Origin of the sequence: Sphingomonas sp. SRS2, assembly GCF_000971055.1 — a bacterium.
In the GTDB taxonomy this organism is placed as follows: Bacteria; Pseudomonadota; Alphaproteobacteria; order Sphingomonadales; family Sphingomonadaceae; genus Rhizorhabdus.
In genome coordinates, this window is the sequence record NZ_LARW01000050.1 from 1 (window position 1) to 41311 (window position 41311).

A 41311-nucleotide genomic window follows, 5' to 3' on the forward strand; every position below is an offset into this window, starting at 1 on the left:
GGATTGCTAGGTCAGAATCTGGGCCGAGAGGGGACTGTCGGGTTTTGGGTCTCGTCCACTATATAGCCGTTATTTGGGGAGGCAGTCGCAGCGCTACACGTTCGGCTAAGATCTGCTGCCAGAGTATGTCGGGATCTGCTTTGCTTCCCGATTACGGAGCCGGTTTGCAGCGACGGAGGCCGATCGCCGAATCCTTGAACATTGTCGCATGAGCCAAGGTGGCACGAGAAATTCAACAGGCATCCCTGTCCGTATCTCGACGGTTGGCCTGCGATTTCTGAACTGCTAGACTCAAACCCTTTCCTCGCTGATCAGGCGGGAGTTGCGGTTGGCCTGCGATTTCTGAACTGCTAGACCCCGCATCCCTCGCCACCCCGCCCATTGCCACGTTGCGGTTTGCCTGCGATTTCTGAACTGCTAGACCTGACCGCCGTGCTTGGCGATGCGCTTCGGAGTTGCGGTTGGCCTGCGATTTCTGAACTGCTAGACCTTGCCCCACCCCGACACAGCCGACACAGCAGTTGCGGTTGGCCTGCGATTTCTGAACTGCTAGACCTGATGTGGGTACAAGTTATTATTTTAGAACGGTAAAATGCCACGTCAGGGCTAGCGGGAACTGCGTTAAAGATCAAAATAGGGCTAGTTGATGCGGGTTTTTTGTCTGCCGCTTGCGGCGCTGGCCCGAAAATCTGACGATGTTTTCATATTGTTTGTCGGTGAAGGTTAGGACGTGCACGTCCCCCTTTTCCGGGAGGTGGCGCTCGATCCGCTTCAAATGGGTCTCGTAACTATCAACCCCGTTACAAAAACGTGTATAGACCGAAAATTGGCTCATCTCAAAACCCTGATCGAGCAGGAATTCGCGGAATTTGGTTGCCTCCCGAGATTGTTTCGCTGAGCCTACCGGTAGATCAAACATGACGAATATCCACATCAGCCGGTAACCACTCAGGTGTGACCCATGGGGCATTCCTATTCAATATCGGCGAGCGTTCTAGAAAGTGTCGTCCAGTCCGCTGATGTCGGCGGGTCAAAGAGCATCAGGGTGGCAACCCCTGTCTCGAAGCTGTGCGCCAACGACTGGGCAAGCCGCTGCGCCGCCACAGATACGGGAGAAGTTACGCCAGCCATGCGCACATCGAACGCGATCAGTTTGGCAAAGCGGCGCTTCAGCGGCGGGTCCAACGCTTCCGCACCCTGACCAATCATGGACATTACCAAAGCATCGACCAACGGCCGGAACGGTTCGATCAGATCGTCGGCCAGCGCAAAGGCGTTCCCGCGATGCTCATGGTGGATACCGACGGTCGGATGCAATCCTGCAGCCACAACCGCGCGAGCTACCGTTGCGCGCATTACCGCATAGCCATAGTTGAGCAGAGCATTCGTGCCGCCCCCCTTTCGATCTCGGCGAAAATCAGGTCCCATCAGTGCAGGCCAGTATCGGCGCGCCGCCTGTGCCTCCATATTATCCGGATCGCCGGATCGGACCCTGCGGGCGAGTAGGTCGAAGGAACTGGATTCCGAAACGGCACGAGCGGCAAGCAGCGATCCTTGCATCTTGATCTTGGCAACCACGATGCGCCGCCAGAGCTGTTTGGCCAGTGGCCGCCCGGCCTCCCACTGCGCCCTCATCTTCCCATTCTGAGCATGGTGGCCATCGATCGGAAGCGTTACCGCCACGGGGGAGTGGTTTGATCCGCAGAATATGATCGGTGCTCCGCGTTCGGCGAGGGCTACGACCAGATTGCTGGTCCAAGTGCAACCATGAGCGTGGACCATGACGGCATGGATATCATCGAGCGGGACCCGCCCAATCTCTTCACGCTCCTGCGTCACGATCAGAAAGCCGCGATAGGAAGATATATGGAGCCCGTCAGTCGCAATATCGACTATGCGGTCCATATATCCTTCTCCCGTTTCAGAAAATGACGGCGACCAAACTCCCGTCAGCGAGGTCCGGGATCAAAAATCCGTCCCAGCGGGTCTACCCGCACCTGGCGTGCTTGGACCCTTTTAAGACCGCCGGCCGATGAGTTGATATATTTGAAAGGATCGACATCCGAAGGTGTCGCATCGCGCGCCTTCAACGGCCCGGCTTCCGTGGATGGAGCTAAATGCAAACTGCCGTTGGTCGAGAATTTGACGACGCGGACAATCTCGCGCGGTCCGCCATTGCGCTCGATCGCGAGCATGTCATTCTGGTGCAAGCTTAGGATTTTCCGGGCAGCGGGGTGTGGCCGCCGGTCCGCTTGACCCACCTGATGCGCGTCGAACATTGGCACAACATCAGACACCCATTTGCCACCGGGTAGCTGCCAGACGTCGAAACGCGCGTTTGCGTCACCCTTATAGGCTTTGTAGACCCGTCCGCTTTGATCCTTGATGGTAATGACATTGAGCGGCTCGCGAACGCGTATACGACGAATGCCACCGAAGACCCGGTCTTGCTTCGCAAAGCGCACTAGTGCCGCCTCATAGTCCTTGCCAGTCGAACCCTCGGTTGCGCGGTAGAGCGCGTCACGCAACGCTTTATCGGCAATGCGATCGGGGTCGGTTAGATCGGTGGATTTCAGGCTCATGAGGGGGACCCGGTGCACAACGACAGGAACGCCCTTGGCGTTCACCTCACCCGTAAGCCCGTAAGCCGTGTCATTGTGCAGTCGGCCCGCCGTCATATCTTTGCCGGGTAAGGGACGCCCCTTGCGGCCGTGGTCTGGCTTGTGGCTGACCACGACCGCCGACAATCGTTCACCAAGCTCCTCGCGAAAGCCGGCCCAAGGTTGATCCAGACCTTCGAACAAACGATCCAGATTCCTGTCCTCAGCCAATCCTGCGGTACGTGCGATCCGCTGCATCAATCCTCGCGTCGTCACAGCGACAACAGCGGCATCAATCGCGTGGTGTCGATGATCGAGCCGGTTCTTGGGCGCGTCACTATGCTTGTTTTCGACGATATTATGATCGGGCAACAGGCTGTTCAGTCCCCACAGTCGGCGGAGCATCGCTGTCATTCGACCCGGAATAACGTAGACATTGCCTTCGCTCTTGTTGCCAATGCTGTCGTCCAATGTTCGAGAATAAGGGAGAATATGGTCAATGTCGGCTTCGCCGGAAAAAAGCATCCGCATCCCGATCGGTTCGCCGCAATAGGGGCATCGTCGATCCAGCGGATTGGCGGGATTGAGTTCTTCCCAAATCCGCAGCAGCGCTCGGTTTGCTCCATTGTCTACGAAGCCCTCGGTTTCCAGCTTCTTGGAGCGCGCCTGAGCCGCAGCCGTATCTCGGCGGATGCGCCGGTTATGTTCTTCCTTGTCCTTTTCGTTGAGTTTGAGTTCGCGCGCCAACTCGACAACTATCTCGTTGGGCCGACCATGTAAGGTGATGATAGCGTTCATGAGTTTTTCGAGCTGGCGGAGCCCGATATGGACCGTGGGGTTGGTGATCTTACCCCAGCGCTTTTCTGGGGGGTCGTTCGGGTCCTGAGTCCCAGGCGGAATATGTCGGGTCAGTAATTCGCCGTAGTAGGGCAGCTGACTTAGGATCTCGCCCGTGCGGTTATCTGTATGATGCCAGCCAGCTCGGCCCACCGCCTCGGCATAGGTGATGACTTCCTTCTTCAGCTCATCCAAAATTCGGGACGTGGCGTTTATACCGAGGCGGCCATAACCTTCTGGCAAGGAGGCCTTGGCAGTCGTGTCAGCGCGCTCGTCATCCAGTCCGCACTCCCCAGTAAGGAATTCATGGAGTGTGTCGGGGTTTTCCTCCTCCATCAGGCGCTCGATAATCTTCCACTGCCGCGCGCGATCAAAATGCTCCCAGGAGTTTCCGAAGCGCTTCTTGTCCGACAGGGTCGCATGGACCTCATTACCTGCTAACTGGGTGCGGGTTTCGCTGGCCTTGTTGAAGCTCTGTCCGGGTTCCAGCTTGAGCAATCTGCCGAGGCTTTCGAAATTGGCGGCCCTCACCCCGCGCAGCTTGAGAATCAGCCGATCGCGTTCGTCCATCTTCAGCTTGCGGTTCGGTGCTCCGGGTGTCGTTATCTCAAGCTGATTTACCTCCTCATATAACCGGCGCTCCTGAAACAGCGGATGAGCCCTGGCCAACCGAAATTCGTTGTGAACGAACGTGCAAATGCCGATCGCTTGCTCCTTCAACGGACGCTGAAAGAACAGGATGCGGTGTAGCTCGGCTCGCGCCGCATCCGTCAGCAGAGTCGGATGATGCTTCGCCTGCTCTTCCCAAATGCGCCCAAACTCGTATTCGATATGGCGGCGCTGAGGGTAAAAATCATAAGTTTGATTTTCGCCGTTCATTCTGACGCGCTTGGTTTCCAGACCAGCTAGAAACTGGCCGAGTGTGTCGGTACCCGCTTCGGCCATCGCTTCATCAAGCCCGCGAGCGGCACTCGCGATCTTACCTTCCTCGTTGTCCCCACTCTTGCGCTCGGCCTTGCGATTGGACTTGAAACCCCGTCGTTGGTTCAGGTGAAATAGCACCCGACCAATTTCGATGGGCGCCAGCTTTTCGTCCAGCGCGCGGGCGCGCAGGGGATAGGGATCGCGCTGTGCAACCATCTGCGCTTCATCGGCATCATCTGGCATCAATCCATGAGCGACCAAGGCTTCCAGAAAGGAGGAGCGCCTTCCAAGATAGCGATCACGCCGCCGCCGGGCGGCACGTGCTTCGCGGCGGTCCACTGCTAGCGATGTACCTGACTGTGGATCGCGCCCATCGGAAAAGATGCGGGCGCCGATGTCGACGATACGGCTGTCGTCTTCGGTCAAGCACCAGCCGATGCTGTTCGTCCCGATATCTAGCCCTAGTCGGCGCATCCGCCCCCCTCTTTTCTGAAGGGTGGCAGACGCGGCCGAAACAGGCAATTGACATCTCATCCGATACGGCTGAAACTGATAACTCAGAAATCGCAGGCTGGCTGTTAACAAGCAGTTTAACTGCACCAAATAAGGGCGAGGCTACGGCCTCGCCTTTTTTGTTTCGTGATGGCTATTATCCCCGGCGTTTAGCGGGAATCGCCGTGGGCATTCACGCTAGACGCTTCGATCAAGTGCATGGTTTCGGCTTCCCCGAGTACCCGGTAAGGGTGGAGCTTGGGTGCCACACTGCTGCACAAACTTCGCCGCAGCGCGGCGATTGATCTAACGACATCAGTTCAATGACTGAGTGTGAATTGACTCTTTTGATGGGAGCAGCTTTTCTGACGCGAAGGTCTCTCCCGAGTGACCACAGTTGGGGCGCGAAGCAGTCATCGGGACGGCACCCTCTCATATCATCTTCCGACGGATACCCGCCTCTGGTCTTATCCGAAAAATTCGCCGAAACATGGCGCGGCCGAGCAGGAGAGGGTGAATATGGCGTCAGCGTCCGAAGGATCGGGTCCGAAGCATCATCGCGCCACGCAGAATGAGAAGCTGGTCATCGCTGCCTCGTCGCTCGGCACCGTGTTCGAATGGTATGACTTCTATCTTTACGGCCTGCTGGCGACGTTCATCTCGGCCAAATTCTTCTCGGGGGTGAACGAGACCACGGGGTTTATCCTCGCGCTGGGTGCGTTCGCGGCGGGGTTTGCGGTTCGTCCCTTCGGCGCGCTGGTGTTTGGCCGGATCGGCGATCTGGTCGGGCGCAAGAACACCTTCCTCGTCACGATGGGGATCATGGGCCTCTCGACCTTCGCGGTCGGGCTGTTGCCCTCCTATGAGACGATCGGGGTGGCGGCCCCGATCATCCTGGTGGCGCTGCGTCTGTTGCAGGGGCTGGCGCTGGGCGGGGAATATGGCGGGGCGGCGACCTATGTCGCCGAGCATGCGCCGAACAACAAGCGCGGGCTCTATACCAGCTGGATCCAGACCACCGCAACGCTTGGCCTGTTTGCCGCGCTGCTGGTCGTCATCGGGGTCCGCTTCACGCTGGGCGAGGATGCTTTTGGCGACTGGGGCTGGCGGATGCCGTTCCTGCTGTCGATCATCCTGCTTGGCGTATCGATGTGGATCCGCCTGCAACTCGCCGAGAGCCCGGTCTTTCAGAAGATGAAGGACGAGGGCACCACCTCCAAGGCGCCGCTGACCGAGGCCTTTGCGCGCTGGGGCAATCTGAAATGGGTGATCATCGCGCTGACCGGCGCGGTCGCGGGGCAGGCGGTGGTCTGGTACACCGGCCAGTTCTATGCGCTGTTCTTCCTGGAAAAGACGCTCAAGGTCGATGGCGCGACCACCAATATCCTGACGGCGATCGCGCTCGCCATCGCCACGCCTGCTTTCGTGTTCTTCGGATGGCTGTCCGACCGGATCGGGCGCAAGCCGATCATTTTGGTGGGCTGTGCGATCGCGGCGATGAGCTATTTCCCATTGTTCAGCGCGCTGACCGAGGCCGCCAACCCGGCGCTGGCGCGCGCGCAGGCGACGGCCCCGGTCACGGTATTCGCGCATGACGGCGACTGCTCGGTCCAGTTCGACCCGATCGGCAAGAACAAGTTCGATGCCAGGAGCTGCGACATCGTCAAGGCGTTCCTTGCCAAGGGCGGCGTCAGCTATAGCAATGTCGAGGCGCCCGCCGGGACGATCGCGTCGATCCGGATCGGCGGCACGAGCATCGCCGCGCCCGATCCTGCGAAGGCGCATGGGGCCGAGCGCAAGGCCGCGATCGAGGCGTTCCAGGGCGAGGCGGGGGCCGTGCTCCGGGCGGCCGGCTATCCCGCCAAGGCGGATCCCGCAGCGATCGACAAGCCGAAGGTCGTGATGATCCTGACCATGCTCGTGCTGCTGGTGACGATGGTCTACGGGCCGATCGCGGCGCTGCTCGTCGAACTGTTTCCCAGCCGGATTCGCTACACGTCGATGTCGTTGCCCTATCATATCGGCAATGGCTGGTTCGGCGGCTTCCTGCCGACGGTGGTGTTCGCGATGGTCGCCGCCACGGGCGATATATATTACGGCCTGTGGTATCCGATCATCGTCGCATCGGCGACCGTGGTCATCGGCCTCGTCTTTCTGCCGGAGACATATAAGCGCGACATCGATCAGTGACGCAGCCCTAAGCGGACATCAGGCCGCCGGTTCGTCGATGTCCTCATCGCCAAGGCGGCGGCCGCCGAGGCGGGGCAGGCGGCCGATCTGCCCCATCTCCATGATCTTGGAGCGTAGTTCGGCGCGTTTCTCATGGATCGACGCGATGACCGGGCCCATCGCCACGCCGAGGTCGACCAGCACCGCTTCCGACAGCTGAAGCGAGGATTCGAGCGTCTCGGGCACCGCATCGGTCGCGCCGGCGCGATAGAGCTCGGCGGCGTGGTTGGGATCGCGCGCGCGGGCGACGATCGTCAGCTCGGGATGGAGCTGACGGGCGTAACGGGTGATCCGAACGAGCTGGACCGGATCGTCCATCGTCAGGACTAGGGCACTGGCGCTGGCGAGATCGAGATGCTCGATCATGCCGGGGCGGGCGATATCGCCGAACATGATGTCATAGCCCCGGCGTCGCGCGCTGATCACCGCGTCGATATCGGCGTCGACCGCGAGATAGGGGCGTCCGTGCGCGTCGAGCATCTGCGCGACCAGTCGGCCGACCCGGCCGAAGCCGGCGATGATCGCGCGGCCCTGAACCGAGGCGGGGATATTGGGATCGGGCTGGCTCTCGCGATCGTCGAATTTGCGGGCGAGATCATGCCCGACCTTCGCGAGGATCGGCGTGATCGTCAGGCCGATGGCGGTAACGACCTGCCAGAAGGCGGCGTCCGCGGGCGCGATCAGCCGCGCCTGCGCCGCCACGCCGAGCACGATCAGCGTCGTTTCCGATGGCGAGGACATCAGCAGCCCGGTTTCCGCCGCGACCGCGCGCTTGGCGCCCCAGAAGCGCAACAGCAGCGCGGTGATCAGCGCCTTGACGATCACCACCGCGACGACCGCGAGCGCGAGTTCGTGCCAGTTGGCGAGGAGCATTGCCGGATCGAGCGACATGCCGACGGTGATCAGGAAAATGCCGAGTGCGAGCCCCTTGAACGGCGCTGTGACAAGCTCGACCTCGGCATGATAGTCGGTCTCGGCGATCAGCAGGCCGGCGATCAGCGCGCCGACGATGGGAGACAGACCGGCGGCCGTGGTGGCGATGCTGGCCAGGATGACGACGAGCAGGCTCGCCGACAGGAACATCTCCGGGTTCTTCGCGCGCGCGGCCTGGGCAAACAGGCGCGGCAGGAGGAAGCGCCCGCCGATCATCATCGCCGCAATCACCACGAAACCGATGGCGAGCGTGCGCAGCAGGCCGTCCCAACCGGCATTGTCGCCATAGGGGGCGAGCGCGCCGAGGATGAAGATGATCGGCACCAGCGCGAGATCCTCAAGCAGCAGGATCGCGAAGGCGCGCTTGCCGACCGCGCCGGTCGTGCCGACCATCGGCAGCACCAGCGCCGTGGAGGACAACGCCAGCGCAAGGCCGAGACCGAGCGCGCCGCCGGGCAGCTCGCCGAACACCCACAGGCCGACGCCGATGATCCCGGCCGAGAGCAGCAGCTTCGATGAGCCGAGCCCGAACACTGCGCGGCGCATGCCCCATAATCGCCGGAAGCTGAGTTCGAGCCCGATTGAAAAGAGCAGCAATATGATGCCGAATTCCGCGAAAGGCTCGATCGCGTGCGGGTCGCTGATCGTCACATAATAGAGCCAGGGGACATCATCGATCAGATGGCCCAGCGCATTGGGACCGACCAGTGCGCCGACCAGGATGAAACCGATGACGGGGCTGATCCTGAATCGTGTAAAGGCGGGGATAACGAGCCCCGCCGCCCCGAGAATGACCAATGTGTCGCTGAAGGCTGCCGAGGTGAGTGAAAAGGCCATGGGGGCGATAGTGGCTGCAACGCAACAAAATTGCCAGCCATCAGGGGAGGGTTTCGGTGATGCATAAGCGACTGGTGATTGCCGGCGGCGGACCGGCGGGGATGATGGCGGGACTGTTGTTCGCCCGCGCCGGCGTCGAGACGCTCGTGATCGAGAAGCATGGCGATTTCCTGCGCGATTTTCGCGGCGATACCGTTCATCCCTCGACGATCGCGCTGTTCGACGAACTTGGCCTTGCCAACGCGCTGCTCGCCCGCGAGCATGACAAGGTCACGGACATCAGCGCGCGTGTCGACGGACGCTATTATCGCGTCGCCGACCTCACCCATTTGCCGGTCCGCCACCGCTATATGGTGATGATGCCGCAATGGCATTTCCTCGATTTCGTCCGCGACGCGGCGGCGGCCTATCCGTGCTTCTCGCTGCGGATGGATGCCGAAGTCGCGGGATTGACCGAGCAGGCGGGCAGGGTGAGCGGCGTGCGCCTGGCCGGCGGGGAGGAGATCGGCGCCGATCTGGTGATCGCGGCGGATGGACGCGGATCGGTCCTGCGCGATGCGGCGGGTCTCGAAAAGCAGGATCTCGGCGCACCGATCGACGTCTTCTGGTTCAGGGTGCCGAAGCAGCGGAGCCCACGCAACGAGACCGCCGGGCAGTTTTCGCCGGGCACGGTGATCGCGATGATCGACCGCGGCGATTACTGGCAATGCGCGTTCGTCTTCGCCAAGGGCGGGGCCGACAAAATTCGTGCCGAGGGGATCGACGCCTTTCGCAGGCGGGTCGCGTCTGCCGTGCCCGAAATCGCCGGTGATCTTGGCGCGATCACATCCTGGGACGACGTGAAGCTGCTGGCGGTGTCGCTCGACCGGCTGACCCGTTGGCATCGGCCCGGCCTGCTCGCGATCGGCGATGCGGCGCATGCCATGTCGCCGGTCGGCGGGGTGGGGATCAACCTGGCCATTCAGGATGCGGTCGCCGCCGCCAATATACTTGCCTTGCCGCTATCGCAGGACGAGCCAGTCGATCAGCTGTTGAACGACGTGCAGAAGCGCCGGCTGTTTCCCGTCCGCGTCATCCAGGGAATGCAACGCGCGGTCCATGCCAGCGTGCTCGGCCCGGCGCTCGGCGCCACCGCGAAGATGAAGGCGCCGTTCGCGCTCAGGATGCTTGACCGCTTCCCGATCCTGCAGCGCATCCCCGCGCGAGTGGTCGGGCTGGGCGTGCGGCGCGAGCATATTCGTTCGCCAATGAAAAAGAGCGCCATTCCAATGGAATGACGCCCAAATCTCAGAGTTGAACCGAGCTTACGCCCAGGTGGACATTTCCTTTTCGAGGTTCAGGCGGATTTCCTCGAAGAACTGCTCGGTCGTCATCCAGGGCTGGTCGGGGCCGATCAGGATCGCGAGATCCTTGGTCATGCCGCCCTTTTCGACCGTCTCGATGCATATACGCTCAAGCGTCTCGGCGAACTTCACCACATCGGGCGTCTCGTCGAACTTGCCGCGGAACTGCAGGCCCTGCGTCCAGGCGAAGATCGAGGCGATCGGATTGGTCGAGGTCTGCTTGCCCTGCTGGTGCATGCGGTAATGGCGCGTCACTGTGCCGTGCGCGGCCTCGGCCTCGATCGTCTTGCCATCGGGCGACATCAGCACCGAGGTCATCAAGCCGAGGGAGCCGAAGCCCTGCGCGACGGTATCCGACTGGACGTCGCCGTCATAATTCTTGCAGGCCCAGACGAACTTGCCGCTCCACTTGAGCGCCGAAGCGACCATGTCGTCGATCAGGCGGTGCTCGTAGACGATGTTCGCGGCCTTGAACTTGTCGGCGAACTCGGCGTCGAACACTTCCTGGAACAAGTCCTTGAACCGGCCATCATAGGCCTTGAGGATGGTGTTCTTGGTCGACAGATAGAGCGGCCATTTGCGGTCGAACGCATAGTTCATGCTGGCTCGGGCGAAATCGCGAATCGATTCGTCCAGATTGTACATGCCCATCGCGACGCCCGACGTGGGATAGTCGAACACTTCATGCTCGATCTTCTCGCCATTCTCGCCTTCCCAGATCATCCGCAGCTTGCCGGGGCCGGGGACGAGGAAGTCGGTGGCGCGATACTGGTCGCCGAATGCATGACGGCCGACGACGATCGGGTCGGTCCAGCCCGGCACCAGCCTGGGGACGTTCTTGATCACGATCGGCTCGCGGAAAACGACGCCGCCCAGGATGTTGCGGATCGTGCCGTTGGGCGACTTCCACATCTTCTTGAGCTTGAACTCCTCGACGCGCTGCTCGTCGGGGGTGATCGTCGCGCACTTCACGCCGACGCCATATTTCTGGATCGCCTTGGCGCTGTCGATCGTGATCTGGTCGGCGGTCTCGTCACGCTTCTCGACCGAGAGATCATAATATTTGAGATCGATGTCGAGATAGGGAAGAATCAGGCGCTCGCGAATCCACTGCCAGATGATCCGGGTCATCTCGTCGCCGTCGAGTTCGACGACCGGGGTCTTCACCTTGATCTTCGCCATGTTTCTCAGTCTCCGGGGAGGGATAATGCGGGTGGTCCCTAAGACACGAAATCCCCCGGATCAACTGTGGCCGCGTCGATTTATCAGGCATTTCGCGAGGAAGCCCGGAACAGGAACGCGGCGGCAACGATTGTCAGTGCCCGCGCAGAGCCCTAGACCTTGATCGTTTCAGGCTGAAAAGCCTGAAAACGTGAATCAAGGTCCAGCCATCGTATAGAGCCTGATTCACGTCATCAGCGGAAGCGCAAAGCGCTTCCACCTCAGACGATCAGGCTCTAGGATGGCGTCATGACATCACTCGATAAACCCGACATCGGAACCACTTCGGTCAAGTGGCGCTGGCCCGGCGTGCACCCCGAAGGCCGCAAGTTCGTCCTGCTCGCCGCGGTAATCGCACTCGTCTTCGCATTGCTCGCCTGGGAAACGCTCGCCTGGCCTATGGCGGGCATCACCGTCTGGGTCGCGGCATTCTTCCGCGATCCGATCCGCACCACACCGACCGGGGAGGGGCTGGTGATCGCGCCCGCCGACGGTCTGGTGACGATGATCACCACGGTGCCGCCGCCGCGTGAGATGGCGGGCGAGGATGGGCTTGGCGATGCGCCGATGACCCGCGTCTCCATCTTCATGTCGGTGTTCGACGTCCATATCAATCGCACCCCGATTGCGGGCACGGTCCGCAAGGTTGCCTACATTCCGGGGAGCTTCCTCAACGCCGACCTCGACAAGGCCAGTGAAGAGAATGAACGTCAGCATATCCTGGTCGAGGCTATCGACGGCACCCGCATCGGCTTCACGCAGATCGCCGGACTTGTGGCGCGGCGCATCGTTCCCTTCGTCAAGGCAGGCGATATCGTCGGCCTGGGGCAGCGGATCGGCCTGATCCGGTTCGGCAGTCGGGTCGACGTCTATCTGCCGGCCGGCACTGGCCATCGCGTAACGCTGGGTCAGCGGACGATCGCCGGGGAGACGGTCATCGCCCGGCTCGGCGAATCCGACCGGACCGTCGGCGCGGCGCAGTAGGACATATAGGGCAAGGATGAAGCCATGATGCGCGGTCGCCGGGTACATATCAGGCGCGGCATCCCCGCGCGGGCCGTCGCGCCCAACGCCGTGACCGCGCTTGCCCTGTGCTCGGGCCTCACCGGGGTGCGCTTCGCGATTGCCGGGGACTGGGAACGGGCTTTGTTCGCGATCCTGATCGCCGGCATACTCGACGGCCTCGACGGCCGGATCGCGCGGCTGCTGAAGGGCGAAAGCCGCTTCGGTGCGGAGCTTGATTCGCTGTCGGACGTAATCGCCTTCGGCGTTTCGCCCGCGATCATCATGTTTCTCTGGTCGCTGAACGAGATTCCGCGCTTTGGATGGATATTCGCGCTCGGTTATGCGGTCTGCGCCGCGCTGCGCCTCGCTCGCTTCAACGCCTCGATCGACAGCGCCGAGCATCCGCGCAAGACCGCCGGCTTCCTGACCGGCGTTCCCGCGCCGACCGGGGCGGGAATGATGCTCCTGCCGGTGGCGATGTGGCTGTGGAGCGGTCTCGACATCTTCCGCGATCCCTATTTCATCTGCGGATGGGCAGCGCTGATCGGTTTCCTGATGATTTCGGACCTCGCGACCTACAGCTGGTCGTCACTCCATATCTCGCGCGCCTGGCGACTGCCGGCGCTGTTGCTTGTGGCGATGGCCGGCGCGGCGCTGTTCACCGCGCCCTGGCATACGCTCAGCTTCCTGATGCTGTTCTACCTTGTAACGATTCCCTTCAGCGCCTTCGCCTATGGCCGGGTCAGGCGGCAGCGCGCAGCGCCTGTCGCGCCGCAGGCTGCACCGGGCGAATGATCCGGACGCGCGGCTCGCGCGTCGACTGCAGCGGGGGCATCGGTGCGGGATCAATACCGAGCGCGCGCAGGATATAGGGAAGCTCGGCCTTTACTGTGGCAGCGATAGCCACAACCGAGACGGCCAAAACTCCGGAGAACAAAACAAGACTAAAAAACTGAAGCATGAGTCTTCATCCTTTGTCGTCCGTTCCCAACGGCTCGGCGATTCCTGTGCCGAAAAGCGCTTGAAACGGTGTGCCGTTCCTGATGTTCACTATTTGTTCTGGACTGTCAACCCTTGATTTTGCACGGCGGGTCGCATAAAGGCGCGTCCATTCCACATGTGGGGCACATAATCCGGTGCCGGGTTTCCCGGTTCCCGCCCCGCAGAGGTTCAACCGGGTAAGGAGAAAATCCTATGGCGGCTCCCACCGTCTCCATGCAGGCGTTGCTCGACGCCGGCGCACATTTCGGCCACCAGACTCACCGCTGGAATCCGAAAATGAAGCCGTATCTCTTCGGAGACCGCAATGGCGTTCATATCATCGACCTCTCGCAGACCGTGCCGCTGTTCGCGCGTGCGCTCGAGTTCGTCGCACAGACCGTCCAGAATGGCGGCAAGGTTCTGTTCGTCGGAACCAAGCGCCAGGCGCAGGAGCCGATCGCAGAGGCCGCGCGCCGTTCGGGTCAGCATTATGTCAACCATCGCTGGCTGGGCGGCATGCTCACCAACTGGAAGACGATCTCCGGATCGATCAAGCGCTTCAAGGCGCTGGAAGAGCAGCTGTCGGGCGACACTCACGGCCTGACCAAGAAGGAAGTCCTTCAGCTCACCCGTGAGCGCGACAAGTTCGAGCTTTCGCTCGGCGGCATCCGCGACATGAACGGTATCCCGGACGTCATGTTCGTGATCGACGCCAACAAGGAAGAGCTGGCGATCAAGGAAGCCAACACGCTTGGTATCCCGGTTGTCGCGATCCTCGATTCGAACGTCAGCCCCGACGGCATCGCCTTTCCGGTGCCCGCCAATGACGACGCCGCCCGCGCCATCCGTCTCTATTGCGAGTCGATTGCCGAGGCAGCGACCCGCGGTGGCACCGAAGCGCGCCAGTCGCGTGGTGAAGACATCGGCGCGGCTGTCGTGCCGCCCGTCGAGACGGCAATCGCGGCACCTGTTGCGGAACCGGCTGTCGCGGAAACCGCCGCAAGCTGATCCGGCTCCGGCCTGCTGGCCGGTGTCATAATCATGATACGATCGGGGGTGGGAGCGGGAACGTTCCTTCCCCCGTCCCGTAAGCAAGAAGGAAGAAGAATATGGCGGAGATCACCGCTGCTGCCGTCAAGGAACTGCGCGAGAAATCGGGCGCGGGCATGATGGACTGCAAGAAGGCGCTCACCGAGAACAACGGCGACATGGACGCCGCGATCGACTGGCTGCGCACGAAGGGCCTTGCCACTGCCGCCAAGAAGTCGAGCCGCACCGCGGCTGAGGGTCTGGTCGGCGTTGCCGTCGAGGGCACCCGCGGCGCCGCTGTCGAGGTCAATTCGGAAACCGATTTCGTCGCGAAGAACGAGCAGTTCCAGGATTTCGTCCGCACCGTCTCGGGGCTCGCGCTCAAGGCGGGTGACGACATCGCCGCGCTGGGCGCCGCCGCCTATCCGGGCGGCGAGGGCTCGGTCGTCGACAAGCTGACCGCGAACATCGCCACGATCGGCGAGAACCAGACGCTGCGCCGCGCGAAGATCGTCGAAGTGTCGAAGGGCGCGGTCGTGTCCTACATGCACAACGCCGTATCGCCCGGCCTCGGCAAGATCGGCGTTCTCGTCGCGCTTGAGGGCGATGCGCCCGTCGACGCGATGGAAGCGCTCGGAAAGCAGGTTGCGATGCATATCGCCGCAGCTTTCCCGCAGTCGCTGACCGAAGACGGCCTCGACCAGGCGGTTATCGAGCGCGAGCGCGCGATCGCCGCCGAGAAGGCCGCCGAGTCGGGCAAGCCCGCCGAGATCATCGAGAAGATGGTTCAGGGCGCGGTCGCCAAGTTCCGCAAGGAAAACGCGCTGCTCAGCCAGGTCTTCGTGATCGACAACAAGACCCCGATCGCGCAGGTCGTCGCCAATGCCGCCAAGGCAGCCGGCGGATCGATCACGCTCAAGGATTATGTTCGCTTCCAGCTCGGTGAAGGCATCGAGAAGGAAACCAGCGACTTCGCCGCCGAAGTCGCCGCGGCTGCCAAGGGCTGACGCCGAAATCAGGCCCGCCCTCCCGCCGAAAGCCGGGAGGGCGGGCCTTTTTCATGCACGCTTGGCAGGCTGCGATGCTATGCCTAAGGTGCCCCCGCTTCCTGTAACGAATGAGATCCGAACCCATGGACCGTCCGCGCTTCAAACGTATCCTGCTGAAGCTGTCGGGTGAGGTGTTGATGGGACAGGGCCAGTTTGGGATCGATCCCGACACGGTCGCCCGGGTTGCCCGTGAGATCGCCGATGTCGCCGAAAATTACGAGCTGTGCCTCGTCGTCGGCGGGGGCAATATCTTCCGTGGGCTGGCGGCGGCCGCCAAGGGATTCGACCGGACCAGCGCCGATTATATGGGAATGCTCGCCACGGTGATGAACGCGCTCGCGGTTCAGAATGCGCTCGAGCAGATCGGCGTCGACACCCGCGTCCAGTCGGCCATTCCGATGAGTACGGTGTGCGAGCCCTTCATCCGCCGCCGCGCCGAACGGCACCTCGACAAGGGACGGATCGTGATCTTCGCGGCGGGCACCGGCAATCCCTATTTCACGACCGACAGCGCGGCCGCCCTGCGCGCCGCCGAGATGCGTTGCGATGCGCTGTTCAAGGGTACCTCGGTCGACGGGGTCTATGATGCCGATCCCAAGAAGGTGCCCGATGCCAAGCGCTACGACACCGTCACGTTCAACCGCGTCCTCGCTGACGACCTGAAGGTCATGGATGCGAGCGCCGTCGCGCTGTGCCGCGACAACAATATTCCGATCGTGGTATTCAACATCCGGGAGCAGGGCAATCTGGCCCAAGTGCTCGCCGGATCGGGCACCGCCACGACCGTCCAGAATTAAGGGAGACGAAGATGCCCGCTTTCGACAAGGCCGATCTTGAACGCCGCATGCATGGCGCGGTCGAGGCGCTGAAGAGCGACCTCATCGGCCTGCGCACCGGCCGCGCGTCGGTCAACCTGCTCGATCCGGTGACGGTCGAGGTATATGGCGCGCATATGCCGCTCAATCAGGCCGCCACCGTGACCGCGCCCGAACCGCGCATGTTGTCGGTGCAGGTGTGGGACAAGAGCAATGTCGGCCCGGTCGACAAGGCGATCCGGTCCGCCGGGCTCGGCCTCAATCCGATCATGGACGGTCAGACGCTGCGCATTCCGATCCCCGACCTGACCGAGGAGCGGCGCAAGGAACTCGCCAAGCTCGCCGGCCAATATGCCGAGAAGGCCCGCGTCGCCGCGCGCAATGTCCGCCGTGACGGCATGGACAATCTCAAGACCGACGAAAAGAAGGGCGAGATCAGCGAAGACGACCGCAAGCGCCGCGAGACCGAGGTTCAGAAGCTGACCGACAGCACGATCGCTGAGATCGATGCGGCGGCGGGCGCCAAGGAAAAGGAAATCCTCGGCAAGTGACCGGCCTTTCGGCCAGCCCTGCTCCAACCGCCGTCGCGACGACGGCCACCGGCCCGCGCCATGTCGCGATCATCATGGATGGCAATGGACGTTGGGCCAAGCGCCGCTTCCTGCCGCGCGTGGCCGGACACCGGGCCGGCGCCGAAGCGGTGCGGGTCACGGTCAAGGCGGCGGCGGACATGGGGCTTCAGGCGCTGACACTCTATGCCTTCTCTTCGGAGAACTGGCGCCGATCGAGCGAGGAAGTCTCGGACCTGATGGGGCTGTTGCGCCATTATCTGCGCAAGGAAGTCGCCGAACTCGACCGCAACGGCATAAGGTTACGCACGATCGGCGACATAAGCGGGCTCGAGGGCGATCTGATCGACCTCGTCCGCGATGGCGTCGAGCGTACCAAGGACAATCGGCGGCTCGATTTCGTGCTCGCGCTCAACTATGGCGCGCAGGACGAGATGGTCCGCGCGATCCGCGATATCGCGCTCGCTGTCCGGTCGGGAGCAATGGCCCCCGAAGATATCGATCCGACCACGATCGAGGCGCGCCTCGACACGAGCGACTTGCCGCCGCTCGACCTGCTGATCCGGACCTCGGGTGAGCGCCGCCTGTCCAATTTCCTGCTGTGGCAGGCCGCTTATGCCGAACTGCTGTTCGTCGACACGCTGTGGCCCGATTTCGACGGCAAGGCGCTGGCCGCGGCGATCGCGGACTTCGGCACCCGGGAACGCCGCTTCGGCGGACGATAAGCCGGCGATGAGCAAGGCGGCGACCTCCGAACTGCAATTGCGCGCCCTGTCAGGGGTCGTGATGGTCGCGATCGCGCTGACCGCGCTGTGGCTGGGCGGAGTCGCTTTCTGGGCGCTCGTGTCGCTGCTCTCCGTGCTGATGATGGCCGAATGGGCGACGATGGCGCAGGCCTCTCGCTGGCAGATCGCCCTGGCGGCGCTGCTGACAGGCGGGCTGATGATCGCCGCGCTCGCCTTCGCCGATCCTGCCAACATCGCCATCTATCAGGATCAACTGATTGCGCAGACCTTCGAACTTACCGGCCTTGGCGCGATCCTTCTCGCTGTGATTAGCTTTCGGGCGCGGCTCGGCGCGGGGCTGCTCTATGCGGTATTGCCAGCGGTTGGGCTGATCTTCCTGCGCGAGCAGCCGGGGCAGGGGCTAATGCTGGCTCTCTGGACACTGGTGATCGTGTGGGCGACCGACATCGGCGCCTATTTCGCGGGCAGGGCGATCGGCGGTCCCAAGCTCGCGCCAAAGCTGAGCCCAAACAAGACCTGGGCCGGCCTTATCGGTGGCATGGCGGCGGCGCTGCTAACCGGCGCGGGCATCGCCTGGCTGGGTGGATTGCCGCTCGCCTGCTGGATCGCGGGCGCTCCGCTCGCGGTCGCCGCACAAATGGGCGACCTGTTCGAAAGCTGGCTCAAGCGCCGCTCGGGCGTGAAGGACAGCGGCAAGCTGCTGCCTGGCCATGGCGGCGTGCTCGATCGGCTCGACGGACTGGTTCCCGTCGCGTTGCTGGTCGCCGCCGGCGTGGCGACGGGTCTGATATGAGCGTGCGGACCATCTCGATCCTCGGCGCTACCGGATCAATCGGCACCTCGACGCTTGATCTGATCGAACGCGAGCCCGATCGCTTCCAGGTCGCGGCGCTGACCGCGCAACGCGACGTGGCGGGCCTCGCGCAGGCGGCGCGGCGGACGAGCGCGAAGCTCGCGGTGATCGGTGACGCCTCGCTTCATGGTGCCCTCAGGGACGCATTGGCGGGTACCGGCACCGCCGTCGCGGCGGGGGAGGCGGCCATCGTCGAGGCGGCCGGGCAGGGCGCTGATTGGACGATGGCGGCGATCGTCGGGATAGCCGGGCTGAAGTCCACCATGGCGGCGCTCCAATGCGGCGGGACGGTGGCGCTGGCGAACAAGGAATCGCTGGTATCGGCCGGGGCGTTGGTGACGGACGCGGCCAAGGCCAGCGGGGCAACGCTGCTGCCGGTCGATTCCGAGCATAATGCGGTGTTTCAGTGTTTCGATCATGCAGCGCCCGGCAGCATCCGCAAGGTGACGCTGACCGCGAGCGGCGGGCCGTTCCGCGACTGGAGCATCGAGGCGATGCGTGCGGCGACACCGGCGCAGGCGGTCAAGCATCCCAACTGGTCGATGGGCGCGAAGATATCGGTCGATAGCGCGACGCTGATGAACAAGGGGCTTGAGCTGATCGAGGCCTATCACCTTTTTCCGCTGTCGCCGGAGAGCTTTGACGCGATCATCCACCCGCAATCGGTGGTCCATGCGCTGGTGGACTATATCGACGGCTCGGTGCTGGCGCAGTTGGGATCGCCCGACATGCGCACGCCGATCGCGCATTGCCTCGCCTGGCCCCAGCGTATGGCGACGCCATGCCGGCCACTCGATCTCGCGGCGATCGGCCGGCTCGATTTCATGGCGCCCGATACCGATCGTTTCCCGGCACTGGCGATCGCCCGCGACGTGCTGACGGCGGGGGGCGCCCGGCCGGCCATCCTCAATGCTGCCAATGAGGTGGCGGTAGCCGCCTTCCTGGCAGGACAGATCGGCTTTCTCGACATCGCGTTAATCGTACGGAAGGTGTTGGATCGTTATGATCCGCTGGCCCCGGCCTCGATCGATGACGTGTTCGCGATCGATGCCGAAGCCCGCAGATCCGCGCGGGCGGCGATGGAGATTATCACGGCGTGACAGATAGTCCTGGTATCATCTTCACTATCCTTGCTTTTTTGCTCGTTATCGGGCCGCTGATCTTTGTCCATGAACTGGGCCATTATCTGGTCGGCCGCTGGTGCGGCGTGAAAGCGGACGCCTTCTCTATCGGCTTTGGTCGGGAGATTGCCGGCTATACCGATTCGCGCGGCACCCGCTGGAAGCTCGGCTGGATACCGATGGGCGGCTATGTGAAGTTCGCCGGGGACATGAATCCGGCAAGCCAGCCCACAGCCGAATGGCTCGCCCTGCCCGAGGAGGAGCGCGCGCAGACCTTCCAGGCCAAGGCGGTGTGGCAGCGTTTCCTGATCGTCTTCGCCGGGCCACTGACCAACTTCCTTGTCGCGATCGGTATCTTCATGGCCTTTTTCGCGGCCTATGGGGTGCCGAAGACCCCGCCGGTCTTTTCGGCGGTTATCGAAGGCTCGCCCGCGGATAAGGCCGGATTCAAACCCGGCGACCGGGTCGTCGCGATCCAGGGGCGTCCGGTCGATACTTTCGACGACCTCGCCGAAATGATCCGTTTCAGGCCGCAAGAGGCGCTGCGCATCGACATCGTCCGCGGCGAAGCGGCGCAGACGCTCTCGGTCGTGACCGCCGCCGATATCGAGCGCGATCGCTTCGGCAACGAATTCCGCAAGGGCACGATCGGCGTGATGTCGGGCGAGCAGGTGGTAGAGCCGGTGTCGTTGCTCCGGCTGCCGGTCGAAGCAACGAAACAGACTTTCAACGTCGTTCGCACGATGATCGATACGCTCGGCCAGATCATCACTGGCCGCCGTTCGGTCAAGGAACTGGGCGGGCCGATCAAGATCGCCCAGGTCTCGGGCCAGCAGGCTTCGCTGGGCCTGCTAAACTTCGTCATGCTGATGGCGCTCATTTCGATTAATCTCGGATTCATCAACCTGTTGCCAATCCCCATGCTCGACGGAGGCCATCTGGTCTTCTATCTATTCGAGGGTCTGGCACGCCGGCCTGTGCCGGAAAAGGCGATGGAATGGGCGTTTCGATCGGGTTTGGCGGTACTATTGTCCTTCATGGTCTTCGTTACGCTGAACGATATTCTCTCGCTGGGTGCTCTCTAGAAGCTTGCCGGGTTGATCGGCTGAGCTTGTTGGGGCAGTGCATGCTCACGCGTCCGTGAACGGGACGCAGGGATTTAATGAAGGCGGGGAACGCGTGACGGCGACGACGGCGAATTTCAATCGGACGCGGATTCTATCGGCGCTCCTCGTCGGCACGATGCTCGGCGGCATGGCTCAACCGCTTTTGGCGCAGGAGGCGGCTTCGATCGCGCCGGCTCCGGTGACGCCCGCCCCGGCGGGCTCGGGCATTATCAAATCGGTGAACGTGGCTGGTTCGGAGCGTCTCGAGTCCGACACGGTCCGTTCCTACGTCAAGCTGACCCCCGGAGAGGCCTACACCCGTGAGGCGCTCGACGAGGCGCTGAAGGATCTCTACGCCACCGAATTATTCGCCGATGTCCAGGTGCGCGATGATGGCGCGGGCAACATCACGCTGCAGGTTCGCGAGAACCCGGTGATCAACCGGATCGTGCTGGAGGGCAACAAGCGCCTCAAGGCCGAGAAGATCAATCCCGAGATCAAGCTCGCGCCGCGCCAGATATTCACCCGGTCGAAGGTCCGCGCCGACGTCAACCGGATCATCGAGCTGTATCGCCGCCAGGGCCGCTTCGCCGCGACGATCGAGCCCAAGATGGTTTTGCTCGACCAGAACCGCGTCGACATCATCTTCGAGATCCATGAGGGCGCGAAGTCCAAGGTTCGCAAGATCAACATCATCGGCAACGAGAAATTCTCGGATGGCCGGCTGCGCGGCGAAATGGCGACGAAGCAGACCGGGCTCACCAAGATTTTCTCGTCGGGCACCAGCTATGACCCCGACCGCATGTCCTACGATCAGCAGAAGATGCGGCAGTTCTACCTGACCGAAGGCTATGCCGATTTCCGCGTCGTTTCGGCGGTTGCCGAGCTGACGCCGGACCGCAAGGACTTCATCATCACCTATGTGGTCGAGGAGGGCTCGCGCTACAAATTCGGCGACGTCGATCTCGAAAGCGAAATCCGCGACATCAAGGCGGAGACCTTCAAGCATCTCCTGCCGATGAAGAAGGGCGACTGGTACAACGCGAAGCTGGTCGAGGACACCGTCGACTCGATTACCGAGACGACCGGCCTGTTCGGCTTCACCCCGGACGTCCGCCCCGATTTCACGCGCGACAAGGACGACCTCACCATGGGCGTCGTCTTCAAGATCAACCAGGCGCCGCGCGTCTATGTCGAGCGGATCGACATCAACGGCAACACCCACACCAAGGACAAGGTGGTCCGCCGCGAGTTCCGCCTGTCCGAGGGCGACGCCTTCAACAGCTTCAAGGTCAAGCGTTCGCGCGACCGTATTCAGTCGCTCGGCTTCTTCCAGGAGAAGCTCGAGATCGAGCAGAAGCCGGGTTCGGCGCCCGACCGGGTCGTGCTGGAGGCCAATGTCGAAGAGAAGTCCACCGGCGAGTTGCAGGTGTCGGCGGGCTATTCGAGCCTTGAGAAGTTCATCGTCGACCTCTCGATCCGCGAGCGCAACTTCATGGGCAAGGGCCAGGAAGTCCGCGCCGGCGTCAGCTATTCGACCTATTCGAAATCAGTCGAGCTGGGTTTCACCGAACCCTATATCTTCGACAAGAACATCGCGGTCGGCTTCGACATCTTCCGGCGCGACTACAACTCGTTCCAATATGGCACCGGCGGCGATCGCAACACGACCTATGAGCAGTCGACGACGGGCTTCCAGGTCCGCGCCGGCGTTCCGCTGACCGAGTTCATCACCATGGCGGTGCGCTACGGGCTCAGCTATGACGATGTCTCGCTGAACAAGTTCACCTATTATTCCGATACCAATAACGATGGTCTTCGCGACTCGTGCGATCCGCTGATCGCCGGCCGCTATCTGTGCGACGCGATCGGTAAGCGGATCACCTCGTCGGTCGGTTATTCGCTGGTGTTCGACAATCTGAACAACCGCATTCGCCCGACGCGCGGCCAGCGCGCGGTGTTGAGCCAGGATTTCGCCGGTCTGGGCGGCGAGGTCCGCTATATCAAGACCGCATTCGAAGCGACCAAATATTGGGGCGTCGGCAGCGGCTTCGTCTTCTCGGCCGGCCTTGAGGGCGGCTATATCAAGGGTCTGGGGCAGGCGATCCGGCTCACCGACCGCTTCTTCCTGGGCGAGCCCGACATGCGCGGCTTCGGCATTCGCGGCGTCGGTCCGCGCGTGAAGCGCTCCTTCTATGATAGCGTGAACGGCACTTTTCCGGACGACAAGGACAACACCACCGACGACGCGCTGGGCGGCAACGCCTATTACCGTGGGCGGCTCGAACTCGAAATCCCATTGGGCAATGGTGCGCGCGAACTCGGTCTGCGGCCTTCGATCTTCCTTGATGCCGGCGCGGTGTTCGGTGTGAGCAAGCCGGCGCTGACGGTGCCGGGAACTGCGGGCTATCCCTTCACGGTGGACGCGAACGGCAAATATCTGCCGATCCAGCGGGCACAGCTCGATAGCAAGGGGCGTCAAATCTACGTTGTGGCGGACGGCCAGCCTAATGCCGGTTTGACCACACTTTGCATGGCGGGCTATTCGTCCACGGCAAACGGTTCGTGTGGCGGTAATTTGAACGTGACGAACACGGCGCTCTTTCAGCCGATCACGCCATTCCGCGAAGACTTCCTCGGTGACAGCGCCAAGCCGCGCGTGTCGGTCGGTTTCGGCGTCAACTGGAACTCGCCTTTCGGCCCGTTCCGCATCGACGTGGCCAAAGTCCTTCTCAAGGAGAAGGGCGACAACACCAAATTATTCACATTCAACGTAGGGACACAATTCTGATGAAATCCTTTCTGAAGACGGCCGCCCTGGCGGCCGGGATCGCGCTCGTGCCCGCAGCCGCGAATGCGCAGGCCGCCGCGGCCCCCGCAGCAGCTATCAACACCGGCGTCGCAGTTGCTAATCTCGAGGCCGCACTGGTCAATTCGGCAGCCTATAAGGCGGCGATCGCCCAGATCCAGACCACCTATAAGGCGCAGATCACGGCGTTCCAGACGCGGCAGACCGCGCTGCAGAACGAGATGACCCCGCTGCGCACCGAGATCGAAAATCTCCAGAAGAACCCGGCGACGCCGAAGGCGACGCTCGACGCGAAGGTCAACGCCTTCCAGTCCCGCGCCCAGAACGCACAGGCCGAACTGCAGCGCCTGACGCTGCCCTTCGCTCGTCCCGAGGCCTATGTGAAGGAGCAGATCGGCAACAAGATCGAGCAGGCTCTCAAGGCCGCGATGTCGGCCAAGAAGGTCGGCGTCGTGCTGGCCCCCGAAGCGGTGGTCGCGGTGCAGGGCGCATCGGACATCACCCTCGACGTCGTGACCCAGCTCAACGCGCTGGTACCGAGCGCATCGGTCACGCCGCCGGCCAACTGGCAGCCCGGTCAGGCCGATCAGCCTGCCGCCGCACCCGCAGGACGCTGATCCGTCCTGATATGAGCGACGTCGAAGCTCCGAAGACGCTGGGCCCGCTGGATGTCCGGCGGGTCATGGCCGCCTTGCCGCACCGCTATCCCATGCTCCTCGTCGATCGCGTCGAGGAGCTTGTGGTGAACGAGCGCATATCGGCGATCAAGGCGGTCACGATCAACGAAGAGTTCTTCCAGGGCCATTTCCCCGGAAGGCCGATCATGCCCGGCGTCCTGATCGTCGAGGCGCTGGCGCAGGCCGCCGGCGTCCTGGCCGTGGAATCGCTGGGGCTCGCCGGCACCGGCAAGCTCGTCTATTTCATGGCGATCGACGAAGCGAAGTTCCGTGCGCCGGTCGAACCCGGCGTGCTGCTGCGTCTTGAGGTCGCCTTCGTCCAGAAGCGCTCCAGCGTCTGCAAGTTCGAGGGCAAGGCCTATGTCGGCGACAAGCTCGCCGCGCAGGCGAGTTTCACCGCGATGATCGCGGATCCGCCCAAGGAATAATCGCTCCGGCGAACCTTGCCTTATCGCGGTGCAGCCTGTAGGGGCGGCGCTTCGCTTTCCGGGCTGGTTGGAACCAGCCGCAATTTCGGAGCCAGACGACGATGAAAAAAGATATCCATCCCGATTATCACCGGATCACGGTGCAGCTGACCGACGGCACCACCTATGCCACGCGTTCGACCTACGGCAAGGAAGGCGACACGCTTCAGCTCGACATCGATCCTTCGGTGCACCCCGCCTGGACCGGCGGCCGCGGCTCGATGCTCGACACGGGCGGCCAGGTTGCCCGCTTCAACAAGCGCTTCGGCGGTCTGTCGCTCGGCAAGAAATAAGCCGGCGTTCCTTCGGACACATGGATGGTCGGGCGATTGCCCGGCCATTTTCATTTTCAGGACGGGTGCATGGCGGTCGATTTCTATCGCCGGATCCGGGTTCGGCTCTTTTGGGGGCTGACGGCATTCGCCTATGTGGCGGCGATCATGCCCGGCGAAGATGCGCCCGACTTTCGGGCCGGCGACAAGACCAATCACATCATCGCATTTCTGGTGCTGACGCTGGTCGGTCGGACCGCCTATCGCCGAAAGCCTGCATGGCTGCTGGCTTCGGGGCTGTCGCTGTTCGGCATAGTGATCGAGCTCACCCAGGCGATACCCGTGTTCCAGCGCGACGCGAGCGTCTGGGACTGGCTGGCCGACAGCAGCGCGATTCTAGTCGCGCTGGGGATCGCGATTCTCACCGAGAAGCGCTTCCCGCGCCCGTTTGCTACCTAATCCCAATGATGCGGCCCCGGCACCCGTCTTGGGGCCGCGCACTCCGCCGGTTGTGACCGCGTCAGTCCTTCGCAGTCCCGGCAACGGCTCGTCGCATAGTCGTTACGCGCAAGATTCCATTAACTTAGCGGCAATCTTGCAGCGATAACTCGAATCCCGCCGGATTGAACGGCCAGACCTAGTCAAATCAGATCGACAAAACGCCCGGCGTCCTTGGCGCGGCGCCGGACCGGAAGACGTGCGGCCGACGCACGGAGAAAGGCAATGCAATGGCCTATCTGAACTATTTCGGGCAGACGATGCCCACGACGCCGTGGTCGTCCAACGTCATCACCGGCAGCACGTCGGCCGGAAGTGCCGGCACCACGCTCTACGGCACCGCAGGCAGCGACAATATCGAGCCGAAGGCGGTGTTGAACCTCGCCGGGGGCGCGGGCAGCGATGGCTATCAATATGTCACGACGGCAACCCGGGTGAACGAACTGGCGGGGCAGGGCACCGACACGCTGTTCGTGATCAACGACTATGCCATGCCCGACAATGTCGAAAATTTGACGATCTGGTATGCACGCGCCGTCATCGGCAACAGCCTTGGCAATCTGATCATCGGCAGCAGTGGCAGCCAGACGATCAACGGTGGGGGCGGTAACGACCTGTTGCAAGGAAAGGGCGGCAATGACGTTTTCCGGTTTGACGCCGGCTCGGGCCATGACGTCATTTCGGACTTCGTCACGTCAGGCAGCGACGCTGACATGGTGCGGCTGGCGGGTTATGGCCACTATACCAGCCTGGCGCAAATCAAGGCGGCGATGACACAGAGCGGCGGCGACGTGATTCTCCAGCTCGATGGCGACGATGCAATAAAATTCACCGGACGAAGCATCGCCGATTTCCAAGAATCGAATTTCGAGCTGGGCATCGACCGCAGCATATTAAAGCTCACCTTCAACGAGGATTTCGACTCGCTGAGCCTGTGGAACGGTGCGACAGGCGTCTGGCGGACAAATTTCGGCAATGACTATAATCCGGACGCATTGAGCACGCGGACGCTCAACGACGAGCGCGAAATATATATCGATCCGATGATGAAGGGGACGGGTGTCAGCCCGATCGGTGTCAGCCCCTTCTCGCTCAGCAACGGCGTGCTGACCATCACCGCCTCGCCGACGCCCGAGCATTTGCGGCCTGTGCTCTACGACATGGATTATGTGTCGGGCCTGCTGACGACACGTCAGAGCTTTGCGCAGCAATATGGCTATTTCGAAGCGCGCATGGACGTGCCCGATGGCAAGGGTATGTGGCCGGCATTCTGGCTATTGCCCGCCGATGGCGACTGGCCGCCCGAAATCGACGTGATGGAGAATTATGGCGGGGCGCAAACGAGCTTCACCGTGCACAGCGATGCGAGCGGCACGCATAGCGAGGCCTATGCGTTCGATTTCGATCCGAAGGTCGCCCAAGGCTTTCACACCTACGGCGTGCTGTGGAGCGAGGAGAAGATCGTCTGGTACCTCGACGGCGTCGAGATTTATGAACAGCCTACGCCGCCCGATCTGCACAAGCCGATGTATATGCTCCTCAACCTCGCCGTGGCCAAGGAGGCCGCACTCGGCATGACCGGGGAAGTGAAAATCGACTATGTGCGCGCCTATACGGTCGATCCCGCTCTCGCGAATGTCCAGAACCTGATCGGCAGTTCGGCCGACGACCGCTATACCGTCACCTCGAGCGGCGACCGGATCACCGAGCTCGCGGGGGGCGGGGTGGACAGCGTGACGGCCAGAGCCGACTATGTCCTGCCGGAGAATATCGAAAAGCTGACCCTGACGGATAACGCGGTCAGTGGCACCGGCAACGCCTCGGCAAACAGCATCACCGGCAATGTGCTCGACAACCGGCTTAGCGGGCTCGGCGGCAACGACACGATCAACGGCGGCGGCGGGGCAGACCTGATGACCGGCGGCGCCGGCAACGACAGCTATTATGTAGATCATTCCGGCGACCGGATCGTAGAGCAGGCTGGAGAGGGGACCGACAACGTCTCCGCCTCGGTGAATTACACCCTGTCGGCAAACGTCGAAAATCTGACGTTGACGGGAAGCGCGCTGCGCGGCGCCGGCAACGACGGCGCCAACTCGATCACCGGCAATGCCGCGAACAACGAATTGCTGGGCGGCGGCGGCAATGACATGCTCAAAGGTGGCGCGGGCGCCGACCGGATGATCGGCGAAACTGGCAATGACAATTATTATGTCGATGCCGCGGGCGATATGGTCATCGAACTATCCGGCGAAGGCACCGACAACGTCTTTTCGTCGATCGATGCGCTCCTCGCGGCGAATGTGGAGAATCTTACGCTGACGGGCGCCGCCCTGCGCGGTGCCGGCAACGATCGTCCCAATGCCCTGACCGGAAACGGACTCGACAATATCCTTGACGGGCTGGCGGGTAACGACACGCTCAAGGGCAATGCCGGCGCCGACGGGCTGAACGGCGGCGGTGGAAATGACCGTCTTTCGGGCGGGGCCGGCAGCGACCGGTTCATCTTCGAAATGGGCTTCGGCAAGGACGTCATCGATGATTTCGATATCAGCCAGGACAGGATCGACTGGAGCGCGCTGGCCGCCGCCGATATCCTGCCGGTGATCAGCGCGACCAGCGTCGGTTCGCTCGTCAGCTTCGGATCAGATAGTATCAGCTTCCTGGGCGTCGCGCCCGAGCAACTGCTCGAGCACGACATATTCTAGGATTTGTACGCCGCCGATCAGTCCTTCGCGGCGACGATGATGATCTCGACCTTGTAATCGGGCGTAGCGAGCCTGGCCTCGCCGGTGGCGCGGGCAGGGGCCTCGATGCCAGCGATCCAAGGATCCCACACCGCGTTCATCTCCGCGAAGTCGGCCATGTCGGCCAGCCAGATCGTCGCGGACAGGAGGTTCGCCTTGCTGCTTCCAGCGCGGGCGAGCAGCGCGTCGATCTGATCGAGCACAGCCTGCGTCTGTTCGCGGACCGGTGCGCCCGGGGCCGCAACCTGACCAGCCAGATAGATGGTGTCGTTGTGAATGACCGCCTGGCTCATCCTGGGGCCGCTGTCGAGGCGGGTGATCGTCATGGCTAATCCTTGAAAATGGTGGCGGAGAGGGTGGGATTCGAACCCACGGTGAGCTTGCACCCACGGCGGTTTTCAAGACCGCTGCCTTAAACCACTCGGCCACCTCTCCGGGTGTTACGTCCCTTGGATTTTCTAGGTTTTCGCGTCAACTGGATTCGCGGCGCAGGAGACGGGGAGGAGTGTGGGGTCTTATTTGGACAGGAAATCCTCACACAGGAGCCCGCACGGCGAGTACCCGCTATCGGTGGAAGTGGCTCTCAGATGAGATGTCGCCGATGCTCCTGTAACCGGCAGATCTTGGCCACTGCCCCCCCCCTTCGGTCCGATCTGGCGCGGAGTGTCGAAGAAGATCGAATTGCTGACAGTCCGCTTTCGACAGGGTTTGGGTGGAAAGCGGACTTGCGTCAACGTAAGATGCCCCATGAAATACCAAGGCGGCGAACTTTCGGAAACGCAGATTGGTGCCGGAGTGGCGGCAATGACGGGGGAGTTTAGCGGAGGTAAGGTGATGACCGCTCTTGAGCAGGCAGGCGTGGCCTGGATCGTCCCCGCCGCGAACACGCTCATCGCTCGGGAGGTCAAGGCAGGCCGGATATATCGCGTCACGCGCGGGTTATATAGGCAGGCTTAACGGCCGCTTTCAGGCACGGTGACTTGCTCCGGTGATACCGAACCCAGCAGATTTCACTCTGGTACTTCTAGATTTTTGGACTGGGTACTTTCAGATTTTGCCGGGGGCATCTGATTTTGCAGCCTACCGTCCGTGATACCTTGCATGGAACCGTTAAGGGTGAACGCAGGTATCTCCTGCACCACGCCTCCCCCCGGGGGGCATTACGATCGCAACTTCGATATGCTGGGCAACAACGTTTTGATCAACTCAGTAGCAGACCCGCCCGCCTCGATTTTGGCCTGCTCCAGCGAGATCGTCGTTTGTCCTTTGTTCAGAAACTGATTGCGTTCAGTATTAGCTAATATTTGTAGAAGATCGTCTCTACTATCATCAAGGTTGGGCACCAGCGCAACAGTCATTGCAACGTGCCTCTGCTCTATATTAGTTAGTTCGTTTTGAAAATATTTGATCTCTTCCAAGCCAACTTTGTAGAGGCGGAGGAAAAAGAAAGCAAAAACTTGGACAAGAACAACGATAGAGAGCCTTGGTATGAAGTGTAGAGCGTATTGAGTAGGGTCTTGTATCTGTCCCTCTCCTATGACGAAATATAATAACAGAAGAAATCCGCCGATTGTGATGAATCCGCCGATAGCAAGGTTTACGTTTCCACGGAGGCCAAGTCTAGCAACTTCTGACGTTATCCGCTCCTTTGTCTCTTCAAACAAATCAGACCAACTTGAAAACCGGATATTGTCCTCAAGTTTCGTTCTGAAATCGTGCTCCATCAAACGATATTTGTCTTCAACAGCGGTTTGGGCGACCCGCGTGCCTAACTCGGCGACGAGTTCATCTAACCGCTCCGGCGAGAGCCCTGGGCCCGCCGCGTCTGCATCTTTAGCGAGGCGTGAGATTTCGGCTCGCAAACGCGCCAGTTCGGCCAGAACGAACGGATTATGTTCCTCTGCGCTGAACTCTACCTTGGAAACTGTGAAATTTTCAGAGCGCTGAAGATATGAAACGACGGTCACTGTGCCAACGAGAAGCGCCCCGATGATCGTGATTATTCTGAACAAATCAGGTGCGCCCAAGATATCTGCAATTTGGGCAGCCGTATCACTGGCTGCCAACACAGACATCGCTGCGGTAACCATCGATGCGCCAAACAGTGCGAGTACTGCCGGTCTGCTTATAGGAGGTTTGACTTCAGTATGCGTTTCGCGCTTTCTGAGTCGCTCTAGCGCCTCCGCTGCTCTCGACGACGATCGACCCGCGCTTTCTCGAATAATGGTTCGCGCCCGAGCGTCATCGAGTTCCGACCTGTCATTTGGCATCGTGTTCCCCTCCGCGACTAGAGCGTAGCGAACCGTGCCAGTGAGTCCAAGGGCGCTGCCCGTTTGTTATGACCGTTTTGGGTATACTTCAATGATACAATCAGTGAGACTCAAATTGCGCCTTGATAGGGTTAACCAGATAGAACCTGGCCTTACACCATTTATATTCTATACCTTATTGAGACAGGTGGAGCCACGCTGGTTGGGTACGCGCAGGTAAGTTCGAAGGCCAGAGTATTGATATTCAGGTCGAACGGCTGACGAACGCTGGTTGCGAAAAGATATTTTTCCGAGAAGCGCTCCGGCACATCAACGAAGGACAGGCCGCGTCAGCGGAAGGCTGCCCATATCGCTGCTGCGCCCTGTCGTGCAAGCCGTGTGATCAAAGCATTTCACCAAGCAGGCGGCTTGTGGCAAGGCTGTCCCCCGAACCAAAGGGGATGGAATGCGTAGCGGCTTGCGTGCGACGGCGATGGCCTTGGGACTGATGCTGGCGGCGGGGAGCGGATATCCATCCGGCGCGCAGACGATAGCGGGGGAAGGGCAGTCGTCCGACGATGCCGCGCAGATCGTCGATATTCCAGCGCCCGCCGTCCCCACCGAAACCGCCAGTCTGCGCGCTTATATCGCCACGCTGCGCGATCGGGCGATCGGCATGGGTGTTTCCGCGACGCTGTTCGATGCGACGCTGCCGACGCTCAATTTCAACGCCCGGGTGATCCGCCTCGACCGCGCTCAGCCCGGGGCGACCCCGGCGAGCGTCGCCACGCCGCCCGACTTCGCACCTTATCTGGCGAGCCATGTCGATCGGGTGCGGATCGGCATGGGCCGGTCGCGCTATGGCAAGCTGCGTCCGCTATTGATCGGCATCGAGCAGAAGACCGGCGTGCCTGAGCAGATCATGCTGGCGATCTATGGCCATGAGACCGGCTATGGCACCTTCACGGGCAATTTCGACCTGCTGAGTTCGCTCGGCACGCTCGCTTATGAAGGACGGCGGCGCGAGCTTTTCGCCAACGAATTCCTTAATGCCCTGCTCCTGCTGCAGCGTGGCATCCCGCGCGATCAGCTCAAGGGCAGCTGGGCGGGCGCGACCGGCTATCCACAGTTCCTGCCGAGCGTCTACCTCCGCCTCGGCACCGATGGCGATGGCGACGGCAAGGCCGATATCTGGCGCAGCGAGCCCGATGCGCTCGCCTCGATCGGCAACTATTTGCGCGAAGCGGGGTGGAAGCCGGGCGCTCCCTGGGGCGTCGCGGTGCGCGTGCCCGAAGGGATCGACCGGGCGGCGATCCGGTCGCCATTGTCGTCCCCACGCTGCCCGCGCGTTTTCGCGCGCCAGAGCCGCTGGCTCACCATCTCCGAATGGCGCGACAAGGGGGTGATGATGCTGAGCGGCACCGTGCCCGCCGAGGACGAACTGGCGACGCTGATCGAGCCCGACGGCAATGGCCGGACCGGCTATCTGCTGACCAGCAATTATCGTGCGATCCTCGATTATAACTGCTCCAACTTCTACGCGCTGTCGGTGGGCCTGCTCGGCGATGCGATCGTCCAGTAGGGCCGCCGCGCTGGCGCTGGCGCTGGTCCTGCTGCTGGCGGGTTGCGGCATTCCCCGACCCGAACAATCGTCGAGTCGCCCCGGCAAGCCCGCAAGGCCGACGGCGCCGGTGCGCCCGCAGGGGCCGGTCGCCGATTCGCCGGTGAAGATCGGCAAACCCTATCAGGTCGCCGGCGTCTGGTATTATCCCGCGGATGACAGCGATTATGACGAGGTTGGGCTCGCCTCCTGGTATGGTGCGCAATTCCATGGCGGGCAGACCGCCAATGGCGAGCGATTCGACATGGATCGGTTCGGGGCCGCGCATAAGACGCTGCCCTTGCCCAGCTATGTCGAGGTGACGGCGATCGACAGCGGGCGGACGATCGTCGTCCGGATCAACGATCGCGGACCCTTCGTCGCCAACCGGATTATCGATCTGTCGCGGCGGTCGGCACAGTTGCTGGGGGTCGAGCGTAGCGGCGTATCGCGCGTGCGCGTACGCCGGGTCTATCCCGCGGATGCCGACCGGCTGGCGCTGCGTTCGGGCCGGGCGGCGTCGGAGCGGCCCTATGCGACCAACTCCGACCTCGCCTTGCTGAGGCAGCGCCTCGCCGCGCGTCCGTCCGATCCGGTCGCGCCGCCGCGCGTCGCCGCCGCGGTGCCGGTGGCGGCGGTGCCCGTCGGCGGCTGGTTCATCCAGCTGGCCGCGCTGAGCAGCCGCGACAAAGCCGAGGAGATCGCCGAATTTGTCGCAGGCCGGGTGGAGCAAGCCGGCTCGCTGTGGCGGGTGCGGATGGGACCCTATAAGAACGAGCCCGAGGCAACGAGCGCGCTGGCGCAGGTCCAGTCGGACGGCTATCAGGATGCCCGGCTGGTGTTCTTCGCCAGCAACAGCAAGATTCCAGAGGGAACGATACCACAATGACGCGCCGCAAGATCGCCCTGCTTCCCGCCATCCTCCTGCTCGCGGGGCTTCCCGCCCAGGCCGCCGCACCGGTGTTCGACACGCCCGCGCCGGTGGCCTTCATCAAGGACCTGTCGTCGGGCGCGGTGCTCTACGCCAAGAACCCGGACCAGCGCATGCCGCCGGCATCGATGGCGAAGATCATGACGGTCTATGTTGCCTTCGACCTGATCCGGAAGGGGGAGCTGAAGCTCGACGCAATGGCGACCGTGCGGCCCGAGACCTGGAAGAAGTGGCATGGCCCATCGGCCGGGTCGACGATGTTCCTGTCACCGGGAGAGCAGGTCAGCGTCGCCAACCTGCTGTTCGGCATCGTCACCTTGTCGGGCAACGACGCCTGCGTGGTTCTGGCCGAGCATATCTCGGGCACCGAACAGGCCTTCATCGCGCTGATGAACCGCCGTGCCAAGGAAATGGGGCTGACCAACAGCCATTTCGGCACCTCGAACGGCTGGCCGGACGGCGGCGTGACCTATGTCAGCGCGCGCGATCTCGCCACCCTCGCCGAAAAGACGATCGAAGAGCATCCCAAGCTCTACAAGACCTTCTACAGCCGCCCGAGCTTTACCTGGGGCAAGACGATGGGCAGCGGCCAGGCGATCACCCAGGCCAATCGCGATCCGTTGCTGGGCCGCGTCGAGGGAGCCGATGGTCTCAAGACCGGCCATACGGAGGAAGCCGGCTATGGCTTCACCGGCTCGGCCGAGCAGAATGGCCGCCGCCTCGTCATGGTGCTGTCGGGCCTGACCGGCTTCAACCAGCGGATCGAGCAGTCGGTCAGCTTCATGAACTGGGGCTTTCGTGCGTGGCAGGCCAAGCCGCTCGTCGCCAAGGGCCGCAAGGTGCAGACCGCCGAGGTCCAACAGGGCGACAGCCGCGAAGTAGGCCTTGTCGCACCGAAGAATCTGAGCGTCACCATTCCCGCAGGGCTCGGTTCCGATCTAAAGACCCGCGTGGTCTATCAGGGACCGATCAAGGCGCCGTTCAAGAAGGGCGATCATATCGCCGATCTGGTCGTCACCGGCCCCGACATGGTGCCGCAGAAGCTGCCGCTCGTCGCCGACAGCGATGTCGGGGAAGCGGGCTTCTTCGACCGGATGATGGCTGGGCTGCGCTGGCTGTTCGGCCTCGCCTGAGGCCGTGACCGGGCGTTTCATCACGCTGGAGGGCGGGGAAGGGGTCGGCAAGTCGACTCAGTCCCGGGCACTGGCGGCCGCCTTGCGCGCGCGTGGGATAGACCTGATCGAAACCCGCGAGCCGGGCGGCAGCGAGGGCGCCGAGGCGATCCGCAAGCTGCTCCTCGAAGGCGATGGCGACCGCTGGAGCGCGCGCGCCGAGGCCCTTCTGTTCGCCGCGGCGCGGGCCGATCATATCGAGAAAACCATCCGGCCCGCGATCGAGGCGGGGGCATGGGTGATCTGCGACCGCTTCATCGACAGTTCGGTCGCCTATCAGGGTGGCGCGGGTGGTCTCGGCGTCGATATGATCCGGGCGCTGCACGATCTCGGCAGTGGCGGCTACCTGCCCGATCGCACATTGTTGCTGGCGCTTCCTTCCGGAGAGGCGGCGTCCCGCGCGGCGGTGCGCGACCGGTGCGGGGCCGACCGGATCGGTGGACGGGATGAGGCCTATCATGCCCGCGTGGCCGAAACATTCGAACGGCTTGCGGGCGAGTCCGATCGTTTCCGCAGGGTCGATGCACAAGGGACGCCCCAAGCCGTAACCGATCGGCTGCTCGCTGCCCTGGCAGACCTGCTGCCATGAGCCTGGTCGGCCATAACAGCCAGATCGCGGCCTTTCGCGAAGCGGCCGACAGCGGGCGGCTTCATCACGCCTGGCTGCTCACCGGGCCAGAGGGCGTCGGCAAGGCGAGCTTCGCGCTGGCGGCCGCGACCCGGTTGCTTGCCGACGCGGCGGGGCCGCGCGTGCATCTGCCGGGACTGGAGACGCCCGGGGACCATGCGGTGGTCAATTATATCCGCGCCGGCAGCCATCCCGACCTGCGCATCCTGGCCCGACTGACCAAGGACAAGTCCGAGGATCTGGCGCGATCGATCAGCATCGATCAGGTCCGCTCGCTCCAGAGTCTGTTCGCGACGACGCCCAGCCTGTCGCCACGCCGCGTAGTGATCATCGATGCGATTGACGATCTCGAACGCCCGGCCGCGAATGCCTTGCTCAAGAATCTCGAGGAACCGCCCGCCGGCACGATCTTCTTCCTGATCAGCCACGCGCCGGGCCGGCTCCTGCCGACGATCCGTTCCCGCTGCCGCCTGCTGCGCTTCGCTGGGCTCGACGATGGGCAGATGCTGCTAGCACTCCAGCGGCTCCTGCCCGATGAGCCGCGTGACGAGATCGAGGCGCTGGTCGGCGTCGGCCGGGGTTCTCCGGGGCGCTCGCTCGGTTTCGCGGGCCTCGATATCGCGGCACTGGACCAGGCGATCGATCGGCTGGTGGGGGAGGGCGACCCGACCAATGCGGTGCGCGCCGCACTGGCCAAGCAACTGAGCACCAAGGCGTCGCAGGCGCGCTACGAGGCCTATCTGGAGCGCGTCCCCGCCCGGATCGCCGCCGAGGCGCGGCGGCGCGAGGGGCCGGCGCTGGCGAAGGCGGTGGCGCTATGGGAGGAGGCGCGCCGCGTCAGCGAAAGCGCCGTACATCTGTCGCTCGATCAGCCGACGACCGTATTCGAACTCGCCACCATGCTGGCGAAGCTCGCCCCCACGGGAAGCGCCCGATAGGGCTCGTCTACCTGATTTTAACCATATCTGCGCGATGGTCCGGTTTCTTTGCAGCTGCCGGGACCTCCTCTCGTGTCGATCCAGAATATTCCCGAGCAGATCAACCGGATCGTTACGGCCTTCTCGGAGGGACGCTTTGACGAGACGATCGCGCTGATCGAACCGCTGCTCGCGATCATCGGCAATGAAGCGGCGCTCTATAATATCGCGGGCGCGGCCTATGCCGGGGCAGGCAGGCTGGATGCGGCCATCGCCCATTATGATCGCGCCATCGCGCTGCAGCCGGCATGCGCCGACGCGCATTCGAACCGGGGCATCGCCCTGCGCGAACAAGGCAGGCTCGACGAGGCCCTGCTGAGCTACGATCTGGCGATCCGCCACCAACCGCAATTTCCTTCGGCCTTCTACAATCGCGGCAACCTGCTTCAGCAGATGCGTCGGTTCGATGAGGCGCTCGGCAGCTTCGCACAGGCCATCATCCAGAAGCCAGACTATGCCGAAGCGCATATCAACAGCGGCAATATCCTGCAGGAGAGCGGCCGACTTCAGGAGGCCGTCACACAATTCAGCCATGCGATCACGCTGAGACCCGATCTGGCGGCCGCCCATGTCAATCGCGGTAACGCGCTGCACGAGTTGAAGCAGCTCGATAGGGCGGTTGCCGATTATCGCACGGCCATCACGCTCGATCCGCACAGCGACGATGTCCGCGCACGACTGTCGTTCCTGAAGGCGCATATGTGCGACTGGAGCGAAGAAGCCGACCCGATCGACATCGCCGCGCTGGGTGTTCACCGCGACGCGGTCACGCCGTTCAACATGCTGTCGCTCGACGATGACCCGGCCCGCAACCTGATGCGTTCGGTGAAGTGGGCGGAGCATCGCTATCCGGCGAGGCTGTCCGTACCCGCGCATGCCCGTCGCCGCCCGGAGCGGTTGCGGATCGGCTATTTCTCGGCCGACTTCCAGAGCCACGCGACAATGTGGCTGATGGGCTCACTGCTCGAGGCGCATGATCGCGAGCGGTTCGAGGTCCACGCATTCTCCTACGGCCCCGACAGTCATGACGTCATGCGCAAGCGTGTCATCGATACCTCCGACGCCTTCCACGATGTCCGCATGCTGGGCGACGCGGCGGTGGCGGAACGCGCGCGCGGCCTGGGCATCGACATCGCCGTTGATCTGAAAGGCTATACCCAGAACAGCCGGCTCGGCATCTTCGCGCATGGAGCCGCACCGATCCAGATGAGCTATCTGGGCTATCCGGGATCGAGCGGCGCCGGCTTCTTCGACTATGCCATCGCCGATTCCGTGGTCATTCCCGCCGAAAAGCGGCCGTTCTACAGCGAGAAAATCCTCGCCCTGCCGCACAGCTATCAAGTGAACGACGACCAGCGGCCGATCGCGGACGATGTGCCGTCGCGCGAAGCGTCCGGCCTTCCCCGCGAGGGGTTTGTATTCTGCTGCTTCAACAACAGCTTCAAGATCACGCCGGATGCGTTCGGCTGCTGGATGCGGTTGCTCGGCCAGGTCGAGGGCAGCGTCTTGTGGCTGCTTCGCGACAATGACTGGGCGAAGGCCAATCTGCGGGCCGAGGCCGAACGGCATGGAATCGCCGCCGACCGGATCACCTTCGCCGACCGGATGCCGATGGCGGCCCATCTCGCCCGCCACGCGCATGCCGACCTGTTTCTCGATACCTTCGCCTATAACGCCCACACCACCGCCAGCGATGCCCTATGGGCCGGAATCCCGCTCGTAACGAAGCTGGGGCAGGGATTCGCCGCCCGGGTCGGCGCGAGCCTGCTTCAGGCGATCGGCCTGCCCGAACTGATCACCCGCGATATCCAGGCCTATGAGCAGCTCGCGCTCGACCTGGCAAAATCGCCGGAGCGCATCGCCACATTGAAGGCGAATATTTCCGCCAGGCGGCTCACATCGCCGCTGTTCGACACGCGGCGTTTCGCGCGCGACCTCGAACGCGGCTATGATCTGGCGTTCGATCGACAGGTTCGCGGGCTGGAACCCGACCATATCGATGTGCCGCCGGTCGCCGGATCCGATGCAATGGCGCGGATCGCCGCATAGGCGGCTTTCGCCGAGATATCTCATACGCTTCCGGACGTTGCGGTTTGGCTGGGGCCTCCCTATTGGCTGATCGCATGTCCGAACCTTTCTATATCACCACCGCGATCAGCTATCCCAACGGACGCCCGCATATCGGCCACGCCTATGAGGCGATCGCGGCAGACGCGATCGCGCGTTTCCAGCGCTCGATGGGACGCGACGTTCGATTCCAGACCGGAACCGACGAACATGGCCTGAAGATGGCGCAGGCGGCCCGCAGCCGGAACATCACGCCGCGCGCGCTGGCGGATGAAATGTCGTCTTATTTCAGAGAGATGTGCGACACTCTTAATATATCTTATGATCGCTTCATTCGGACCAGCGACACCGATCATTATGCGGCCAGCCAGGCGCTCTGGCAGGCGATGGAAGCCAATGGCGATCTTTATCTCGATCGCTACGAAGGCTGGTATTCGGTCCGCGACGAAGCCTTTTACGACGAGAAAGAACTGGTCGAGGGGGAAGGCGGCGTAAAATTATCGCCACAGGGCACGCCGGTCGAATGGACCAAGGAGGAAAGCTGGTTCTTCCGCCTGTCCAAATATCAGCAGCCGCTGCTCGACCTGTATCGCGACCAGCCCGACTTCATCCGGCCCGAAACGCGCAAGAACGAGATCGTCAGCTTCGTCTCCGGCGGCCTGAGCGACCTATCGATCTCGCGCACCAGCTTCGATTGGGGCGTGCCGGTGCCCGGCAGCCCCGGCCATGTGATGTATGTCTGGGTCGATGCGCTGACCAGCTATCTCACCGGAATCGGCTATCCCGATAAAAGCGCCGACCTCGGCACATATTGGCCCGCGAACATCCACCTAGTCGGCAAGGACATCGTCCGCTTCCACACCGTCTACTGGCCCGCTTTCCTGATGTCGGCGAAGGTCGCGTTGCCGAAGCAGATATTCGGCCATGGCTTCCTGCTCAACAAGGGCGAGAAGATGTCGAAGTCGGTCGGCAATGTCGTCGATCCGGCGGCGATGGCCGAACGCTATGGTGTCGATCAGTTGCGCTATTTCCTGCTCCGCGAGGTCAGCTTCGGCCAGGACGGCAGCTATGGTCATGAGGCGATCGTCAACCGCTGCAATGCCGAATTGGCCAACAGCTTCGGCAATCTGGCGCAGCGCACGCTGTCGATGATCTTCAAGAATCTCGATGGCGAGTTGCCCGCGCTCGACCGCAATGAGGAGGATGCCGCGCTGGTCCGCGCCGTCGCCGCCGCCTGCCTCGACGAAACGCCGCGCGCTTTCGAGCAGCTGGCCTTTTCGGTGGGGATCGAAGCCTGGATGAAGGCGGTGTTCGCCTGCAATCAATATGTCGATGCCCAGGCGCCATGGGCGCTGCGCAAGAGCGACCCCGAACGGATGAAAACGGTGTTGGGCACGCTGTTTGCGGTAATCCGCGACCTTGCCATCGCGATCCTGCCGATCATTCCGGACAGCGCCGGGAAACTGCTCGACCAGATGGGAATCGCGGCAGACAGGCGCGATTTCGCGGCCATCGAGGATCAGAGCTGGTATGACGCGCTGCGTCGCTCGGGCTATAAGGTTGGTCAGCCGGTGCCGCTATTTCCGCGCCTCGAGCTCGAAACCGCCGAGGACTGATGTTCGTCGATAGTCATTGCCACCTGAATTACGCGGGGCTGGCCGAGCGCCAGCAAGAGGTTCTCGATGCGGCCCGCGCCGCCGGCGTCTCGACGATGCTCAATATCTCGACCCGCGCGGCCGAATGGGATGCGGTGCTCGAAACCGCCGAGCGCGAGCCCGATGTCTGGGCAAGCGTTGGAATCCATCCGCATGACACCGATACCCATGAGGATATCGAGACCGCGCTGCTGATCGAAAAGGCGGCGCACCCGCGGATTATCGGCATCGGCGAGACCGGCCTCGACTTCTATTACGACAAGTCGGACCGTGACCGGCAGCGCGCGAGCTTCCGCCGGCATATCGCCGCCGCTCGCGAGACCGGCTTGCCGATCATCGTCCATACCCGCGAGGCCGAGGCGGATACGATCGCGATCATGAACGACGAGATGGGGAAGGGGGCCTTCACCGCCGTCATCCATTGCTTCACCGGCAGTTCCACGCTCGCGCGGGCGATGCTCGATCTCGGTTTTTCGATCTCGCTGTCGGGGATCGTCACCTTCAAGAACGCCGGCGACCTGCGCGAAACCGCGCATCTCATTCCCCGCGACCGGCTGCTGATCGAAACCGACAGCCCGTTTCTCGCGCCGGTTCCGCATCGCGGCAAGCCGTGCGAGCCGGCCTTCGTCACCGATACGGCGCGCTTCCTGGCACAGGAACTCGATTGGGATATCGAAGATCTGGCGAGAGAAACGAGCGGTAACTTCTTCAATCTGTTCAGGAAAGCTCGCCCGTGAAACTCCGCATCCTGGGATGCGGCACCTCATCGGGCGTGCCGCGGATCGGCAATGACTGGGGCGATTGCGACCCCGCCGAACCGCGCAACCGACGGACACGCGCTTCGATCGTCGTCGAAAGTGAGGCGACGCGGCTGCTCGTCGATACCTCGCCAGACATGCGCCAGCAGTTGCTCGACGCCGACCTGATCGACATCGACGCGATATTATGGACGCACGATCACGCCGACCATTGCCACGGCATCGATGACGTCCGCCAGATTTTCCACGCGCGCCGCGCGCCGGTGCCCGGCTATGGCTTTGCCGAGGCGATGGATCAGCTCAAGGTCCGCTTCGCCTACGCCTTTTTCGGCCGCGACGGCTATCCGCCGACCATCGAGGCGCATTCGCTGCAGACCGACATGGAGATTGGCGGGATCCGCGTGCGCAGCGTCGCGCAACCGCATGGCAGTATTTTCAGCGCAGGATTTCGCTTCGATCGCGATGGCCAATCGATCGGATATTCCACCGATTTTCATATATTTACCGATCAGATGTTGGACCTGTTCACCGGCGTCGACCTGTGGGTGGTCGACGCCCTGCGCGTGAAACCGCATCCGACCCATGCACATCTTGGCCTGACCATCGATGCAATAGCCCAGTGCCGGCCGGGGCGTGCTATCCTGACCCATATGGACCAGTCGATGGACTATGCCGCGCTGCGCGCGATGCTGCCGGATGGTATCGAGCCCGGTTATGACGGCATGGAGGTCGCCTTATGAGCGGGGATCAGATCGTAGGCGTTATCGCGATCATGGGCATGCTTCTGCTCGTGATACCGCGCTTGACCAACAGGCAGACGCCAGGACCGAAGATGCTCCGCATGGTCTTGCTGTGGCTGCTGATCATTGCGGTGATAGCCGGCGTGGTGATCATGATGAAACCGGGCGGTTGAAGGTAGAAGCGCCGGTTAAGCTGTTGACGGGGCTGGAAGAATGTAAGTTTCTACATCGGCGTTTAACATAATGAATATTATCGGACTCAACGATTGTAAGCGGGCGGATTCTAGACCGAAGTGCGAAAACTCGCCCTATTCGCGGGTTTCAACCCGTGAGGATCGCACATGCGCTGCTACACCCACTTGGATCTCAATGAC

Annotated in this window: 35 protein-coding genes and 1 tRNA gene; 28 read left to right on the top strand and 8 right to left on the bottom strand. The window is 62.4% G+C overall.

Translation table 11 applies throughout. The annotated features are described in order from the left end of the window. Positions 1–628 precede the first annotated feature (628 nt). Genes cas2 through cas9 form a run of 3 tightly spaced genes read right to left on the bottom strand, consistent with a single transcriptional unit; the run spans position 629 to position 4895 of the window. The gene (cas2, locus tag WP12_RS02940; RefSeq protein ID WP_046192272.1) at positions 629–970 is read right to left on the bottom strand and encodes a CRISPR-associated endonuclease Cas2; all 342 of its coding nucleotides are present in this window, start codon (positions 968–970) and stop codon (positions 629–631) included. A gap of 2 nt (positions 971–972) precedes the next feature. Then, positions 973–1905 carry a type II CRISPR-associated endonuclease Cas1 gene (cas1, locus tag WP12_RS02945; protein WP_046192273.1) on the bottom strand — a complete coding sequence of 311 codons (933 nt, stop codon included), beginning with the start codon at positions 1903–1905 and terminating at the stop codon, positions 973–975. Between the two features lie 44 nt (positions 1906–1949). Continuing rightward, positions 1950–4895 carry a type II CRISPR RNA-guided endonuclease Cas9 gene (gene cas9 / locus WP12_RS02950; protein WP_327196185.1) on the bottom strand — a complete coding sequence of 982 codons (2946 nt, stop codon included), beginning with the start codon at positions 4893–4895 and terminating at the stop codon, positions 1950–1952. A gap of 477 nt (positions 4896–5372) precedes the next feature. On the opposite strand from cas9, the gene WP12_RS02955 reads away from it, so the two are divergent. Beyond that, on the top strand, positions 5373–7043 hold the full coding sequence (locus WP12_RS02955; RefSeq protein ID WP_046192275.1) for an MFS transporter: 1671 nt from the start codon (positions 5373–5375) through the stop codon (positions 7041–7043). 18 nt (positions 7044–7061) lie between these two features. Here WP12_RS02955 and WP12_RS02960 read toward each other — a convergent pair whose 3' ends face one another. Further along, a complete protein-coding gene (locus tag WP12_RS02960; protein WP_046192276.1) occupies positions 7062–8852 on the bottom strand; it encodes a cation:proton antiporter domain-containing protein in 1791 nt (596 codons plus the stop codon). Between the two features lie 59 nt (positions 8853–8911). Here WP12_RS02960 and WP12_RS02965 point away from each other — a divergent pair, with 59 nt between their 5' ends. Next, positions 8912–10129, top strand: a complete 1218-nt coding sequence (locus tag WP12_RS02965; protein ID WP_046192277.1) for an FAD-dependent oxidoreductase — start codon at positions 8912–8914, stop codon at positions 10127–10129. Positions 10130–10156: 27 nt separating this feature from the next. Here WP12_RS02965 and WP12_RS02970 read toward each other — a convergent pair whose 3' ends face one another. Further along, positions 10157–11377, bottom strand: a complete 1221-nt coding sequence (locus WP12_RS02970) for an NADP-dependent isocitrate dehydrogenase (RefSeq protein ID WP_046192278.1) — start codon at positions 11375–11377, stop codon at positions 10157–10159. Between the two features lie 288 nt (positions 11378–11665). Between WP12_RS02970 and WP12_RS02975 the strand changes: the two genes are divergently transcribed. From WP12_RS02975 to WP12_RS25180, 16 genes are all read left to right on the top strand, one after another. Beyond that, entirely contained in the window at positions 11666–12400 is a 735-nt protein-coding gene (locus tag WP12_RS02975) for a phosphatidylserine decarboxylase (RefSeq protein WP_046192279.1), read from the top strand. A 27-nt stretch (positions 12401–12427) separates the two neighbouring features. Beyond that, positions 12428–13216 carry a CDP-alcohol phosphatidyltransferase family protein gene (locus WP12_RS02980; RefSeq protein ID WP_046192301.1) on the top strand — a complete coding sequence of 263 codons (789 nt, stop codon included), beginning with the start codon at positions 12428–12430 and terminating at the stop codon, positions 13214–13216. 399 nt (positions 13217–13615) lie between these two features. After that, positions 13616–14410 carry a 30S ribosomal protein S2 gene (rpsB, locus tag WP12_RS02985; protein WP_046192280.1) on the top strand — a complete coding sequence of 265 codons (795 nt, stop codon included), beginning with the start codon at positions 13616–13618 and terminating at the stop codon, positions 14408–14410. 101 nt (positions 14411–14511) lie between these two features. Then, the gene (gene tsf, locus WP12_RS02990; RefSeq protein WP_046192281.1) at positions 14512–15438 is read left to right on the top strand and encodes a translation elongation factor Ts; all 927 of its coding nucleotides are present in this window, start codon (positions 14512–14514) and stop codon (positions 15436–15438) included. A 125-nt stretch (positions 15439–15563) separates the two neighbouring features. Beyond that, the gene (pyrH, locus tag WP12_RS02995; protein ID WP_046192282.1) at positions 15564–16277 is read left to right on the top strand and encodes a UMP kinase; all 714 of its coding nucleotides are present in this window, start codon (positions 15564–15566) and stop codon (positions 16275–16277) included. A gap of 11 nt (positions 16278–16288) precedes the next feature. Further along, positions 16289–16846, top strand: coding sequence for a ribosome recycling factor (gene frr, locus WP12_RS03000; protein ID WP_046192283.1), 558 nt, complete (start codon positions 16289–16291; stop codon positions 16844–16846). A gap of 74 nt (positions 16847–16920) precedes the next feature. Beyond that, a complete protein-coding gene (locus WP12_RS03005) occupies positions 16921–17589 on the top strand; it encodes an isoprenyl transferase (protein WP_235398923.1) in 669 nt (222 codons plus the stop codon). Between the two features lie 7 nt (positions 17590–17596). Next, positions 17597–18403 (top strand): phosphatidate cytidylyltransferase, encoded by an 807-nt coding sequence (locus tag WP12_RS03010; protein ID WP_046192285.1) that lies wholly within the window; start codon positions 17597–17599, stop codon positions 18401–18403. Positions 18404–18405: 2 nt separating this feature from the next. Then, positions 18406–19563 (top strand): 1-deoxy-D-xylulose-5-phosphate reductoisomerase, encoded by a 1158-nt coding sequence (locus tag WP12_RS03015; protein ID WP_046192302.1) that lies wholly within the window; start codon positions 18406–18408, stop codon positions 19561–19563. Then, positions 19560–20669, top strand: a complete 1110-nt coding sequence (gene rseP / locus WP12_RS03020) for an RIP metalloprotease RseP (protein WP_046192286.1) — start codon at positions 19560–19562, stop codon at positions 20667–20669. Before WP12_RS03015 ends, rseP begins: the two co-directional genes overlap by 4 nt. A gap of 94 nt (positions 20670–20763) precedes the next feature. After that, positions 20764–23481 (top strand): outer membrane protein assembly factor BamA, encoded by a 2718-nt coding sequence (gene bamA / locus WP12_RS03025; protein ID WP_046192287.1) that lies wholly within the window; start codon positions 20764–20766, stop codon positions 23479–23481. After that, complete coding sequence (locus WP12_RS03030) at positions 23481–24116, top strand: OmpH family outer membrane protein (RefSeq protein ID WP_046192288.1); 636 nt, start codon at positions 23481–23483, stop codon at positions 24114–24116. Before bamA ends, WP12_RS03030 begins: the two co-directional genes overlap by 1 nt. An 11-nt stretch (positions 24117–24127) precedes the next feature. Beyond that, the gene (fabZ, locus tag WP12_RS03035; protein ID WP_046192289.1) at positions 24128–24604 is read left to right on the top strand and encodes a 3-hydroxyacyl-ACP dehydratase FabZ; all 477 of its coding nucleotides are present in this window, start codon (positions 24128–24130) and stop codon (positions 24602–24604) included. Positions 24605–24705: 101 nt separating this feature from the next. Next, positions 24706–24936: a 50S ribosomal protein L31 gene (gene rpmE / locus WP12_RS03040; RefSeq protein ID WP_046192290.1), complete on the top strand. Its 231-nt coding sequence runs from the start codon at positions 24706–24708 to the stop codon at positions 24934–24936. A gap of 69 nt (positions 24937–25005) precedes the next feature. Next, positions 25006–25374, top strand: a complete 369-nt coding sequence (locus WP12_RS03045) for a hypothetical protein (RefSeq protein WP_046192291.1) — start codon at positions 25006–25008, stop codon at positions 25372–25374. Between the two features lie 269 nt (positions 25375–25643). Next, positions 25644–28121 (top strand): family 16 glycosylhydrolase, encoded by a 2478-nt coding sequence (locus WP12_RS25180; RefSeq protein WP_052730169.1) that lies wholly within the window; start codon positions 25644–25646, stop codon positions 28119–28121. Positions 28122–28138: 17 nt separating this feature from the next. Here WP12_RS25180 and WP12_RS03055 read toward each other — a convergent pair whose 3' ends face one another. From WP12_RS03055 to WP12_RS23310, 3 genes are all read right to left on the bottom strand, one after another. After that, positions 28139–28486, bottom strand: a complete 348-nt coding sequence (locus tag WP12_RS03055) for a RidA family protein (RefSeq protein ID WP_046192292.1) — start codon at positions 28484–28486, stop codon at positions 28139–28141. 19 nt (positions 28487–28505) lie between these two features. Beyond that, a tRNA-Ser gene (locus tag WP12_RS03060) sits at positions 28506–28595 on the bottom strand. Positions 28596–29320: 725 nt separating this feature from the next. Beyond that, positions 29321–30250, bottom strand: a complete 930-nt coding sequence (locus WP12_RS23310) for a hypothetical protein (protein WP_152663866.1) — start codon at positions 30248–30250, stop codon at positions 29321–29323. A gap of 625 nt (positions 30251–30875) precedes the next feature. Between WP12_RS23310 and WP12_RS03075 the strand changes: the two genes are divergently transcribed. The 10 genes from WP12_RS03075 (at position 30876) to WP12_RS25185 (ending at position 41110) form a co-directional block, all read left to right on the top strand. Next, positions 30876–31991 (top strand): lytic murein transglycosylase, encoded by a 1116-nt coding sequence (locus WP12_RS03075; protein WP_052730171.1) that lies wholly within the window; start codon positions 30876–30878, stop codon positions 31989–31991. Beyond that, entirely contained in the window at positions 31975–32898 is a 924-nt protein-coding gene (locus WP12_RS03080) for a septal ring lytic transglycosylase RlpA family protein (RefSeq protein WP_046192294.1), read from the top strand. The genes WP12_RS03075 and WP12_RS03080 overlap by 17 nt, the downstream gene beginning before the upstream one ends. Then, positions 32895–34073: a D-alanyl-D-alanine carboxypeptidase family protein gene (locus tag WP12_RS03085; protein WP_046192295.1), complete on the top strand. Its 1179-nt coding sequence runs from the start codon at positions 32895–32897 to the stop codon at positions 34071–34073. Before WP12_RS03080 ends, WP12_RS03085 begins: the two co-directional genes overlap by 4 nt. Positions 34074–34077: 4 nt before the next feature. Further along, positions 34078–34701 (top strand): dTMP kinase, encoded by a 624-nt coding sequence (gene tmk / locus WP12_RS03090; protein ID WP_046192296.1) that lies wholly within the window; start codon positions 34078–34080, stop codon positions 34699–34701. After that, positions 34698–35678 (top strand): AAA family ATPase, encoded by a 981-nt coding sequence (locus tag WP12_RS03095; RefSeq protein WP_046192297.1) that lies wholly within the window; start codon positions 34698–34700, stop codon positions 35676–35678. The genes tmk and WP12_RS03095 overlap by 4 nt, the downstream gene beginning before the upstream one ends. A 72-nt stretch (positions 35679–35750) precedes the next feature. Then, a complete protein-coding gene (locus WP12_RS03100) occupies positions 35751–37766 on the top strand; it encodes an O-linked N-acetylglucosamine transferase, SPINDLY family protein (RefSeq protein WP_052730172.1) in 2016 nt (671 codons plus the stop codon). Between the two features lie 74 nt (positions 37767–37840). Further along, positions 37841–39400: a methionine--tRNA ligase gene (metG, locus tag WP12_RS03105; protein WP_046192298.1), complete on the top strand. Its 1560-nt coding sequence runs from the start codon at positions 37841–37843 to the stop codon at positions 39398–39400. Then, entirely contained in the window at positions 39400–40176 is a 777-nt protein-coding gene (locus tag WP12_RS03110) for a TatD family hydrolase (RefSeq protein ID WP_046192299.1), read from the top strand. The genes metG and WP12_RS03110 overlap by 1 nt, the downstream gene beginning before the upstream one ends. Next, positions 40173–40937, top strand: coding sequence for an MBL fold metallo-hydrolase (locus WP12_RS03115; protein WP_046192300.1), 765 nt, complete (start codon positions 40173–40175; stop codon positions 40935–40937). Before WP12_RS03110 ends, WP12_RS03115 begins: the two co-directional genes overlap by 4 nt. Then, positions 40934–41110: a hypothetical protein gene (locus WP12_RS25185; protein WP_160299127.1), complete on the top strand. Its 177-nt coding sequence runs from the start codon at positions 40934–40936 to the stop codon at positions 41108–41110. Before WP12_RS03115 ends, WP12_RS25185 begins: the two co-directional genes overlap by 4 nt. The last annotated feature ends 201 nt before the right edge of the window (positions 41111–41311 follow it).

Bases quoted from the DNA above. Each gene is read 5' to 3' on its own strand.
- WP12_RS03005 (WP_235398923.1), top strand. From the start codon at position 16,921: ATGGATGGCAATGGACGTTGGGCCAAGCGCCGCTTCCTGCCGCGCGTG.
- cas1 (WP_046192273.1), bottom strand. From the start codon at position 1,905: ATGGACCGCATAGTCGATATTGCGACTGACGGGCTCCATATATCTTCC.
- fabZ (WP_046192289.1), top strand. From the start codon at position 24,128: ATGAGCGACGTCGAAGCTCCGAAGACGCTGGGCCCGCTGGATGTCCGG.
- WP12_RS03010 (WP_046192285.1), top strand. From the start codon at position 17,597: ATGAGCAAGGCGGCGACCTCCGAACTGCAATTGCGCGCCCTGTCAGGG.
- WP12_RS03085 (WP_046192295.1), top strand. From the start codon at position 32,895: ATGACGCGCCGCAAGATCGCCCTGCTTCCCGCCATCCTCCTGCTCGCG.
- rpsB (WP_046192280.1), top strand. From the start codon at position 13,616: ATGGCGGCTCCCACCGTCTCCATGCAGGCGTTGCTCGACGCCGGCGCA.
- WP12_RS03110 (WP_046192299.1), top strand. From the start codon at position 39,400: ATGTTCGTCGATAGTCATTGCCACCTGAATTACGCGGGGCTGGCCGAG.
- WP12_RS02975 (WP_046192279.1), top strand. From the start codon at position 11,666: ATGACATCACTCGATAAACCCGACATCGGAACCACTTCGGTCAAGTGG.
- WP12_RS03095 (WP_046192297.1), top strand. From the start codon at position 34,698: ATGAGCCTGGTCGGCCATAACAGCCAGATCGCGGCCTTTCGCGAAGCG.
- WP12_RS25185 (WP_160299127.1), top strand. From the start codon at position 40,934: ATGAGCGGGGATCAGATCGTAGGCGTTATCGCGATCATGGGCATGCTT.
- WP12_RS02955 (WP_046192275.1), top strand. From the start codon at position 5,373: ATGGCGTCAGCGTCCGAAGGATCGGGTCCGAAGCATCATCGCGCCACG.
- WP12_RS03045 (WP_046192291.1), top strand. From the start codon at position 25,006: ATGGCGGTCGATTTCTATCGCCGGATCCGGGTTCGGCTCTTTTGGGGG.
- WP12_RS02980 (WP_046192301.1), top strand. From the start codon at position 12,428: ATGCGCGGTCGCCGGGTACATATCAGGCGCGGCATCCCCGCGCGGGCC.
- frr (WP_046192283.1), top strand. From the start codon at position 16,289: ATGCCCGCTTTCGACAAGGCCGATCTTGAACGCCGCATGCATGGCGCG.
- WP12_RS25180 (WP_052730169.1), top strand. From the start codon at position 25,644: ATGGCCTATCTGAACTATTTCGGGCAGACGATGCCCACGACGCCGTGG.
- pyrH (WP_046192282.1), top strand. From the start codon at position 15,564: ATGGACCGTCCGCGCTTCAAACGTATCCTGCTGAAGCTGTCGGGTGAG.
- WP12_RS03075 (WP_052730171.1), top strand. From the start codon at position 30,876: ATGCGTAGCGGCTTGCGTGCGACGGCGATGGCCTTGGGACTGATGCTG.
- metG (WP_046192298.1), top strand. From the start codon at position 37,841: ATGTCCGAACCTTTCTATATCACCACCGCGATCAGCTATCCCAACGGA.
- WP12_RS03030 (WP_046192288.1), top strand. From the start codon at position 23,481: ATGAAATCCTTTCTGAAGACGGCCGCCCTGGCGGCCGGGATCGCGCTC.
- tsf (WP_046192281.1), top strand. From the start codon at position 14,512: ATGGCGGAGATCACCGCTGCTGCCGTCAAGGAACTGCGCGAGAAATCG.
- rpmE (WP_046192290.1), top strand. From the start codon at position 24,706: ATGAAAAAAGATATCCATCCCGATTATCACCGGATCACGGTGCAGCTG.
- WP12_RS23310 (WP_152663866.1), bottom strand. From the start codon at position 30,250: ATGGTTACCGCAGCGATGTCTGTGTTGGCAGCCAGTGATACGGCTGCC.
- WP12_RS02960 (WP_046192276.1), bottom strand. From the start codon at position 8,852: ATGGCCTTTTCACTCACCTCGGCAGCCTTCAGCGACACATTGGTCATT.
- WP12_RS03055 (WP_046192292.1), bottom strand. From the start codon at position 28,486: ATGACGATCACCCGCCTCGACAGCGGCCCCAGGATGAGCCAGGCGGTC.
- WP12_RS02965 (WP_046192277.1), top strand. From the start codon at position 8,912: ATGCATAAGCGACTGGTGATTGCCGGCGGCGGACCGGCGGGGATGATG.
- WP12_RS03080 (WP_046192294.1), top strand. From the start codon at position 31,975: ATGCGATCGTCCAGTAGGGCCGCCGCGCTGGCGCTGGCGCTGGTCCTG.
- cas2 (WP_046192272.1), bottom strand. From the start codon at position 970: ATGCCCCATGGGTCACACCTGAGTGGTTACCGGCTGATGTGGATATTC.
- WP12_RS02970 (WP_046192278.1), bottom strand. From the start codon at position 11,377: ATGGCGAAGATCAAGGTGAAGACCCCGGTCGTCGAACTCGACGGCGAC.
- cas9 (WP_327196185.1), bottom strand. From the start codon at position 4,895: ATGAGATGTCAATTGCCTGTTTCGGCCGCGTCTGCCACCCTTCAGAAA.